The following is a 43,976-nucleotide window of genomic DNA, read 5'->3' as shown; positions in this document are numbered from 1 at the left end:
TTCGGGCTCGGGCTCGGTTCGGGTTCGGGTTGGGGCTCGGCGAGGCTTCGGCTTCGGCTTCGGCTTCGGCTTCGGGCGAGGCTCCGGTTGGTGCCACAGGCGGGTGTGAACATCGACCTCTTGCGCAAGCCTTCGCTGGGCACATCCTCCGATGTAGTGAACAACTTCACTCCACTGTGGACGAAGTTGTCCACAGCCCCCTGAGTTATCCACAGCGGACTGTTCCTGACTGGTGGCGCTCTGTTGTTCTTGGTTAGGCTGGAGCGGGGCTCGCCCCCCGGGACGGGTGGGGGCTGTACCCGGGTGGGAGAGCGCGAGGGCGTCGAGGCCGCCGGGAGTGCCGGGGACGAGGACGCGCGAAGGCCACCGAAGCCCAGGCACGGGAACCCAGGCGTGGGCACGGGTCAGTGAGTGCGCGTCGGTGAGACGCCCACCGGCAGCACCCCGTCAGTGGGAGCGCGGCCAGCGGGGGCGCGCCAGCGGGCACGGGTCAGTGAGAGCCCGTCAGCAGGAGCCCCGTCAGCGGGAGCGCGGGACGTGCAGCGGTCCCAGCCCCAGGAGGGTGCGGAACTCCCGCGCCGCCACCGCGCGCGAGAACAGCCAGCCCTGGTAGGCGTCGACGCCGACCCCGCGCAGCACGTGGAACTGGGTCGCGGTCTCGACGCCCTCCGCGACGCAGTGCCGTCCCATCGCTCTGGCCATGTCCACGACGGCCTTGGCGACCGCCAGGTCGGCCGGGTCGTTGCCCACCCCGGAGACGAACCGGCGGTCCACCTTCACGATCTGCGCCGGCAACTCCTTCAACCGGGCCAGTGACGAGTAGCCCGTGCCGAAGTCGTCGACCGCGAAGCGCACGCCGCGCTCCACCAGTTCCGCCATCTGCGCCCTCGTCCGCGACGGCAGGTCCACCAACGCGGTCTCCACCAGCTCCAGCACCACCCGGTCGAAGGCGACGCCGCTCTCCACCACCGCCGCGCACACCGAGTCCACGAAGTCGGGGTCGCCGGGCACCAGACCGGCCAGGTTCACCGCGACGGCCACGGGACGGCCGTCCTGGAGCGGCCACCGCGCCGCCTCGCGCAGAGCGGTGCGCAGCACCCACCGGTCCAGCTCCCGCAGCAGGTCGCCCTGCTCGGCCACGGGGAGGAAGACACCCGGCGCCAACAGCCCCCGGTCGGGGTGCGGCCACCGCACCAACGCCTCCGCGGTGAGCACCGCGCCGTCCGCGCCCACCACGGGCTGGAAGTGCAGCGCCAGGCCGTCCCTGGCCAGCGCGTCCCTGAGCTGCCCCTCCAGGTGCACCTGCCGGTCCGCGCTGGCCATCAGCGCGGCGCTGGCCAACGACACCTTGCCGGCGCCCCGGCTCTTCGCCTCGAACATGGCCGCGTCCGCGAACCGCAGGAGGTCCGCGCCGGTGGGCCGCGACCCGTTGGGCACGGCCGCGCCGATCGCCGCCGAGACGCGGACGAGCTGGCCGTGGACCGGCACGGCCGTGCGCAGCAGGCTGGCCACCTTCCTGGCCAGCGCCTCCACCCCGCCGACCCGGTCGACGTCGGAGCAGATGATCACGTACTCGTCGCCGGAGAGCCTGGCGGCCGTGCACCCGTCGGGCAGGCCGCTCTCCAGCCGTCGGGCCAACGCCACCAGCAGCTCGTCCCCCGCGTCGTGCCCGAGGGAGTCGTTGACCCGCTTGAAGTTGTCGATGTCGCAGAACAGCACCGCGACCTTCGAGCCGTCCTCGTGCAGCAGCCGGCCGAGGAGTTCCTTGACGGCGGCCCGGTTGGGCAGGCCGGTGAGGTCGTCGTGGGTCGCCTGGTGCCGCAGCGCCTCCGCCGCGCGCCGCCGCTCGGTGATGTCCTGGTGCACGACGAGCCAGAAGCGGCGCCCGTCGTCCTGGACGGACACCGCGATGTGCAGCTCGCAGTACACCGGCTCCCCGTCGGCCCGCATCAGCATCCGTTGGGGTATGCGGTAACTGCGGTCGTTGCCGGCGTTGATGCGGGACGCCGAGCGTCTGCGCTCCGCCCGTTCCTCCGGGTGTGTGAGCTGCTCGGCGGTCATGCCGCGGAGCTGGTCGAGGTCGTAGCCCAGGAGGTCGCACAACGCCTCGTTGGCGTCGACCAGGCGCTCGTTGCCGTCGAACAGTCCGATGCCGACGGGTGTGATCGACACGAGGTCGGTGAACCGCTGGCTGGACCGCTCCATCCTGGTCTCGGTGGCCCGTTGCTCGGTGACGTCCTGGGCGGTGCCGACGAGGATGACGCGCCCGTCCGGGTCGCGGACCGCGGCCCCGTGGCAGCGGAACACCCGCATCACCCCGTCCCGCCGCACGATCCGGTGTTCGCACACCACCGGGCGGTGGTCCTGGCGCAGCTCCCGCCACTTCTCGTCCACCCAGTCCCGGTCGTCGGGGTGGACCAGGGAGAGGTAGGTCTGGTGGGTGGTGCGCTCGGTGGTCGGCACGCCGTACAGCTCGTGCAGCATGTCCGACCACGCGGTCTCGTCGGTGGCCGGGTCCCACTCCCAGGTGCCCAGCCGCGCCACGCGCTGCGCGTCGTTGAGCCGCCGCCGCTCCTCCCGGAGCTGGCGCTCCAACGCGCGTTGCTCGGTGACGTCCTGCACGGTGCCCTGCAACCACGCGATCTCGCCGTCCGGCCCGCGCTCCGCCCTGGCGCGGCCCACGTAGACCTGCTCGCCGCGCGCGCCGCGGATCTCCACCTCGACGGTCTTGCCGTGCGGGCCGCGCAGGAGCTGGTCGCGGAGGGCGACGATCCGCGGCCGGTCGTCGGGGTGGATGCCGGCCAGCAGGTCGGCGAAGTCGTTGCCGGCGCCGGCGTCGGCGTACAGCTCGTTGAGCGCCTCGCTGCGGCGTACGACGCCGGTGGCGACCTCGTAGCTCCAGCTCCCCATGCGGGCGATGCGCTGGGCCTCCAGCAGGCGGGCGCGTTCGGCGGCCAGCTCGGTCTCGGCCCGCCACTGGTCGGTGATGTCCCTGATGTAGCCGGTGATGCGGACGATGCGCCCGTCGGCGTCGCGCTTGGCCTCGGCCTCGCCCCGGATGCGGCGCAGTTCGCCGTCCGGTCGCCGCACCCGGTACTCGATCTGGATGGGCGCGCCGCTGGCCTTGTGGTCGGACCAGTAGGAGAGGACCTTCTCCCGGTCGTCGGGGTGGATGAGGGCCAGGACGGCCTCGGCGCCGGGCACGACCGTGCCGGGCTCCAGGCCGAGCAGCTCGTAGTGGCTCGGCGACCAGATGGTCTCGCCGGTGGCCGGGTCGAACTCCCACGAGCCGATCCCGGCCACCCGCTGCACCTCGTTGAGGCGGCGCTGCTCGTCCCGCAACCCGGCGGCGGCGCAGGCCAGGTCCGAGACGTCGACGACCGCCACGACCCGGCCGCCGTCGGGCAGCGGCCAGGTCACCAGCCGCACGGGCAGGGGTCGCCCGTCCTGGCGGACTAACCGGGCGTCCTGGCCGTCCCCGACCACGAGGTCGTCGACCTTCGCGCCGACGAGTTCGTCGGGGGTGGTCCCGGCCAGGGCGGCCAGCTCCGGGGTCACGGCGAGCACCAGGCCGTGCGCGTCGCACCGCAGCGCGGGCCCGGACGGCAGGGCGGGGCGCCAGTCCGGATGCCGCTCGCCGGCCGCCGCTCGTCCCGCGTCGCCCACCACCGGAGCGCCTCCCGTCCGCTCGACCCGGTCGGCCACGTTCCACCCCTGTCGACTCCCCGCCACCGTGGCGGCGGTGGCCGGGCGGCGGCTGTCTGAGCAGTGCACCCCGGACCGGGCCCGGCGGGAGGCCCGAACCCGCAGGTACTCACCCGTCCGAAGGACAATCACCCGCCATCCGTCGTACACCCGCTCCGACCACCCACCACAGCGGACCGGCCGTGCCGACTAGTCTGGCGTTCAGGTGACGGGTCTGTCCCCCGTCCGGTGATGTTGCTGGTGGAATCTCAACGATTCCCGCCGGGCTCAGGCTACTCCGTCCTCCTGCGCCGCCCTGGCGACAGCGGCCGCGACCGCGGGGCCGACCCTCGGGTCGAGCGGGCTCGGCACGATGCGGTCGGGCGCCAGGTCGTCGCCGACCACGCCGACGATCGCCTCGGCGGCGGCCAGCTTCATGCGCTCGGTGATCCGACGGGCCCCGGCGTCCAGCGCCCCCCGGAACACCCCGGGGAACGCGAGCACGTTGTTGATCTGGTTCGGGAAGTCGCTGCGCCCGGTGGCGACCACGGCGGCGTGGCGCGCCGCCACGGAGGGGTGGATCTCCGGATCGGGGTTGGACAACGCGAACACGACGGAGCCCGGCGCCATGCTGGCGATCAGCTCCTCGGACACCGTCGACGCCGACAGGCCGACGAAGACGTCCGCGCCCTTGAGCGCCTCGGCGGGGCCGCCCGAGAGCCGGCGCGGATTGGTCAGCTCGGCGAGTTCGGCCTTGATCGGGTTCAGGCCGTCCCGGTCGGGGTGGACGATGCCGCGCGAGTCCAGCACGGTCACCTCGCCGACGCCGGCGGCCAGCAGGATCCTGGCGCAGGCGACCCCGGCCGCCCCCGCCCCGGAGATGACCACCCTCAGCTCGGGGAGCCGCCGGTCGAGCACGGTGGTGGCGCCCCGGAGCGCGGCCAGCACGACGATCGCCGTGCCGTGCTGGTCGTCGTGCATGACCGGGCAGTCCAGCGCCTCCACGAGCCGGTCCTCCAGCTCGAAGCACCGGGGCGCGGAGATGTCCTCCAGGTTCACCGCGCCGAACGACGGCCGGAGCCGGACCAGGGTCTCCACGATCTCGTCGACGTCGGTGGTGTCGAGCACCAACGGGATGGAGTCCAGGCCGCCGAACTGCTTGAACAGCGCGGACTTGCCCTCCATGACGGGCAGCGAGGCGCGGGGGCCGATGTCGCCGAGCCCGAGCACGGCCGTGCCGTCGCTGACCACCGCGACCAGGCGGTTGGTCCACGTGTAGCGGTCGGCGAGCGAGGCGTCCTCGGCGATGGCGCGGCTGACCCTGGCCACGCCGGGGGTGTAGGCGATGGACAACGCGCGCGGGTCGGTCAGCGGCGCGGTCACCTCGATCCCGAGCTTGCCGCCCTCGTGGGCGCGGAAGATCTCGTCGTCTGACAGCTCGGTGGATGAGGTGGAATGGTCGTTCACGGTGGTCACGGCGTCCCTCCTGCCGGTGCGGGGACGGACGGGGCGGCTCCCGTCCGGAGGCGGCGCGCCCAAGCCGGCCTTTCCTGCCGACGCAGCGGGGCGACGTCGACCGGTCGACGGGCGGCCCTGGGTGGGGCAACGCGCCGACGGACGCTGCGGTGCGGGACAGTCTGACAGCCGATCATCGGTGTGTCTGCGGTGGGGATCACAGTGCGGGACGGAATTTCTCCGCAGGTCAGAGGCAGTTTCACAAGACGTCTGTCCGGCTTGTTGAACTCGTCGGTCAGTCGCCGTCGGCGGGGCGCGCGGGGTCTGGGAAGATCATGTTCGCCGAGCCGTCTCGACGCCCTCTGGAGGGCCGGTGGAGCCGGGCGGCCTACGCTCGTCCGCTGTGCAGGTTCGGGAACTGACCATCAGCGGGGCCTACGAGTTCACCCCGCCCACCTTCCCCGACAACCGCGGCATGTTCACCGCTCCGTACCAGGAGCCGGCGTTCGTGGCGGCCGTCGGCCACCCGCTGCGCGTCGCGCAGACCAACCACTCGGTGTCCCGACGCGGCACCATCCGGGGGATCCACTTCGCCGACGTCCCCCCGGGGCAGGCCAAGTACGTGTACTGCCCGCGCGGCGCGCTCCTCGACGTCGTGGTCGACGTCCGGGTGGGCTCGCCGACCTTCGGGCGGTGGGAGGCGGTCCGCCTCGACGGCGCGGAGTGCCGGTCCCTCTACCTGGCCGAGGGCCTGGGGCACGCCTTCATCGCCCTCGAGGACGACACCGTCATGGCGTACCTGTGCTCGGAGGGCTACAACCCGGCCGCGGAGCACGGCACGAACCCGCTCGACCCGGCGCTGGAGCTGCCGTGGCCGGCGGACCTGGAGCCGGTGCTGTCGGAGAAGGACCGCACCGCCCCGACCCTCGCCGAGGCGGCCGACGCGGGCCTGCTGCCCCGCTACGAGGACTGCCTGGCCTACTACGAGAAGCTGCGCGGCTGACGCGCTCGGCGTTGACCGGCGCCCGCCGCGTCGGTCAACGCCCGTCCCACCTCACGGCGCCCCCACCTCACGGTGCCCCAGCCTCCGGCGGTGTGGGCACCCGCCCCGGACGGGGCCACAGGCGCCAGCGGACCACGCCCAGCACCGTCGCCGGTCCCAACGCGTGGGAGTCGGTGGACGCGAACGCGTTGTCGCCCACCACGAACCAGCCCCCGGCCTCGCGGCGCACGGCCCGCTTCACCGAGAGCTGGCCCGGCCGGGCCTGCCACCGCACGAGCACGACGTCACCAGGCCGAACTCCCTCGTCCGGACGGCCGAGGACCCGGACGAGGACGACGTCGCCGTCGGCGAGCGCGGGGGCCATCGAGGGTCCCCGCACCCGCAACCGCCGCACCAGCCACGGCCCCAGCTCCCGTGCCAACGATCACCTCCCGCCTGCCGACACCATGATCCAGGGGTAGGGTCTGCCGCGTCGGAGCATCCACTGTCAGGGAGGAAAGATGCGACTGCTGTCGCGCGTCCTCGGTCCGCGTCTGGAGGCCACCGCGCACTGCGACCTCCCGTGCGGCGTCTACGATCCGGCCCAGGCCCGGATCGAGGCCGAGTCCATCAAGGCCATCCAGGAGAAGTACCAGGCCAACGAGGACCCGGAGTTCCGCCAGCGGGCGATCATCATCAAGGAGCAGCGCGCCGAGCTGGTCAAGCACCACCTCTGGGTCCTGTGGACCGACTACTTCAAGGCGCCGCACTTCGAGAAGTACCCCCAGTTGCACGACCTGTTCAACAAGGCGACCAAGGCCGCGGGCGCCTCGGGCGTCAAGGGCTCCATGGACCCGGCCAAGGGCCAGGAGCTGCTCGACCTGATCGCCCAGATCGACAAGATCTTCTGGGAGACCAAGCAGGCGTGAGGCCGCGGCGCGGGGGAACGTCCCCGACCGGCGCGGACCGCGTCGCCGGGTGACGTCCCCCGTCCTCGTGCCGCCCTTCGGCGCGGCGCGAGGGGGCGTCCGAACAGGACGGTCAAACAGGACGGCCGGTGGTGTCGGGCGGGGAGACCCGTCCTGGCGCCGCCGGCCGTCCCGTCTGTCCACCATGTACAGCCGCCCGGCTCCCCCGCCTCGTCCCGCCGGCCGTCAGCCGATGCGGTGGCCGTGGACGGGTCCCCACGACGCGGTGAACCTACGATCAACGGGTGGGAGCGGACAGGGAACCTGCGGTCTACCTCATCCGGCATGGTGAGACGGAGTGGTCGGCGACGGGCAAGCACACCAGCTACAGCGACGTGCCGTTGACCGACAACGGGGAACGGGTCGCCAGGGCGGCCGGCGCGATCCTGACGCGGCTGCGGGGCACGGACGAACGTCCCGCCCTGGTGCTGTCCAGTCCGCGCCAGCGCGCGCTGCGCACGGCCGAGCTGGCCGGGCTCGCCCCGGACGAGGTGACCGAGGAACTCGCCGAGTGGAACTACGGCGAGTACGAGGGCCTCACCACTCCGGAGATCCGCCAGACGGTCGCCGGGTGGACGGTCTGGACACACCCCGTGCCGGGCGGGGAGGACCCCGGACAGGTGACGGACCGGGCCGACGCCGTCCTCACCCGCGCCAGGGCCGCGTTGGACCAGGGCGACGTCGTCCTGGTCGGCCACGGTCACTTCAGCCGCGTGCTGACGGCCCGGTGGATCGGCCTGCCCGCGACGGCCGGCGTGCACTTCGGGCTGGAGGCGGCGGGGATCGGGGTGCTCGGCCACGAACGGGGCGTGCCCCAGATCGGCCGGATGAACGTGCCACCATGGGAACTCGTCTGACCGGGTGAGCTGGAGGAGGTGGCCGTGGCCGACCCACGAGTGCGTCCCGTGCGCGAGTCGGACGTGGAGAAGGTCGTCGAGCTGGTCTACGAGCTGGCCGAGTACGAGCGGGCGCGGCACGAGTGCCACCTGACGCCCGACCAGTTGCGGGCCGCGCTCTTCGCCGAACGCCCGGCGCTGTTCGGCCACGTCGCCGAGGTCGACGGCGAGGTCGTGGGCTACGCCCTGTGGTTCCTGAACTTCTCCACCTGGCGCGGCACCCACGGCATCTACCTGGAGGACCTGTACGTGCGGCCGGGCCAGCGCGGGTCGGGGCTGGGCAGGGCCCTGCTCACCGAGCTGGCCGAGGAGTGCGTGCGGCGCGGTTACGCGCGCCTGGAGTGGTGGGTGCTGGACTGGAACACGCCGGCGATCAACTTCTACAAGTCGCTGGGCGCGGTCCCGATGGACGAGTGGACCGTCTACCGGGTCACCGACGAGGCCCTCGCGGCCCTGGGCGCCGCCGGCCGCGCCTGACCCACGTCCCGCACGAACCGAACAACGAGCCGGACGGCCTGACAGTGTCGGACCGTCCGGCTCGCCGCCGTTCGGAGCCGTTGCGGCGTTCAGCTCAGCGAGACCGGGACCGGTAGCGCCAAACCGTGCCCGCCGAACGGCGAATGTGCTTGCCGGTCCCGACAGGAACCCGAACGATGATCATGTCTTTGTCGCCTCAGGAAGGGACGAGCATGAGCCTCGGCAGGGGGATCGGCTCCACCACGCGAAGACTCCTCCGCGCGGCCACGGCGGCGGCCGTCGCCGGCATGGTGCTGCTGGGCACCGCCGGCACCGGCGCGGCGGACCAGATCAACTCGGGCGGGCGCGCGACGGACGTCACCTTGGACGGCTGGCCGGACCTGGTGGCCCGCAACGCGAGCACCGGTCACCTGATGGTCTACCCGCACTCGCGTCAGTTCAACGGCACGTCGACGTTCCAGGCACCGTTCAGCGTCGGTTACGGGTGGGGCGACGCGAACTGGATCGGCCGCGCGGACGTCAACGGCGACGGCCGGTCGGACGTCGTCGCACGCTTCAGCAACGGCGAGCTGTACGCCTACCTGCACAGCGGGAACCCCAGCGGGTACAACACCTTCTCCACGAAGATCCTGATCGGTCTCGGATGGAACATCAACGACCTGCTGACCATCGTCGACACCAACGGCGATGGACGAGACGACATCATCGCCCGCCGCGCCGGCACCGGCGACCTCTACCGCTACCCGAACACCGGCGCCCTCAGCACCGGGATGTTCGACGCGCCGGTCTACTTCGGGTGGAACTGGCAGGACAGCCGATGGCTCCAGTTCTCGGACATGAACGACGACGGCTACCTTGACATCATCACGCACGACGGCAACACGATGTTCGTCGTGCCCACGGAGCCTCCCCCCAACGAGCCGCGGATGGCGCCCAAGCCGAAGCTGAGCAAGATCCCGGCCGAGGGGCACTCCGCGCGAAGCGCCACCGCGGCGCGGAGCACTGCCGCGGCCGACGAGCCTCAGCCCGTGGTCACCGGCTGGGGCTGGGACGTCGCCGACACGGTGCTGATCGCGGACGTCAACAAGGACGGGTTCGAGGACATCATCGCCCGGATGAAGGACGGCAAGCTGTACGCCTACCCGCACAGCAGGTCGTTGAACGGCACCGCGACCTTCGGCGCGCCGGTGCTGTTGAGCTGGGGCTGGGAGGTCAACGACATCATCACCTGACAGGTGACATGAGCGAGGGGCGTGGCCGGTCGGCCACGCCCCTCGGCGTTCCTGGGTGGGCCCCGGCGTCAGTCCCGGTCGGGCGCGTCCGGGTCGTAGGGTCCGACTCCCATGGCCCACGCCCTGGACTCGGCGGTGAACAGCAGCACGATGATGGCCAGGCAGAACACGGCGACCACGACGCCGGCGACGTGCTGACCGGCCGACCCGAACGCGTACCAGGCCACGCCGAGCAGCACGAGCTGCACGAACAACGACGGCGTGCGCGCCCACCGACGACCGCGCAGCAGGCCGACGCTCGCCGCGAGCACGCCGGCGCTCAGCACCAGGAAGTAGGCCGCGGTGCCGAGGGCGCTGTAGGGGCCGTGCTCGTGGCCGGTCTGGGTGGCGAGCGCGACGGCGTATCCCACGCCGGCGACGCCCTGAAGGCCGGTCAACGCTCCGGCGACGCGCACGCCGCGCGGCGTCGGGGCGGCTTCGGTGGGCACTCGTCGTCCTCCTGGGAGAGGTGGCGGATGCGGAACGGACCACGTGGCGACCACGCCACGGGCGCATCCGCGATGCTATGCCCGCCCCGCGCACGACCTCGCGGCACGGCACCTCGCACCGGTCGGACAGCGCGCCCGACGCGCGCGCCGACCTCGCGCGACTGTGATACCGCCCTCCTCCTGGCCGACCGAGGCGGACGCCCGCCTCCGACCCTGACCTACGCTCGACTCGTGCGCGCCCTGCTCGTGGTCAACCCCCAGGCCACCGCCACCACGCCCGCCGGACGGGACGTGCTCGCCCACGCCCTGGCCAGCGCGGTGAAGCTGGACGTGCTGGAGACCGACTACCGGGGCCACGCCGCGGACGCGGCCCGCGAGGCCGCCGCGTCCGGGTTCGACCTGGTGGTGGCGCACGGGGGCGACGGCACCGTCAACGAGGTGGTCAACGGGCTGCTGGCCGAGGGGGTCCGGGACGACGCGCCCATGCTCGGTGTCGTCCCCGGCGGGTCGGCCAACGTCTTCGCCAGGGCGCTGGGGCTGCCGCGCGACCCGGTCGAGGCCACGCACCACCTGCTGCGCGCCGTCGAGGAGGGCTCCAGCCGCCGGGTCGGCCTCGGCAGGGTGAGCGGGGAGGGCGAGCAGGCCGCGCGCTGGTTCACCTTCAACGCGGGCCTCGGCTGGGACGCCGACGTCGTCGCCAGGATGGAGACGCTGCGGGCGAAGGGCAGGACGGCGACGCCGCTGCGGTACGCGCGCGTCGCGGTCACGAGCTACTTCCGGCTGGACCGGGGGCATCCCCGGCTGACGGTGGAGGTGCCGGGGTCGGAGCCGGTGGACGGCGTCCACCTGGCGTTCGTGTCGAACACCGACCCGTGGACCTACCTCGACGCGCGGGCGATGCACCTGAACCCGGGCTGCTCGTTCGACGGCGGGCTGGGCCTCTTCGCGCTGCGCACCCTGCGGATGCCGACGGTGTTGCGGCACGTCGGCCAGGTGTTCCTCAACCGTGAGCCGCGCGGCGAGAACCTGGTGCGGCTCGACGACGTCGGTACCATCAAGGTGACCTGCGTCGACCCGGTCCGCCTCCAGGTGGACGGCGACCACCTGGGTGAGCGAACGGCCGTGGAGTTCTCCTCGGCGTCCGCCGCACTGCGGGTCGCGGTGTGATCTGCGTACCCCCCGAACGGGATCGTGTGGCGATCTTCTCGGTGGACAGGTAGTAACGCAGAGAAACCCGCAGGTCAGGAAAGCCGATCTTTCCGGTGACGTGCCTCACCGGATCGGGGCTAAACCCTTGACATCGCGAGAGTTCGTGAAAGCATTCACAAGCACGTGAACGCATTCACAAGCACCCCGGACCACTGACTACCGGCGCTTCAACGCGCCTAGCGAGGAGCAAGGAACAATGGACTGGCGCCACCGTGCGGTGTGCCGTGACGAGGACCCGGAGCTGTTCTTCCCGGTGGGGAACAGCGGTCCTGCGCTCCTGCAGATCGCCGAGGCGAAGGCCGTCTGCCGGCGCTGCCCCGTCATCTCCGAGTGCCTGACCTGGGCGCTGGAGAGCGGGCAGGACGCCGGCGTGTGGGGCGGCATGAGCGAGGACGAGCGGCGCGCCCTCAAGCGGCGCAACGCCCGCACCCGGTCCCGTACCGGCGCCTGACCCCAGCACCACGCTAGAACCCCGGAAGGGGCCGGCCCACCCCGGGCCGGCCCCTTCCGCGTGTGGCGGGCAACCTCGGCGCCGTGGCCCCGCCGCCGTCGCCCAACCCCGCCGTCTTCGGTCACACCGTCTCCGGTCACACCGTCCCCGACCACACCGTCTCCGGTCACACCGTCCCACGGCGACAGTCCGCGCCGTCCGTCCGAGCCGGACTGTCCTCTGTGGAGTGTGCTGGGCCGGTCGGGCGCCGGCCGGTCAGCGGCGTCGCTGCAACGGCACCCGGAGCACCGCCTCGGTACCGCTGGGCTGCTGCCGTCGGCGCAGGCTCAGCGAGCCCCGCAGCTCCGACTCCACCAGCGTGCGGACGATCTGGAGCCCCAGCCGTTCGGTGCGCTCCAACGAGAACCCGGCGGGCAGGCCGCGCCCGTCGTCACAGATCACCACGTCCAGCCACTTCGCCGACCGGTCGGCGCGGACCACGACCTCGCCGCGCTGCCCCGGCGCGTAGGCGTGCTCGAAGGCGTTCTGCACCAGCTCGGTCAGCACCATGACCAACGGCGTGGCGACCTCGGCCGGCACCACGCCGAAGCGACCCTCGCGGCGGACCGCCACCCTGGTCTCGGTGACCGCGACGTCGCTCATCATCGGGATCACCCGGTCCACCACGTCGTCCAGGTCGACCCGCTCGTCGACCGACATGGACAGCGTCTCGTGCACCAGCGCGATCGAGGTGACCCGCCGCACCGACTCCTCCAGCGCCTGCCGCGCCTCCTGGTTGTTGGTGCGGCGCGACTGGAGCCGCAGCAACGCGGCCACGGTCTGGAGGTTGTTCTTCACCCGGTGGTGGATCTCCCGGATGGTCGCGTCCTTGGAGAGCAGCGCGCGGTCCCTGCGCTTGACCTCGGTGACGTCCCGGCACAGCACCAGCGCGCCGGCCGCCTTCCCCCTCGGGCGCAACGGCAACGCGCGGAACAGGACCGTCGCCCCCCGCGCCTCCGCCTCCATGCGCATCGACGGCTGCCCCTCCAGCGCCGAGCGGATGCGCTGGGCGACCTCGGCCGCGTCGAACGGGTCGGACACCAGCGAGCGGGTCAGCGGCGCCAGGTGGGTGCCGACGAGGTCGGCGGCGTGCCCCATGCGGTGGTACGCCGACAGGGCGTTCGGGCTGGCGAACACGACGGCGCCCGCCGCGTCCAGCCGGATCAGGCCGTCCCCCACCCGGGGGCTGGTGTGCACGCCCGGCGAGGGCTCGGCCGTGGGGAACGTGCCGTCGGCGATCATCTGGCACAGGTCGGCGGCGCTGCCGAGGTAGGAGATCTCCAACGGGCTCGGCACCCTGGGCACGGCGAGGTTCGTGTCCCTGCTGAGCACCGCGATCACCTGACGGCCCATCCGCACCGGGATGGTCTCCCGCCGGACCGGCACCCCCAGGTGCCAGCGGGGGTCCTCCTCCCGGCAGATGCGCGCCTCGGACACGGCCCTGCGGAGCTGTGGATGCTCCTCGGCCGTCACCACGCTGCCCACGGCGTCCTCCGGGTGCGCGGTCGGCGCGGTCGTCGGCCGCGCCTGGGCCACGCAGAGGAAACGGCCGCGCCCCGCCTGCTCGTCGCCCTCCAGCGGAACCCACATCAGGAAGTCCGCGAACGACAGGTCGGACAGGAGCTGCCACTCGGCCACCACGAGCTGGAGGTGGTCGACGGCGGCGCCGGGCAGACCCGTGTGCTCGGCCAGCAGGTCGGTCAACGTGGACACGACCGCAACTTACCCCGCGGCGCGGACGGGGCGTCCGACGTGGACTTTCCCCTCCCGCGCGGGCGTGCGGCGGCTCACACGGGGCCGTCGCCCCGCGCCGCCGTCGGACGTGGGGACGCCGCGCGGAGGACGACGCGTCACTCCACGACAGCGATGAGGTCACCCCGCCGCACCACGTCGCCGGCGTTGACCGCGACCCTGGCCACGACGCCCCCGACCTCCGTGATCACGGGGATCTCCATCTTCATCGACTCCAACAGCACCAGCGTGGCGTCCCTGTCGACGGTCTCGCCCTCGGCGACCTCGACGCGCAGCACGTTGGCCACCATCTCGGCGTGGATCTCCTCGGCCATGCCCGATCCCTTCGACGCGGCCGACCCCGGCTCGGCCTCCCGGCACGCCTCGGCCGGGCGGCGCGCTGAATCGAGCCAGGACCTCGACGCGCCCGATCCAACCACGGCGACCAGCGGGTCCGCCCTCCCAGAGCCGCCACGACCGGGCGTGCGACACTGGGGGGAGGCAACAATGCCCGACAAGCGGCCTGCCGTCGGCGACGGCGGCCGCGGGCGAGCACGAACCGAGGACGAGGAGAGCCCATGTCGAAGCGGGCCCGCAAGAAGCGCGACCGCAAGAAGCGCGGCGCCAACCACGGCAAGCGCCCGAACGCCTGAGGCGTCGCCGCGGACATGACGAAGGCCCCGGACCTGTTCGGTCCGGGGCCTTCGTCATGTCCGGGGTTCCGGGGCTGGTGGGACGCCGTCCCCGACCGGCCGTCAGGCGGTCACGGTCACGCCGTCACTCTTCGGTCAGCTCGACCCGCCGGGCCCGCACCTCCACGGTCGGCCCGTCCGGGTGGTGCTCCACCGTCACCTCGGCCTGCTCCAGCACGGCCTGCCGGATCGTGGCCCGCAGCCGCTGCTTGAGGGCGTCGGGCGCGTGGTCACCGCCGCACTTCTTGCCGAGGAGGGCCTTGATGTGCTCCTCCAGGCCGTAGTGCTCCAGGCACGCGCCGCACTCCTCCAGGTGGCGCTCCAGCTTCTGCCGACGGACCTGGTCGCACTCGTGGTCGAGGAAGAGCCAGACCTCGGCGAGGACCTCGTCGCACGGCGTCTCGTGCGGCTTGCCGCAGCTCACGAGGAAGCCACCTCCCGTTGGCCGTCGCGCAGGAAACCGCGGTCCCGGGCGACGTCGGTCAGCAGCTCGCGGAGCTGCCGGCGACCCCGGTGCAGTCGCGACATCACCGTACCGATGGGCGTGCCCATGATCTCGGCGATCTCCTTGTACGCGAAGCCCTCGACGTCGGCCAGGTAGACCGCCATCCGGAAGTCCTCGGGAAGCTGCTGGAGCGCGTCCTTGACGTCGCTGTCCGGCAGCCGGTCCAACGCCTCGACCTCGGCGGAGCGCAGGCCGGTGGAGGTGTGGCTCTCCGCCTGGGCGAGCTGCCAGTCGGTGATCTCCTCGGTCGGCTGCTGCTGCGGCTGGCGCTGCCGCCGGCGATAGCCGTTGATGTAGGTGTTGGTGAGGATCCGGTAGAGCCAGGCCTTGAGGTTGGTGCCCTCGGTGAACGAGGCGAACGCGGAGTAGGCCTTGAGGTAGGTCTCCTGCACCAGGTCCTCGGCGTCGGCGGGGTTGCGGGTCATCCGCAGCGCCGCCGCGTAGAGCTGGTCGAGGAGGGGCATCGCGTCGCGCTCGAACCGTGCGACGCGCTCCTCCGGGGTCTCCTCCACAGCGGTCGACCGGGTGGAATCCACATGTCCCTGGGTGCCGGGCACCAGGCTCCCTTCCCGCCGCCCTCGTGGGCCGGCGGCTGCTGACGTCGTTCCCATGCCGGACGACGCATGGGTACCCGCCAAGGATACGCGCCGGTCCCCCGGCCGACAGGGGGCCGAACCCCGCGGCGGACGGGTCAGGCCGCGGCGCTCCACGAGCTCGGTCGCCTGCTCCGGCACGGCTGTCTTCGGCACGTCGGTCACCACGTGGGGGACCAACGCGACGTTCCCGTCCCGCATTCCCGCCGCCCTGCGGGAACGCGGGACATCTCGGGATATCCCGCGCACCGGCGTCGTGGCGACGCCTAGGGTGACCCACCATGGCAGGACGGGGCACACCGGCGACGGCGCTCTTGGCCAAGCAGCGGGTTCCGCACGAGCTGCACGCCTACGAGCACGACCCGAGGCACGACTCCTACGGCACGGAGGCCGCGGAGGCGCTCGGGCTCCAGCCGGAACGGGTGTTCAAGACGCTGGTCGCCGAGGTCGACGGCCGGCTCACGGTCGGTGTGGTGCCGGTCGTGCGCCACCTGGACCTGAAGGCGCTCGCGGCGGCGGTCGGCGGGAAGAAGGCCAGGATGGCCGACGTCGCGGACGCCGAGCGGGCCACGGGCTACGTGGCGGGCGGGATCTCGCCGCTGGGCCAGAAGAAGCGCCTGCCGATCGTGGTGGACGTCACGGCGCGGGACTTCGAGACGATCTTCTGTAGCGCGGGTCGGCGCGGTCTGGAGGTCGAGCTGGCCCCGGCCGACCTGGTGCGGCTCACCGGGGCCGTGGTGGCGGCCATCGCCGCGTGACCTGCGCCCCACACGGCCCCGGAACCGGTGCCGGCCGGCGCTGGACGGTGTCGATCAACGCCGGTCGGTGAGTCAGCGCTGGGCGGTGAGTCAGCGCTGGGCGGTGCTGGTCGTGTGCTGGTCGTGTGTCGGTCGGTTTGAGGCGGTCGCTGGCAGTGCGCGTTCGTCGCGGCGGATCGGCTCACCGGTGGCCCGGTCGCAGGCTGCCAGGGTTGGCCGGGCCGCGGCGGGCCAGGGTGCGGTGCGCGGTGGCGGTGGCGGTGGTGACGCTGGTCCGGGCGGCAAGGACGCATCGGGCCGATCGTGTGGTCGCGTCGTGGTGTCACCACCGACTCCTCGACGGCATCCCGAGTCTTGCCAGGATCGCGGTGCGGGCGGCTGGAGCGGTCCACATGCCCGCCACTCCCCCCGCTTCGCCAGCGGGCCGCCGCGGTGTGGGAGACCTGGAACCGTTCCGCCGCCCTCGGCAATGACTAACCCCTCCACGACACACCGCGCCAGACGCGGCCGGCCCGTCGACGTCAGCGGGGCGTGACGGTGGGTCAGGAGGACCTCCCGTGGGCTCGTGTGAGATGTGGTGATCCACACCGGAACCCGGAGGTCCTCGCCCTTTCAGGATCATCGCTCGCGTGTCGCGTCACCAACGTCCCCGGACAGCAGGTTGTGCGGGTCGTTGTGGCCGACGTGGCTGTTGCCGTTGCGGTCGAGAGTCTTTCCCGGTGTGCGGGTGCGGTGACGTTTCCCGACCTGGCGGCTGGTGACCGATGCCCGCCGCCGTCGGGGATGGTGCCGAGCTTGGTGATATCGACGTGCACCAGCTCGCCGGGCCTCGCGCGTTCGGAGCGGCGCACCGGCTGTGCGGTGGCCCGATCGACATGGGCCAGCCGGGCCAGGCCGAACCGGGTCAGCACACGGTGCACCGTGGAGGGCACCAGGTGCAGCGGGAACGCGATGCGGGCCGGTCCCCACCGCCGTGCCAGGCGGACCCTGTTGATCCGCCGTTCGATCCGGTTCGGGATCCGGCCGGGACTCGTGTGCGGACGAGACGATCGGTCGGCCATGCCCGGCTCGCCGTCGTTCCGGTAGCGGTCGGTTCATCGTTTCGCGGTGCTGACTCCAGACCTGGAACCGCTCCGCGGCCCGCCGCAACGGCCAACCCCCGCTTCACGACCCACCGCGCCAGAAGCGGCCGGCTCGTCGGCGTCAGCGGGGCGTGGGCCAGGAGGACCTCCCGCTTGTGCGAGATGTGGTGATCCACAACCGAAACAACGCGGAGGTCCTCACCCCTTCAGGATCATCGCTCGCGTGTCACGTCACCAACGTCCCCAGACAGCACAGCCAGGCGGTGCTAGTCAGTGCGAGACGGTGCTAGGCAGCGCTGGGCAGTGTCAGTCCAGGGGACGGAGCACGCGGTCGAGCCACTCGCCGACCGCGCGCGCAACACCCTCCGGGTCGACCTTGAGCGAGTGGTCGCCGGGGAGCACGACGACCTCGCGGTGGTGCGCGGCCTCCGGCCGCCCGAACGGGTCCCGGTCCCCCTGCACGACGAGCACCGGGGCCTCGACCCCGTCCAGCTCGGCCAGCCGGTGCTTCTCCGGTCGGCCCGGCGGGTGCACCGGGAAGGCCAGGCAGAGCACGGCGACCGCCTGCCCGGCCGCCGCGGTGCGGCAGGCCACCCGCGCGCCCGAGGAACGCCCGCCGAACACCAGCGGCAGGCCGTCGAACAGGCCCGATCCGAGCGCCTCCGCCACCGCCAGCCACGCGGCGTCGAGCTGGCGGGCGGGGGCCGGCGCACGCCGCCCCGCCACGCGGTAGGGCTGTTCCACCAACGCCACGTGCACCCCGACCTCGCGCGCGGCCCGCGCGGCCGCGACGAGGTCGGGGGCGTCGATGCCGCCGCCCGCGCCGTGCCCGAGGAGCAGCGCCGCCCTGCCTTCGGGCGCGCAGTGGGTCTCGACCCTGGCCGGGCCGTGGGGGGTGGGCAGCTCGATGCTGGTCATGGCTGGTCGAAGAGGGTGAGTTCCGGCGGGTCGGGCACCACCCTGAGGCGACGTCGCCTCGCCTGGTCGGGGACGGGCGCCGGCTCGGCGTCCGGGTCCACCCGCTCCAGGAGGTGGGGACCGTTGTTGCGGACGTTGTTCACCGCGGTCGACACCGGGCGCAGCTCCAGTCCGGCGACGAACGCGTCGTCGGTCGGGTGGAGCAGCTCGTCGACCTCGGTGCGGTTCGGGTCCAGCCAGGCCGACCACAGGTCCCTGGGCAGCATGAGCGGCATCCGGTGGTGCACGTCGGCGAGCTGGCCCACCGCGTCGGTCGTGAGCACCGCGCAGGTGATGAGCGGCGGCGCGTCGTCGGCGAGGTCCGGGGAGCGCCAGGTCGTCCAGATGCCGGCCAGCACGAGGCTGGAGCCGTCGGGGGGCGTGACGTAGTAGGGCTGCCGCCGACCGCCCTCCTTCTTCCACTCGTACCAGCCGTCGGTGGGCAGCAGGCAGCGGCGCCGGGCGAGCGAGGTGCGGTAGGCCGGCTTCACGGCGGCGGTCTCCGCCCTGGCGTTGATCATCTGGGAGCCGACGCCCGGGTCCGAGGCCCACGCCGGCACCAGCCCCCAGCGCATCACCCGGATGCTGCGCTCCACGCGCGTGGGGTCGGGCTCGCCGCCGGGCTCACGCGGGTGCCGCTCGACCACGGCCAGCACCGGCTTGGTCGGGGCGACGTTGTAGTCGGGTCCGGGAGCCGTCCCGCCCAGCGCGTCCGTGCCGTCGACGGCGTCGAACTCCGCGGCCAGCGTCGCCGGATCCCGCGTGGCGGCGTACCTGCCGCACATCCCCAACCACCCCCGACACTCGTCGTTCGACCGTGGCGAGCCGTCCGCCGTGGTCGTTCCCGCGACCGGGCGCCCGCGCCCGACGCCACCGCGTCCCGCGACGCCCGTGAGCACCAGTGTGACGCGCGGGGTCCCCACCAAACCACGATCACCCGACAGTTCCGGGGCGTCACGGGGGACGTCCGCCGGCGCCGGCGAGCGCGACGCATCGCCCGCACCGGTCCTCGGGACGCATCGTGGCACGTCAGGCGGGCCACCGCGAGGGAGCGACGCGGGGTGCGGGATCATCGGGGCATGACACGAGCGTGGCTGGCACCCACCGCGGACGGACCCGTGCGCGCCACCGTGCGGGTGCCCGGGTCGAAGTCGATCACCAACCGCGCGCTGCTCCTCGCCGCGCTCGCCGACGGCCCCTCCCTGCTCCGCGCGCCCCTGCGCAGCAGGGACACCGAGCTGATGGCCGCCGCGTTGCGCGCGCTCGGCGTCCGGGTCGAGGACCGCGCCGGCAGCGGGGGCGAGGACGCCTGGCTGGTCACGCCCGGCCCCCTGCGCGGTCCCGCCGAGGTGGACTGCGGCCTGGCCGGCACGGTGATGCGGTTCGTGCCGCCGGCCGCCGCGCTCGCCGACGGCGAGGTGCGCTTCGACGGCGACCTGAGGGCCAGGGAACGGCCCATGGGGACGGTCCTGGACGCGCTGCGCGCCCTCGGCACCGACGTGCGGCCGACCGGGGAGAACCCGGCCGGCCTGCCGTTCGTCCTGCGGGGGCGCGGCGGACTGCCCGGCGGCGAGGCCGTGATCGACGCCTCCGCCTCCTCGCAGTTCGTGTCCGGTCTCCTGCTGTCCGGCGCGCGCTACGAGCGCGGCCTCACCGTGCGGCACTCCGGCCCGCCGGTGCCCTCCCAGCCCCACATCGAGATGACCGTGGCGATGCTGCGCGAGCAGGGGGTCGCGGTCGACGACGGCACCCAGGACGTCTGGCGGGTCGAGCCCGGCCCCGTGCGGGCGCGGGACCTCGACGTCGAGCCCGACCTGTCCAACGCCACGCCGTTCCTGGCCGCCGCCGCCGTCACCGGGGGCGAGGTCCGGGTGCCCGGCTGGCCCGAGCGGACCACGCAGGCCGGGGACGCGATCCGCGGCATCCTCGCCGAGATGGGCTGCGCGGTGGAGCTGCGCGACCGGACCCTGGTGGTCAGGGGCCCGGGAACGCTGCGCGGCGTGGACGCGGACCTGCACGACGTGGGCGAGCTGACGCCGACCGTGGCCGCGCTGGCCGCCCTCGCCGAGGGCCCCTCGCGCCTGCGGGGCATCGCCCACCTGCGGGGGCACGAGACCGACCGGCTGGCCGCGCTGGCGGCCGAGATCAACGGGCTCGGCGGCGACGTGACCGAGACCGAGGACGGCCTGGTCATCCGGCCCCGGCCGCTGCGGGGCGGGGGGTGGCGGGCGTACGCCGACCACCGGATGGCCACGGCGGGAGCCATCATGGGGCTGGTGGTCCCCGGGGTGGCGGTGGACGACGTCGCGTCCACCGGCAAGACGATCCCGGACTTCCCGGGGATGTGGGCGGCCATGCTCGAGGCGAAGGAGACCGCGGTGGAGGGTGTGTGAAGCAGCGGAGCTGGCGGGAGCTGGACGAGTCGGACGTGCGGGTGCGGCCGGGCCGTCGGGGGTCACGGCCCCGCACCAAGCGGCGGCCCGAGCACGCGGACGCCGCCGCGGCGTTGGTGATCGGCGTCGACCGGGGCCGGTACACCTGCGCGCTCGACGGCGACCCGCACCGGAGGGTGACCGCCATGCGGGCCAGGGAGCTGGGCAGGAAGTCGGTGGTGATCGGCGACGAGGTGAGCCTGGTCGGCGACGTCTCCGGCGAGCCCGACGCCCTCGCCCGCATCGTGCGCATCTCCGCCCGGCGCAGCGTGCTGCGGCGCACCGCGGACGACACCGACCCGTTCGAGCGGGTCGTGGTGGCCAACGCCGAACAGCTCGTGATCGTCACGTCCCTGGCCGACCCGCCGCCGCGCCCCGGGTTCATCGACCGGTGCCTGGTCGCCGCCTACGCCGGTGGCCTCAGGCCGCTGCTGTGCCTCACCAAGTCCGACCTGGCCGGCGCGGACGACCTGCTGGAGCTGTACGCCAACCTGGACCTCCCGGTCGTGGTCACCCGCTTCGACAGCGAGCCGGACGCGCTCCGCGCGCGGCTGGACGGGCGGGTGTCCGCCCTGGTGGGCCACTCGGGGGTCGGCAAGTCGACCCTGGTGAACAAGCTGGTGCCGGAGGCGGACCGCGCCACCGGCGCGGTGAGCGCGATCGGCAAGGGCCGGCACACGTCCACCTCGGCCGTGGCGCTGCCGCTGCCCGGCGGCGGGTGGGTGGTGGACACCCCGGGCATCCGCTCGTTCGGCCTGGCCCACGTCACGCCGGACGACGTGCTCGCGGCGTTCCCCGACCTGGCGGAGGGCGTGGAGGACTGCCCGCCCCACTGCGGGCACCTCGGCGCGCCCGAGGACCCGGACTGCGGTCTGGACGAGTGGGTGGCCGAGGGCCACGGCACGCCCCGCCGGCTGGCCTCGCTGCGCCGCCTGCTCCACTCCCGCACCGGCCGCGAGGACCAGGACTGAGGACCGGGGTGCGTCCACCCGCGTGACCGGGTGGGCGGCCAGGCGTACCGCCGTCCCCCCGCGGGTAGCTCCTCCAGCAGGACCTGGCGCTCCGCGCGGGAGGAAGCCGACGATGCCTCGTGCCCGGCCGCTCGCACTGACCACGCTGCTCGCCCTTGCCGCGTTGTGCGGCTGCGCCGACCAGCCGGTCGGCGTGCCCCCGGCGAGCACGAGCACACCGGCGCCCCGCCCGAGAGCGACACCCCACGAACTGGCGGACACCGTGCACGCCGCCGTGGTGGACGAGCGGTCGGCCCGGGTGTGGGGCGAGTTGTCGGACGACGCCGGCCCCGCCCGGGTGGACGGCTCGCTCCGCTTCACCGCCCAGGGCACCGACGTGGACGTCACGGTGGAGCGCACCGCCCGGCAGGAGGAGACCGACCCCGCGACACGGCGGACGAGGGTGGTGACCGTCGGCTCGACCACCTACCTGCGACCGCCACCCGGGGTCGCCCCGCAGGACCGCCCGTGGGTGCGGGTGGACCCCGGCTCCTCGGACCCGTTCCAGCGGTACGCCACGCTGTTTTCCACCACCGTGCGCTCGATGGTGGACCCGGACCGGCTGCTGACGGTCGCGGTGGCCGGCGGGCGCATCACCAGGGCGGACGTGGAGAGCCTCGACGGGACCGACGCCGTCCACTACGGCCTCCAGGTCGAACTGCCGGGCGGGACGCCCCATCCCGGGCAGTCGCCGGAGTTCCGGGCGCTGGCGGACGCGGGGGTGCGGTCGATGTCCTACGAGCTGTGGGTGGACGGGCGCGACCTCCCGGTGCGCGCCCGCGGCGCCCAGCGCGTCCCCTCCCTCGGCGACGTGACCAGCGACGTCCGCTTCCACGACTGGGGTCAGTCGGTCCGGATCGAGGCCCCGCCCAGGAACGAGGTCAGCAACCCGGCCTGACGCGCGGCGGCGCCTCTCCCCCAGCGGAATCCCGGCGAAACCCGGTGAAGCCCGGTGAAGCCCGGTGAAGCCTGGTGAAGCCCGGTGGCGGCCCCCAGTGAAGCGCCGGTGGAATGCCGGTGGGGAAAGGGAACGTCCCTCGGTGACGGAAGGGGCCGACGCGGCACTCCGCGTCGGCCCCTCGTCGGCCCTTCCGTTGGTCGGGGTGTTCCCGATCAGCCCATGTGCGGGTAGGTGTGGTCGGTCGGCGGGACGAAGGTCTCCTTGATCGACCGGGGGCTGGTCCAGCGGAGCAGGTTGAACATCGAGCCCGCCTTGTCGTTGGTGCCCGAGGCCCGGCTGCCACCGAACGGCTGCTGACCGACGACCGCGCCGGTCGGCTTGTCGTTGACGTAGAAGTTGCCGGCGGAGAACCGCAGGCGGCGGTGCGCCTCCTCGACGGCGGCCCTGTCGGTCGCGAAGACCGCGCCGGTCAGGCCGTACTGGGTCGAGCCGTCGACCTTCTCCAGCACGGACGAGTAGTCCTCGTCCTCGTAGACGTGGACCGCGAGGATCGGGCCGAAGAACTCGGTGGTGAACACCTCGTGCGTGGGGTCGGTCCCCACCAGCACCGTCGGCCGCACGAAGTAGCCCACCGAGTCGTCGCACGACCCGCCGGCGAGCACCTCCAGCGTCGGGTCGACGGCCGCGCGCTCCAGCACGTCACGGTGCTTGGCGAACGCGCGGGCGTCGATGACCGCGCCGCCGAAGTAGGAGAAGTCGGTGACGTCGCCGTACCGGATCGAGTTGGTGGTGTCGGCGAGCTGCTCCCGCAGGCCCTTCTCCCACAGGGAGCGGGGCAGGTAGGCGCGGGAGGCGGCGGAGCACTTCTGGCCCTGGTACTCGAAGGCGCCCCTGACCAGGCCGGTCACCACGGCGGCGGGGTCCGCCGACGGGTGGGCGACCACGAAGTCCTTGCCGCCGGTCTCGCCCACGATCCTCGGGTAGGAGCGGTAGGTGTCCAGGTTCTCGGCGATGGTGCGCCAGAGCAGCTTGAACGTCCTGGTCGAGCCGGTGAAGTGCAGGCCGGCGAAGTCGGGGTCGGTCAGGGCGACCTCGCTGACGGCCGCGCCGTCGCCGGTCACCATGTTGATCACCCCGGGCGGCAGGCCGGCCGCCTCCAGCAGGCGCATGGTGTAGTGCGCCGCGAGCTGCTGGGTCGGGGAGGGCTTCCACACGACGGTGTTGCCCATCAGGGCGGGGGCCAGCGGCAGGTTGCCGGCGATGGCGGTGAAGTTGAACGGGGTGATCGCGACCACGAAGCCGTCGAGCGGGCGGTGGTCGAAGCGGTTCCACACGCCGGGGGTCGAGATCGGCTGCTCGGTCAGCAGGCGCTGGGCGAAGTGCACGTTGAACCGCAGGAAGTCGATCAGCTCGCAGGCGGAGTCGATCTCGGCCTGCTGCACGGACTTCGACTGGCCCAGGATGGTCGCGGCGTTGAGGGTGTCGCGCCACGGGCCGGAGAGCAGGTCGGCGGCGCGCAGCAGCACGGCGGCCCGCTCGTCGAACGACAGGTCGCGCCAGGTGGGGGCGGCGTCCTTGGCGGCGCGCACGGCGGCGGCGACGTCCTCGCGCGTGGCCTGCGCGGTCACGCCGAGCACGTGGGCGTGGTCGTGCGGCTGCACGACGTCGATCGGGTCGCCGCCGGCCATCCGCTGCTCGCCGGCGACGGTCATGGTCAGCTCGTGCTTGTCCGCCTCGAGCTCGGCGATCCTCTTCTGGAGCGACTCCCGCTCGGGGCTGCCGGGCGCGTAGCCGTGGATCGGCTCGTTCGACGGGTTCGGAACGGACGTGACGGCGTCCATCGTGCGGCTCGCCTCCTGGAGATCTGGGCAGGTGGGTCCTGGTCCTGGGCGCGGTGTGACGCGCCGTGCGGGGCGCGCCTCGTGGCCGCGCCTCCTCACTCCATCCTGTCACGGCCGGAGCGGCGCCTCAGTCGTCAGCACAGGAGCAGAACGTTGCGCGTGGCCCCCGGATTCCGCAACGAACGATCGCGGTGCCGCGCGGCGGGGACCGACGTCGGGTCGACGCGGGGCGGTGAAGTTGACGCGCGGGCGTCGGCGCGGCGACCACGAGGTGAACGGGGTCGACGCGGACCCGGTGGATGGGTTCGCCACGGGGTTCCGCCGCTCACGCTCCGCTACGCTTCGCGACATGGCGCGGATCACAGGAATCGGCGGAGTCTTCCTCCGCGCGGGCGACGCCGACGCGCTCGCCGCGTGGTACCGCGAAACCCTCGGCATCCCCCTCGCCGAGCACGGCGGCGTCACCTTCCACTGGGCGATGGGGTCGACCCCGGAACGGCCGGGCACCACGACGTGGGCGCTGTTCCCGAGCCGGTCGAGCTACCTCGGCCGGCCCGACCAGCAGGTGATGATGAACTTCCGGGTCGACGACCTCGCCGGCCTGCTGGCGGACCTGCGCGCCAAGGGCGTCCGGATCCTGGACGACTACGAGGAGTCGGAGTTCGGCCGGTTCGCGTGGTGCCTCGACCCCGAGGGCAACCGCGTCGAGCTGTGGGAGCCGGCCGTCGGCATGTGACCCGGCCCGCCACCCCGCCCTGCGGACACCCCCCACCCGTCCCGGGGGGCGAGCCCCGCGTCCAGCCTAACGAAGTGCCACGCACCGTGACCAGGGCATTGCGTCGCGCTGTGGATAACTCGGAGGCCTGTGGATAACTCCGTCCCCGGCGGAGCGAATCCACTCACTCCACCGGGGACTCGTCCCCGTGTCCTCTTGACCACTCGCACGGCGTCAGGGCATGAGACCTCCGCGCGCCCGCACGCGTCCTTCCACGACCGCACCCGCCCGTTCACGCCCCGCCCGTTCACAGGCACGAGGTCCGTTGCCGACCGGCGGGTCGGCGTCCCACGACCGAGGACGACGCTCGGGCGTCACCCACCGAGAGGCACGCCAGAGAGTCACCTCAGGTCACATGAGTTCGAGGAGGAACGGCAGCTCCTGGGGGGCGTACCAGGCCAGCTCGTGGTCCTCGGCGTCACCGAGGGTGAACTCCGCGTCGGCGTCACCCAGGTCGGCGGCGTCGATGACGGCGGCGGCCGCGCGCACGGCCGGCTCCGCCGCCTCCAGGTCGACGTGGACGGCCGCGACGGAGCGCAGCGGCACCGGCCCGGACAGCCGGACCACGGCGTCGTCCAGGTCGGGGCGGAGCTGGACGTCGTCGACGTCGGCGGAGACGACCGCCCTCCTGGCCGGGGTGGCCGGGTCGGCCTCCAGCTCGGTGTTCAGCAGCCGCAGCGCGGCGCGCGCGGCGTCCATCATCGCGGCGTACTCCAGCTCCTCGGTGTCGCCGGTCGCGTAGGACTCCCGCAGCATCGGGGTGAGCGCGAACGCCGTCCCCCCGACCGGGCTCAGCTCGCCGTCGGCGACCAGCCGCCGCAGCATCGCCACCGTCGCGGGCACGTAGACCCTCATGCCGACACCGTCCCCATCAGCTCCTCCAACGACTCCTCCACCATGGCCGCGAGGACGTCCACATCGGACATCCCGTCCCTGTCGGCGTTGAGTCCGAAGTAGACGCCGCCGTCGTAGGAGGTCACCCCCACCGACAACGCCTGCCCCTTCGCCAGCGGCACCACCGGGAACATCTCCACCATCCTCGCCCCTGCCACGTAGAGCGGCACCTGCGGCCCCGGGACGTTGGTGACGACCAGGTTGAAGATCCGCCGGGAGAACGAGCTGGCGACCCGCGCGCCCAGCGCGTGCAGGGTGGGCGGGGCCAGGCCGGAGAGCCGGACCAGGGCGCCCGCCGCCACCGACTGGCCGGACTCCTTGTGCGCCCGCATCGCGTGGCTGACGTGGTGCAGCCGGACGACCGGGTTGGGTTCGCCCACCGGCAGGTCGACCAGGTACGCGGACACCTTGTTCCCCACCGTCGGCACGGTCGCCGGGTCTGCCTCCGGGTCCCGCACCGACACCGGGACCAACGCCCGCATCGTGGTGGACGAGGTGACCACCTCGCCCCGGGAGAGCAGCCAGTTCCGCAGCGCGCCGGCCACGACGGCCAGGACGACGTCGTTGACCGTGCCCCCGTGGGCCGACCGCACCCGGCGGTAGTCCTCCAGGGCGGTCCTGGCGACGGCGTACCGGCGTTGGGGCGAGATGCGGATGTTGAGCGGGCTCACCGGCGCGGGCCTGGCGGCGGCGCTCAGGGCGGAGGCCAGGCCACCGACGGCGTCGGCGACCTTGCGCGCCGTGGCCGCCGCGTCCATGGCGGCCGACCGGACGTTGTCGATCACCGCGCCCGGGCTGCGCACCGCCTCCGCCGCCGCGTCCAGCACGAGCTGGAGCGGGCCGGGCGCCGGCTCGGGCATCCACAGCTCCTCCGGCACCGCGCGGGGCGTGGCGGAGACGTCCAGGATGACCTGGCCGATGTCGATCGCGCTGATCCCGTCGACCATGGCGTGGTGGGTCTTGGTGACGACGGCGACGTGCTGCCGCGCCAACCCCTCGACCAGGTAGATCTCCCACAGCGGGCGGGAGTGGTCCAGGGGTCGGGACATCAGCCGGGCGACCAGCTCGTGGAGCTGGGCGTCGCTGCCCGGCCGGGGCAGCGCCGACCGCCGCACGTGGTAGGTGAGGTCGAAGTCCGGGTCGTCCACCCACACCGGGCGGGCCAGCCGCCCCGGCACGTGCACCACCCGCTGCCGGTACCGCGGCACGAGCGGGAGCCGCTGCTCGATGAGCGCGAGCACGCGTTCGTAGTCGAGGCCGGAGCGCGGCCGCCGCAGGATGGCCACGCCGCCCACGTGCATCGGCGTGGTGGAGTCCTCCAGGTACAGGAACGACGCGTCCAGCGCCGACAGGCGGTCCGGCATGACCCGATCCTGACACAGCGCGTCCCCTCACGACCCCGTTCCGTGGTCGGCGGTCGACGCCCGCTCCCCCTCGCGGGGTACCGGCCGGCCACGCCCGTGACATCCTGCTCGCATGCAGGACCACCCGTCCCCGAAGGACCGTTTCGTCACCGTCTACGGGCGCAAGCCGGTGCTGGAGGCGCTCGCCGACCCGGCGCTCGCGGTGGACAAGGTGATCCTGGCGGACAACGCCCACGGCCCGGCGGCCAGGGAGATCGTGACGGCCGCCCAGCGCAGGGGCGTCCCCGTGCGGCGGGCCACCGCGCAGCGCGTCAAGGTCCTCGCCGGGAACGGCCGCCACGACCAGGGCGTGCTGGCCGACGTGGTGGCGCCGCGCATGCGGACGCTGGACGCGGCGCTGGCCGGCGAGGCAGGCCGTCCCCCGCGCAGCGTGCTCCTGCTCGACGGCATCACCACGCCCGCGAACGTGGGCATGATCCTGCGGACGGCCACCGCGGCCGGCGTGGACGGGATCGTGGTCCCGCGCCGCGGCGTCGCCAGCATCGACCCATTGGTCGTCAAGGCCTCGGCCGGCGTCGCCTTCCACGCGCCGGTGCTGCGGTGCGGCACCGCGGAGGAGGCGGCGGCCGCGCTGCGTCGCGCGGGCTACCCGTTGTTCGGTCTGGCGGCCGACGCCCCGCGCACCCTGTTCGCGGCCGACCTCCCGTCCCGCGCGGCGTACGTGCTGGGCAGCGAGACCGCCGGGGTCAGCGGGGGCGTGCGGGCCGAGGTGACCGACTGGCTGGCGATCCCGATGTCTGGCGGGGTGGAGTCCCTCAACGTCGCGAGCGCGGCCGCGGTGCTCTGCTTCGACCTGGTGCGACGGCGCTCGGAGCGGCGTGGGGCGGGTGACGTCGTTCGGCCCCGGGAACGCACCCGAGTGGGCTAGCGTGGCCCGCGTGCGAGGAAGCGTGCGACGACACCCGGGCGCGGCGGCTCTGCCCGCCGTCCTCCTCACCGCGCTGACGGCGGCGCTCACCGTGGCGGGGTGCGCCACGACCACGGCGGGCACGCCCCGCGCGGCCCAGGACGCGGCCCCGACCACCAGGGCGAGCCGGCCGCCGGAGGGCCAGAGCCGGACACCCGGGCCGTCCGCCAGCGCCGAGCCGAGCAGCGGTCCGCTGTCCGGCGACGTGATCGCGGACGAGTGCCTGCTGTCGGCGGCGGACGTCAGCGCGCTCACCGGCAAGACGTACCTCGACGGGCAGAACGTCACCGTCGAGAAGGACGGGAAGCAGAACAAGTCCTGCTTCTACACCAAGGACGGCGACTTCGCGCCGAGCGCCCGGATCGACGTCTACCGCGTCAACGGGATCACGTTGCAGGAAGCGCTCGAACGCGTCGTGAAGAACTCCCCGAACAGCAAGCGGGTCCAGGGGGTCGGACGCGGGGCCGTGCTGGAGCTGGACAAGGACGGGGCGCCGCGCTCCACGTTGTGGATCGCCTCGGACAACCACCTGTGCGTGCTCTGGATCGCCGACTCCACGCCGGCCGAACCGGCCTGGGTGGAGGCCGGCAACAAGGTCGCCACCAAGGCCGGCTGACGGCGCCGCTCCCGGGGCGGCCGGGCGGCCGCCAGACCGAGGTCCTCAGTGGAGGGTCAGGCCGAACAGGATCTCCAGCTCGTCCACAGTGGACTCAACCGTGACGTGCCTGACGCCGACCATGCCGGCCCGTGCCGCGCCCCGCACGTTCTCGGCGAGGTCGTCGACGAACACGCACGCCTCCGGCGGCAGCCCGAGCCGCCGCGCGGTGAGCAGGTAGATCCCCCTGTCCGGCTTGGCCATGCCGACGGCGCCGGAGAGCACCACCTCGTCGAACAGCTCGTGCCACCAGGACGGCCACCGCCGGCGCGGGACGTCCTCCGCGTTGGACAGCAACGCCGTGCGCAGGCCGTGCGCCCTGACCAGGCGGAGCACCCCGACGAGCGGCGGCTCGGCCCCGGGACCGCGCGTCGCGTCCGCGCCGGGGTCCGTGAGCACCCCGCCGTAGTCCAGCACCAGTCCCGTCAGGTCCATCTCCCCACCTCACCACATCGGGTGGTCACCGCGCCGGCGCCGCCCGAAGTCGGGGTCGCTCCCGCTCTGCAACCACGGGGATCACGACGACGGGAGGGCGCGCCATGCTCCGGGACATCCTCGACGACCACCACGCCGCTCCGGGGCCGGGACTCGACCCGGGCCTGAAGCTCGCTCCCGCGCCGGAACTGGAACCACCGCCCGACCTCGGGGGGTGGCTCCGCCGACGCGACCAGGGACACCGCCGACCACCAACGGCTCCTCCCACCGGCGTCGACACCACACGCGCCACTGGCGTCGACACCACACGCGCCACCGGCGTCGACAGCACACGCGCGCCGGCGGACCCGTCCGGCGCCGAGCACACGGCGGAGTCGGCGCTCCGCATCGCCAGAGCCGTGCTGGTCGCGGTGGTGGAGGTGGCCGACGGCCGCCGCGGTCCGGCGCAGCTCGACCGGCTGCTCGCGCCCGCGGCACGAGAGGCGCTGGACGACTTCCCCCGGCCCAACACCCGCACCGGGCACCGCCTCCAGTCGGTCAGGGCGGGCTCACCCCGCCCCGGCGTGATCGAGGCCAGCGGGTCGGTGTGGTGCGGGACGCGGGTGCGCGCGCTCGCGGCCCGCATCGAGATCGACCCGACCGGTCCACGCTGCACCGAACTCCGACTGCTGTGAGCCCGTGCGCCGAACGGGCTCCCCGCTCCGGTGGGGAGCGGGGAGCCCGTCAGATCCGGTTCCGGTCGACCGCGGCGTCAGGGACGGCGCCGCCGCTGCTGCTTGGCCTGCGCCCGCGCGGCCGCGCGGCGCTCCCGACGGGTGCCCGACTGGCCGCCGTCCTCCTCGACGTCGCCGTGGCTCTCCACGCCGCCGCCCTCGGCCGGGCCGGTGAAGGTCAGCGGCTGGCGACCGGGGGCGTCGAGGCCGCGGCCCCGCAGGGCCGGCGGCACCTGGTCCTGCACCGGCGGCATGCCGAGCTGGCTCATGGCAGAGCCGGCCGGGGCGTGGGCGTTGCCCTTGGGGATGACCGTGGTCTCCTCCAGCTCCGACGGCGGCTCGACCTCGGGAGCGGCCGGGGCGGGCGGCTGCGGGGCGGGCTCCTGCTCGATCGGCTCCACCTGGAGGTTGAACAGGAAGCCGACCGACTCCTCCTTCAACGCGTCCAGCATCGCGTTGAACATGTCGAAGCCCTCGCGCTGGTACTCGACCAGCGGGTCGCGCTGCGCCATGGCCCGCAGGCCGATGCCCTCCTTGAGGTAGTCCATCTCGTAGAGGTGCTCGCGCCACTTGCGGTCCAGCACCGACAGCACGACGCGCCGCTCCAGCTCGCGCATCGCGCCCTCGCCGACCTTGCCGTCGATCTCGGCCTCGCGCTCGGCGTAGGCGCGGCGGGCGTCCTCGACCAGGGCCTCCAGCAGGATCTCCCTGGTCAGCTCCTCCCGCTCGTCGGCGAGCTCCTGCCAACTGATCGAGACCGGGTAGAGCGTCTTGAGGGCGGTCCAGAGCTGGTCGAGGTCCCAGTCCTCGGCGTAGCCGTCCGAGGTCGCGCCGGTCACGTAGGCCGTGATCACGTCGGTGAGCATGTGCTGGACCTGCTCGCGCAGGTCCTCGCCCTCCAGCACGCGGCGGCGCTCGGCGTAGATCACCTTGCGCTGCTGGTTCATGACCTCGTCGTACTTGAGGACGTTCTTGCGGATCTCGAAGTTCTGCTGCTCGACCTGGGTCTGGGCGCTGCGGATCGCGCGGGTCACCATCTTGTGCTCGATCGGCACGTCGTCGGGCACCCGCAGCCGGGTCATGACGGCCTCGACCATGGCGGCGTTGAACCGCCGCATGAGCTCGTCGCCCAGCGACAGGTAGAACCGGGACTCGCCAGGGTCGCCCTGCCGGCCGGACCGGCCGCGGAGCTGGTTGTCGATCCGGCGGGACTCGTGCCGCTCGGTGCCCAGCACGTACAGGCCGCCGGCCTCGCGGACCTCCTCGGCCTCGGCCTTGAGCTGGGCCCGCATCTCCTCGACGAGCTTGGGGTACTCGGCGTTGTACTGCTCGACGTCGGCCACCGGGTCCAGACCCTTGGCGCGCAGCTCCAGGTCCGCCTCGAACTCGGGGTTGCCGCCGAGCATGATGTCGGTGCCGCGGCCGGCCATGTTGGTCGCCACGGTCACGGCGCCCTTGCGGCCAGCCCTGGCGATGATCGCCGCCTCCCGCTCGTGGTGCTTGGCGTTGAGCACCTCGTGCGGGATCCCCTTGCCGCGGAGCAGCTTGGACAGGTACTCCGAGCGCTCGACGCTGGTGGTGCCGACCAGCACCGGCTGGCCCTTCTCGTGCCGCTCGGCGATGTCCTCGACGACGGCCTGGAACTTGGCCTCCTCGGTCTTGTAGACCAGGTCCGGCTGGTCCTTGCGGATCATCGGCCGGTTCGTCGGGATCGGCACCACGCCCAGCTTGTAGATCTGGTGCAGCTCGGCCGCCTCGGTCTGGGCGGTGCCGGTCATGCCGGCGAGCTTGTCGTAGAGCCGGAAGTAGTTCTGGAGCGTGATCGTGGCCAGCGTCTGGTTCTCGGCCTTGATCTCGACGCCCTCCTTGGCCTCGATGGCCTGGTGCATGCCCTCGTTGTAGCGCCGGCCGGCCAGCACGCGGCCGGTGAACTCGTCGACGATCAGGACCTCGCCGTCGCGGACGATGTAGTCCTTGTCCTTCTTGAACAGCTCCTTGGCCTTGACGGCGTTCTGGAGGTAGCCGACGAGGGGCGTGTTGGCGGCCTCGTAGAGGTTGTCGATGCCGAGCTGGTCCTCGACGTACTGCACGCCCTCCTCGGTGATGCCGATCGTGCGCTTGCGCTCGTCGACCTCGTAGTGGAGGTCCTTGCGCATCGCCGTGGCGAGCCGGGCGAACTCCAGGTACCAGCGGGAGGACTGGTCGGCGGGGCCGGAGATGATCAGCGGGGTCCTGGCCTCGTCGATGAGGATCGAGTCGACCTCGTCGACGATGGCGAAGTTGTGGCCCCGCTGGACGCACTCGTCCAGGCTCCACGCCATGTTGTCGCGCAGGTAGTCGAAGCCGAACTCGTTGTTCGTGCCGTAGATGATGTCGGCGGCGTAGGACTCGCGGCGCTGCTCCGGCGTCATCTGCGACAGGATCACGCCGACCTTGAGGCCGAGGAAGCGGTGCACCCGGCCCATCCACTCGGCGTCGCGCTTGGCCAGGTAGTCGTTGACCGTGACGACGTGCACGCCCTTGCCGGGGATGGCGTTGAGGTAGGCGGGCAGCACACAGGTGAGGGTCTTGCCCTCACCGGTCCGCATCTCGGGGATCTGACCGAAGTGCAGGGCCGCGCCACCCATCAACTGGACGTCGAAGGGGCGCTGGCCCAGCGTGCGCTTGGCGGCCTCCCTGGCGACGGCGAAGGCCTCCGGCAGCAGGTCGTCCAGCGACTCGCCGTCCTCGTGCCGCCTGCGGAACTCGTCGGTCTTGGCCCGGAGCTCGGAGTCGGACAGCTCGACAACATCGTCTTCCAGGTCGTTGATGTGCGCGGCGATGGCACGCAGCCGCTTCAGCATCTTGCCTTCGCCGGCGCGGAGCAGTCGGGACAGGACCATCCGGGGTCGACCTCGCTAGCTGATCGTGACGCGCCCGACACGGACGCCTTCGTTCCCATCGTACGGGCGTCCGGGCTGGATCTTCGAGAGTCCGCGCCGCCGGACGCCACGGAGGGTGGGTCCGCCGACACGGCGCGCGGCCCCCGGACGCCGTGGCGTCCGGGGGCCGCCGAACCGGGGAAGGCCTGCTCAGACGAGCCTGATCACTCCGTAGTCGAAGCCCTTGCGGCGGTACACCACGCTGGGGCACCCCTTGTCCGCGTCGTTGAACAAGTAGAAGTCGTGTCCGACCAGCTCCATCTCGTAGAGGGCCTGGTCGACGGTCATCGGCTTGGCCGGGTGCTCCTTCTCGCGCACCACGCGCCCTGGTTCGACGGCCTCCAACCCGTCGTCCCACCGTTGTTCGGGCACCGACGGCGCGGCGGTCTCCGTCGGGGCCGGCGCGGGCGCCTCCAGCACCGCGGCGCGGCCCCTGCGGCCCGCCCTGCCGTTGCCGGCGAGCTGGCCGACCCCGGTCGCCTCGGAGACCGACGGCGGCCGGTGCTGTCCGTGGTGGACCCGGCGGCGGTCGTGCGCCCTGCGCAGCCGGTTCTCCAGCTTGTGCACCGCCACGTCCAGCGCGGCGTAGAAGTCGCCCGCGCTCGCCTCCGCCCGGATCACGGGACCGCGTCCCTTGCCGGTGATCTCCACGCGCTGGCAGTTCTTCGCCTGCCGCCGGTTGGGCTCGTGGAACAACTCCACGTCGAAGGAGATGACCTTCCTGTCGTAACGCTCGAGGCGGGCCAGCTTCTCGGCGACGTGCGTCCGGTAGTGCTCCGGCACCTCGACGTTACGGCCCTTGACGACGATGTCCATACACGACCTCCCTCTGTGTCGTGCGGTGCTGACAGGTGACGCGGCGCCGGGGGAGGTGGGGGTTTGGTCAGCGCTCCACCGGCACCAGGGTCATGGGCTGCTCGCCTCCTCCCCGCGACCGGGATCGCTGAATGCGGTGCACGTTAGCTCGGGATCCGCCGATGCGACAGCCCCCTCGGCGGTCGATGTCAAGCCGCCACAGGCAGTGACCGCCCTCACCCGAAAAGCGGCAGGTCGGATTGCCCGAACCAGCCACTCGCGGGATCGTGACACTCCGTTCTCACCCGAAGGTGTGAACCGCGTTCCCACGACCGCCGGTGGCGTTGCTGCTTCTCGCGGACGCGGCCTCATGACCGGCCAACGACCGGGTTCCCTCACGGGTTCCCCGTACGACGAGCGACCACGCCCGTGCCCCGTCCGGGCGACGCGGGGGTGAACCGGGGTGTCTCGCCGGTGTCCCACGATCACCTCCCACGGCCGGAGGAACACAGGGCGATTACGGTGCGATGACGGGAATGGGCACAGCGTGCTCATTCGGGGCTGGCGGGGCAACTACGCGGAAGCATGGACGTTGACCAGCCGTCCCGGGGTTGACAGCGGCTGCCGCCCGCGCTGGTCGGCGCGGTCCGGTCACGCCGTCGCCCAGGGATGTCCCCCCACAAGCCGTCACCTGACCCGTCTGTCGCAACGAGCCGCCCGGAGGCCCGGAGCGGCGCCGGCCCGTCGCCCGGCGTCGCCGCGGGCACGCCTCGTCCCGCGATTCCGCCAAATCCCACCCGATCAGCGCAGCGATCCGCGCGTGTCGCCACGCCGGCCAACACCCCTCCCTCCACTCGGCAGCGAGCGAGCCCCGCCTGCCGCGTCGCACCCGCCGCGCCCCCGACGGCCCGGCCCGCCGGCGGACACCAGCGCGAGCACGGCGGCGACAGGGACCCCGACGGACCGCAGGGCCGCCACACCCGCCGCGGCCGTCGCCCCCGTGGTGATCACGTCGTCCAGCAGGACCACCGGCGTTCCCGGCGGGGGCAGGCCGCCCGGCCGCGGCCGCACCCGGCCCGCCAGGTTCGCGACGCGCCCTGCCGCGTCCAGTCCCACCGCGTCGACCACCCCACGGGCCAGCCGCAGCCCCGACGCCACCACCGCCGGCCGGCCCGACAGGGCCAGATGGGCGGCGCACCGGGTGGCGAGCCTGCGCACGTGGTCCCCGCCCCGCCGACGCGCCGCGGCTCCCCGCGAGGGCACCGGGACCAGCCACCACACGCCGTCCCGCGCCGGCCCCGCCCTCGGCAGCAGCGGCAACGCCGCCGCGAGCGCGGCGCCGAGCGGGTCCGCGAGGTCGCGTCGACCACGCTCCTTGTAGGCCAGCACCGCCGACCGGGCCACGCCCTCGTACGCGCCGACCGCGTAGGCCTCCGGCCCCCGGACCAGAGGGGGCCGGTGCACCGGGTGGGGCCGACCGAACGCCCCGTGACAGTCCGGGCACCAGGAGACGCCGGCGACGCCGCAGCCCGCGCAGCAGGCCGGGACGAGCAGGTCGAGCAGGCATCGGAGGAACCGCCAGGGGGCGAGGGCGCTGGGTTCCCTTGGCGTGGTGGACAGTGGCGGCGTCGCCGCTCGGCGCGTGGTCGTCATGGGGGCGACGATCCGAGAAGCCCCCGACACTTCCTGGCCCCTCTCCCCTCGGAAGGGGGAGAAATCCGGGAAATCTTCACCCTGCCCGGGAAAAGCGCTTGCGCCGCCCCGGCCAGACGGACGCGCTCAGCCCGGGTAGAACGGGATCGCCCCCGCCTGGGCGATGTTGCTGTCGTGCACCCGCCAGACCTCGGTGTCGTCCACCGTCGTCCACAGGCCCCGGCTGTCCGCGACGACGACCTGGCGGTTCGGCGCCGCCGCGACCGCCGTCACCGGCGGGGTCAGGTTGGACGCGTTGTAGAGCTTCCACTCCCTGCCGTCCACCGTCACCCGGACGACGGGCGTGGAGTTGCTGCTCGACGCGGCGACCACCGTGTTCGGCCCCTGCCAGTCGACGCTGGTCACCGTGTTGAGCACGTCGGGGAGCACCTTGCGCACGTTGCGGACGCTGATCTCGCCGCCGTTGTCCACGACGCTGCCGAGGAACAACCGGCCGCCCACCACGGCGGCCACCCTGATCCCGTCCCGGGACAGCCGCAGGTCGCTGATCGGGCCGTTGTTGGTCAGCTCGGTCGCGTTGACCTGCCGACTGCTCCAGCCGCCCTGACCGTTGGCGCTGACGCTGAGCACGGTGCTGCCCTCGGTGACCGTCCACACCTCGGTGGCGCCCTTGTCCCCGGCGGGCGGCATCCACGTCGGCCTGGTCATCTGCCCCACCGGCTGGGTGGCCTCGGACAACGCCTCCTCGGCCGGGCCAACCCGCAACACGACCCCGCCGCTGGGGACCCGCACCACGGCGGCCAGCTTCCCACCGTCCACCGACTGGGCGGCGCTGACGACGTCGTAGCCGCTGACCGGCCCCTTGACCGGCTCGCCCCTGGACAGCGAGCGCAGCCGCCCGCCGACGGCCACCATCCCGCGCAGGTCCTGGTTCGGCGCGGCCTCCGGGACGAACGAGGCCACGTCGCCGCGCCGCCAGTCCGGCTGGTCCGGCACGACCGGCACGTTCTCGCTGAGCACCTTGATCCGGGTGTTGGTCACCTTCTCCAGGGACAACACGATCTGCGCGACGATGAGCTGCCGGCTCTGCGGTGTCTGCTGCCCGAGGTCGCTGAGGTTGACCAGCATCGCGCCGTCGGTTCCCTCGGCCACGTTGCTCCTGGTCCGCACGCCCTCGGGGATCGCGCTGCGGACCGAGTCCCGCAACGCGCTGGACGGGCCGCGCAGCAGCATGTCGACCACCGTGTTGGCCTGGGCGCTGGCGGGCTGGGTCTGCACGTACCGCACGTCGGCGACCATCGTGTTGCGCCGGGGGTTGAGGAAGTAGACCGGCGCGGGGGTGTAGTTCTCGTTGAACCCGTCGATCGTGGTGACGACGCCGTCCGGCACCTCGGCCAGGCGCCACTCGCCGTCCTCCTTCTCCAGCCGGAGCTGGAGCTCGAAGTCGCCGGACTCGGGGAGGAAGGCGTTGTCCCTGACCAGCCGCCCCTTCCACTTGCCGCGCAGCAGGACCCTGGCCTGGTCCTCCGACCGCCCGCCGTCCCTGTCCCCGGTGTAGACGGTGTCGAACTCCCTGGCGATGATCCACACGGACGTGTCGTCCCGCCAGTTCCCCCTGGCCTTCCTGGTCAGGTACGCCTTGGCCGAGGCGTGCCCGCCCTCCGGGTTGGAGCTGGCCTCGACGTAGCGGCGGACGAGCGTGAGCGGGTCGGCGTTGCGGGGCGGCTGCGCGGTCTGCCCGCCGCGTCGGCTGTCGCCCCTGGGGCCGACCGCCTCCGGCTCCGAGGTCTCCGGGATCGTCGCGCAGCCGACCAGGGTCAGCGCGACCGCGAGCACCGCGAGCAGGCGGGCCGCCCCGCCCCGCCGCGTCCGTCCCCGTCCGTCGTGGCGTCTCACCCGGCCTCCCCTCGCTGCTGCCGGCCCGCGGCCAGCTCGGCCGGATCACCGGCCCCGGTCTCCTCCTCCTGGTCCCGCGCCGGCGCGTCGGGTGGCAGCGGCAGGGGGCTCCCGGTCAGCTCCTCGCCCTGCCTCCGGGGCACGGTGAGCCGGAAGCAGGCCCCCGCGCCCGGTTCGCCCCACGCCTCCAGCCAGCCGCCGTGCAGCCGGGCGTCCTCCAGGCTGATGGACAGGCCGAGGCCGGTGCCGCCGGTGCGCCGGTTGCGGGACGGGTCGGCCCGCCAGAAGCGGGTGAACACCAGCTCCTCCTCGCCGGGGCGCAGGCCGACGCCGTGGTCGCGCACGGCCACCGCGACCGCCCGGTCGTCGGCGGCCAGCCACACCTCGATCGGTTGGCCCTCGCCGTGGTCGACCGCGTTGGCCAGCAGGTTCCGCAGGATGCGTTCCACGCGCCGGCCGTCGACCTCGGCGGTCACCTCCGGCATCTCCCGCTCCCCGACCGGCCCGGACGCCGCGGCCGCGCCGGTCTCCCCGGTCGGGCCCTCACCGGGCGTCCGCAGGACGATCGCCACGCCGGCCTTCTCGGCGATGGGCCGCAACGAGTCCACGACCCGGAGCACGATGCCGCGCACGTCCACCGGCTCCGCGGCCAGGTCGGCCACGCCCGCGTCGAGGCGGCTGATCTCCAGCAGGTCGGCGAGCAACGCCTCGAACCGGTCCAGCTCGTCCACCATCAGCTCGGTCGACCTGGCCAGTCCCTCGGGGAACTGCTCGCGGGAGGCGTGCAGCACGTCGGCGGCCATCCGCACGGTCGTCAACGGCGTCCGCAGCTCGTGCGAGACGTCCGAGGTGAACTGCCGCTGGAGCTGGCCGAACTCCTCGAGCTGCCGGATCTGCCGCTGGATGCTGGCCGCCATCTCGTTGAACGACTCGGCCAGGCGCGCCACGTCGTCCTCGCCGACGACCGGCATGCGCTCGTCGAGCTGGCCGTCGGCGAAGCGTTCGGCCACCTCGGCCGCCTGGCGGACGGGGCGCACCACCTGCCTCGTCACCAGGTTGGCGATGCCGGCGAGCAGCAGCAGGAGCAGCAGGCCCACCACGACCAGCGTGTTCTGGACCAGGCTGATCGTGCGCTGCTCGGAGTCCAGCGGGAACAGCAGGTAGAGCTGGAGCGAGCGGCCCGCGCTGCGCACCGGGATGCCGACGGCGAGCACCGGGCTGCGGCCCGTCGCCCGCTCGACGGTGGTGTACTGCGTGGTGAACTGCTCGCGCTCGACCTCCTTGCGCAGCTCCGGCGGCACGTCGGTGAACGGGCCGGTCACGCTGGGGCGCAGGCCGTCGCCGGCCCTCCTGCCGTCGGCCAGGACCGGCTCGAACGCGCCGGCGGCGGCGTTGGCCTGGTCGTCGCCGCTCGGGCTGACCAGCTTGTTCACCGCGTTGGTGAGCTTGGCCTCGACGTTGTCCGAGTCCGGGTTGACCGCCACCAGCTCGCGCTCGATGGTGGACGCGCTGGACTCGGTCTGGCTGATCGCGGCCTGCCGCTTGGCGCTGAGCAGCCGGTCGGTGATCTGCGTCTGGAGCACCATGCCCAGCACGAAGACCACGGCCGAGGACAGGGCCAGCGTGCTGACCACCACCCGGAGCTGGAGCGAGCGCCGCCAGAGCGCGCCGAAGGCGGCCCAACGGCGCCTGACCTCACCGGCCAGGCGGTTGGACCGCCTCGCGACCTTGCGCGCCAGCCGCGCGCCGAACCGTCTCAACACGGCCGCCCGTGGGGGTCACCGGTCACGGCGGGCCGGCCTTGTAGCCGACGCCGCGGACCGTGAGCACCACCTCGGGGTGCTCGGGGTCCTTCTCCACCTTGGACCGCAGCCGCTGGACGTGGACGTTGACCAGCCGGGTGTCCGCGGCGTGCCGGTAGCCCCAGACCTGCTCCAGCAGGACCTCCCTGGTGAACACCTGCCTCGGCTTGCGGGCCAGCGCGACCAGCAGGTCGAACTCCAGCGGGGTGAGCTGGATGGCCCTGCCCTCCCTGATGACCTCGTGGCCGGGCACGTCGATGGTGAGGTCGCCGATGGTGAGCATCTCGGCCGGCTCCGAGTCGGTGCGCCGCAGGCGCGCCCGGATCCTGGCCACCAGCTCCTTCGGCTTGAACGGCTTGACCACGTAGTCGTCCGCGCCCGACTCCAGGCCGAGCACGATGTCGACGGTGTCGCTCTTCGCGGTGAGCATCACGATCGGCACGCCGGACTCGGACCGGATGGCCTTGCACACGTCGATGCCGTTCATGCCGGGCAGCATCAGGTCCAGCAGGACCAGGTCGGGCTTGAGCTCCCGCAGCGCCGGAAGCGCCCGGGTGCCGTCACCGACCACCGCGGTGTCGAAGCCCTCGCCCCTGAGCACGATCGTCAGCATCTCGGCCAGGGCCGGGTCGTCGTCCACCACGAGAACGCGTGCCTTCATGCCCAACATGGTTGCACTGCTCATCGTCCGACCGTGCACCCCCCGGCCGGCGACCGGCGCCAGCCCGTGCGGGTCCCCCTGCCTCCTCGCCACAGGGCCCCCTCCCAGTTCGTCGCCCCTGGTGGAGACGGCGCCCTCGGCGGACGCCGCCGGCGGCCGCGACACGGTCGTGGCCGCACGACACGTGGCGTCGCCGGTTCACAGCGCACCGTCACCCGGACGTCTCACGCAAGGGACTGGTCGGGTGGTGTGCGGCGGTCGCCTCGCCCACGCGGCGGCGCCGGGCGGGATCAGAGCCCGACACGGCGCAGCAGGTCGGCGACGTCCACGCCCGCCGAGCCGTCCACCACGTGCCACGGCGCCAGCCAGCCGGCGGCGGCCAGCTCGTCGTAGACGGCGGCGCACCGGGCCTGGAGGTCGGCGTCGACCTCGTAGTGGTCCCTCTCCCTGTCCGCCTCGTTGTTCGCGCGGTGCTCGGCGCGCTGGGCGGCGACGTCCACCGGCACCCGCAGCAGCAGGTGGGCGTCGGGCACCGGCACGCCGAACCGCTCCACCTCAAGCTGGCGGACCCAGGCGACGAACTCGCCGTCCGCGCCCTGGCGCAGCCGCGCCGCACCGTAGGCGGCGTTGGAGGCCACGTACCGGTCGAGCAGGACGAGGTCGTTGGCCAGCAGGTCGGCGCGGAGCTGGGCGGCGGCGTCGCGCCGGTCGAGGGCGTAGAGGACGGCCATGCCGTGGACCGAGTCGATCACGTCGCCGAGCCGGCCGTGCAGCGCGTCGCGCACCAGGTCGGCGTGCACGTTCTCGCCGTAGCGCGGGAAGGCGCGCCTGGCGACCCTCCTGCCCCGCTCCGTCAGCGCCGCGGTGAGCGCGTCGGCCAGCGTGCGCTTGCCGGCCCCGTCCAGTCCTTCGATGACGACCAACCGTCCCACGTGCGGAAACGGTATCCGCGTCGCCGGGGCGGGCCCATCCGGGGGCGTCCGACTCCACCATTCGGTCCACTGTGGACCAGACGCGCGCGGCGCGCCGGTCACGCCCCGCACAGGCCGCGCTGCGCCGTTCGGGTGTTCCTGTCCCGATCTTCGGGGAGATGTCCGGTTTCGGACACCACGCCGACCCCGGACCGCGCGAGTGTCGTTCCGCCGGGCTCCGCCCGGTTCGAGGGGAGGTGCGGCCGATGCCACCGGACGTCCTGCCCCGGAGGCACCGGGGGAACGCCGCCGGAACCGGCGCGTCAGGCATGCCGGTCGCGGGGTCCTCCGGCCCGGTCGTCGACGAGGTGGGCGTGGGGCGGACCGGCCGGCCGCGGGTCAGCGGCCCCGGGATGACGCGACCACCGCGCACCGACCCGAGGACGCCGTCAGGTGTCCACGACGGACTCGCTGTCCGACCTCGGAAGGACACAGTGGACAGTCAGGGCGGCCGCCGGGTGGGGCGGGTCGCCGCGCCACCGCCACCGCGAGGCCGGAAACCGCTGGCGACCCGGGCCGTGGCGACCGGGCCGCCCCGCGCACCCCCGCCGTGCCCCGTTCCGCGCTCTGGTCAGGGGCTTCCGTGACTCCGCCGTCACCGGGGACACTCCGGCGGACCGCCGTCACCCCGAGGCCCACGAGCGCCAGAGACCCGATCACGTCGAGAACCCCAGGAACGCGGAGCACGACGATGGGAACAGCCGATTGGTTCAGGCGGCTCTTCATGACCGAGCCCACCGGCTCCGGTCCCCGGTCCGCCCCCTACCCGCCACCCGACCCGTTCCAGCGACAGCCGCCGCCCAAGCCGACGGGCCTGCCGTCGTCGGTCCGACAGACCACCCTCGCCACGCGCGCGCCCAGCGACCTCCCCGGCGTCTGGTTCGACGCCGCCCTCGACCTGACCTGGCAGATGCTGCCCGACGGCGACCAGCGGCACGGGCGCCCCGAGGACCTGGTCCGCGGCTACGCCTACGAGATCCTCGCCCAGGTCACCCGCGCGCACTCGGTCACCGCCGTGACCGCCGCCCAGACCGAGGCCAACCGCCAGCTCGGGTGGGTGCGGGAGGTCGAGGGCGTGGTGTCGATGCGCGGCTCGGTCGAGCTGAGCGTCACCCCGGCGTGCGCGCAGGCGGCCGAGGAGCACGAACGGCTGCGCCGCGACCGGGAGGTCAGCCGGTTGCGCAGGGAGTTGGAGGCCGAGGAGGTCGACCACCTGCGCACGGTCGCGTTCGACCAGGTCACCAGCGCCCGGATCTGGTGGGTGCGGCAGCACCCCGAGCGGATCAGGGAGATCGCCGAGCTGGACGGGGTGTTCGCCCGGCTGTGCGGCGAGGAGCCGGGTCAACCGGTCGAGGTGACGCCGGTGGCGTCGGTGTCCTCTTCGGAGGAACGCCGACCCGACAGCGCGGGGTGGCGGACGCTGGAGCGGTTGGCCGCCGTGCTGGACCAGCTCGACGACAGCAGCCGCGAACGCCTGTGGGAACTCGCGGTCCACGTCGTGGACAACCTCGGGCGGACACTGGCCGACGAGCGCCGATCCCCGGTCGCCGCGCCGGACGCGCCGCTGCTGGACGCGGTGCCCGGCACGAGGCCGCCGGGGAGGCAGGAGCACGACCTGCCGCCGGCGCAGGCGAACGGGTCCGCGCCCGTCGGCTGATCCCCCGTGCCGCGCGGGTCCGCCCCCACCCGCGGAAAGCGGAACGCCGCCGACGCTTCGTCGGCGGCGTTCCGCTGGTCAACTCATGCGCGAACGAACGCACGGGGGCGGCCCCGCCGGGCCACGCCGGCGCTCCGGCATCGGGGGGGCCGGGATCAGTACCGGTAGTGCTCCGGCTTGAACGGCCCCTCCGGGTCGACACCGATGTACTCGGCCTGCTCCTTGGTCAGCTTGGTGAGCTTGCCGCCGAGCGCCTCCAGGTGGATGCGGGCGACCTTCTCGTCCAGCTTCTTCGGCAGCCGGTACACCTCCTTGTCGTACTCCTTGTGCTTGGTGAACAGCTCGATCTGCGCGATCACCTGGTTGGAGAAGGAGTTCGACATGACGAACGAGGGGTGGCCGGTGGCGTTGCCCAGGTTCAGCAGCCGGCCCTCGGACAGCACGATGATCGAGTGGCCGTCCGGGAACACCCACTCGTCGACCTGCGGCTTGATGTTGATCCGCCGGACGCCGGGCAGCCGGGACAGGCCGGCCATGTCGATCTCGTTGTCGAAGTGGCCGATGTTGCCCAGGATCGCCTGGTGCTTCATCCGCGCCATGTGCTGCGCGGTGATGATGTCCTTGTTGCCGGTGGCCGTGACGACGATGTCCGCCTGCTCGATCACGTCGTCGACGGTGGCGACCTGGTAGCCGTCCATGGCGGCCTGGAGGCCGCAGATGGGGTCGACCTCGGCGACGATCACGCGGGCCCCCTGCCCCCGCAGGGACTCCGCGCAGCCCTTGCCCACGTCGCCGTAGCCGCAGACCAGCGCGACCTTGCCGCCGATGAGTACGTCGGTGGCCCGGTTGATGCCGTCGATCAGCGAGTGCCGGCAGCCGTAGCGGTTGTCGAACTTCGACTTGGTCACCGAGTCGTTGACGTTGATCGCCGGGAACAGCAGCTCGCCCTGGGCGGCGAGCTGGTACAGGCGGAGCACGCCGGTCGTGGTCTCCTCGGTGACGCCGCGGATCCCGGCGCCGATCTTGGTCCACTTGGACGAGTCGGCGGCCAGCGAACGGCGGAGCACGTCCAGGATGAGCTTCCACTCCTCCGGGTCGTCCTCCTCCGCCGACGGCACGACCCCGGCCTTCTCGTACTGCGCGCCCTTGTGCACCAGCAGCGTGGCGTCGCCGCCGTCGTCGAGGATCATGTTCGGACCCTCGCCGTCCGGCCAGGTGAGCATCTTCTCGGTGCACCACCAGTACTCGTCCAGCGTCTCGCCCTTCCAGGCGAACACCGGCACGCCCTTCGGCTCGTCAACGCTGCCGTGCGGGCCGACGACCACGGCCGCGGCCGCGTGGTCCTGCGTGGAGAAGATGTTGCAGGAGGCCCAGCGCACCTCGGCGCCCAGCGCCACCAGCGTCTCGATCAGCACGGCGGTCTGCACGGTCATG

The 43,976-nt window shown here is 73.1% G+C and carries 39 protein-coding genes and 2 pseudogenes (1 of these 41 only partly in view); 17 read left to right on the top strand and 24 right to left on the bottom strand.

Translation table 11 applies throughout. The annotated features are described in order from the left end of the window. Positions 1-519: 519 nt before the first annotated feature. Both LX15_RS12085 and LX15_RS12080 read right to left on the bottom strand, forming a co-directional pair. The gene (locus LX15_RS12085; RefSeq protein WP_253669629.1) at positions 520-3,837 is read right to left on the bottom strand and encodes an EAL domain-containing protein; all 3,318 of its coding nucleotides are present in this window, start codon (positions 3,835-3,837) and stop codon (positions 520-522) included. Positions 3,838-3,972: 135 nt separating this feature from the next. Beyond that, positions 3,973-5,160 carry an NAD(P)-dependent malic enzyme gene (locus LX15_RS12080; RefSeq protein WP_253669628.1) on the bottom strand — a complete coding sequence of 396 codons (1,188 nt, stop codon included), beginning with the start codon at positions 5,158-5,160 and terminating at the stop codon, positions 3,973-3,975. A gap of 382 nt (positions 5,161-5,542) precedes the next feature. On the opposite strand from LX15_RS12080, the gene LX15_RS12075 reads away from it, so the two are divergent. Beyond that, positions 5,543-6,142, top strand: a complete 600-nt coding sequence (locus LX15_RS12075) for a dTDP-4-dehydrorhamnose 3,5-epimerase family protein (protein WP_253669627.1) — start codon at positions 5,543-5,545, stop codon at positions 6,140-6,142. A 67-nt stretch (positions 6,143-6,209) separates the two neighbouring features. On the opposite strand, the gene LX15_RS12070 is transcribed toward LX15_RS12075, so the two are convergent. Continuing rightward, positions 6,210-6,563: a S26 family signal peptidase gene (locus LX15_RS12070; RefSeq protein ID WP_301304442.1), complete on the bottom strand. Its 354-nt coding sequence runs from the start codon at positions 6,561-6,563 to the stop codon at positions 6,210-6,212. Between the two features lie 79 nt (positions 6,564-6,642). Here LX15_RS12070 and sodN point away from each other — a divergent pair, with 79 nt between their 5' ends. The 4 genes from sodN to LX15_RS12050 all read left to right on the top strand — a co-directional run bounded on the left by sodN (position 6,643) and on the right by LX15_RS12050 (position 9,694). Further along, complete coding sequence (gene sodN / locus LX15_RS12065) at positions 6,643-7,050, top strand: superoxide dismutase, Ni (RefSeq protein ID WP_253669626.1); 408 nt, start codon at positions 6,643-6,645, stop codon at positions 7,048-7,050. A gap of 284 nt (positions 7,051-7,334) precedes the next feature. Continuing rightward, positions 7,335-7,946: an acid phosphatase gene (locus tag LX15_RS12060; protein WP_253669625.1), complete on the top strand. Its 612-nt coding sequence runs from the start codon at positions 7,335-7,337 to the stop codon at positions 7,944-7,946. Between the two features lie 24 nt (positions 7,947-7,970). After that, on the top strand, positions 7,971-8,462 hold the full coding sequence (locus LX15_RS12055) for a GNAT family N-acetyltransferase (protein ID WP_253669624.1): 492 nt from the start codon (positions 7,971-7,973) through the stop codon (positions 8,460-8,462). 212 nt (positions 8,463-8,674) lie between these two features. Continuing rightward, on the top strand, positions 8,675-9,694 hold the full coding sequence (locus LX15_RS12050; RefSeq protein WP_253669623.1) for an FG-GAP repeat domain-containing protein: 1,020 nt from the start codon (positions 8,675-8,677) through the stop codon (positions 9,692-9,694). 68 nt (positions 9,695-9,762) lie between these two features. Here LX15_RS12050 and LX15_RS12045 read toward each other — a convergent pair whose 3' ends face one another. After that, positions 9,763-10,182, bottom strand: coding sequence for a hypothetical protein (locus tag LX15_RS12045; RefSeq protein WP_253669622.1), 420 nt, complete (start codon positions 10,180-10,182; stop codon positions 9,763-9,765). A 231-nt stretch (positions 10,183-10,413) separates the two neighbouring features. Between LX15_RS12045 and LX15_RS12040 the strand changes: the two genes are divergently transcribed. Continuing rightward, the gene (locus LX15_RS12040; protein ID WP_253669621.1) at positions 10,414-11,349 is read left to right on the top strand and encodes a diacylglycerol/lipid kinase family protein; all 936 of its coding nucleotides are present in this window, start codon (positions 10,414-10,416) and stop codon (positions 11,347-11,349) included. A 238-nt stretch (positions 11,350-11,587) separates the two neighbouring features. Then, complete coding sequence (locus LX15_RS12035; RefSeq protein WP_073487666.1) at positions 11,588-11,842, top strand: WhiB family transcriptional regulator; 255 nt, start codon at positions 11,588-11,590, stop codon at positions 11,840-11,842. Positions 11,843-12,097: 255 nt separating this feature from the next. Here the strand turns inward: LX15_RS12035 and LX15_RS12030 are convergent, their stop codons facing one another. Both LX15_RS12030 and LX15_RS12025 read right to left on the bottom strand, forming a co-directional pair. Further along, on the bottom strand, positions 12,098-13,594 hold the full coding sequence (locus tag LX15_RS12030; protein ID WP_253669620.1) for a GAF domain-containing sensor histidine kinase: 1,497 nt from the start codon (positions 13,592-13,594) through the stop codon (positions 12,098-12,100). 137 nt (positions 13,595-13,731) lie between these two features. Then, positions 13,732-13,947: a biotin/lipoyl-binding carrier protein gene (locus LX15_RS12025; RefSeq protein WP_253669619.1), complete on the bottom strand. Its 216-nt coding sequence runs from the start codon at positions 13,945-13,947 to the stop codon at positions 13,732-13,734. 243 nt (positions 13,948-14,190) lie between these two features. Between LX15_RS12025 and LX15_RS33525 the strand changes: the two genes are divergently transcribed. Continuing rightward, positions 14,191-14,265: a 50S ribosomal protein bL37 gene (locus LX15_RS33525; protein WP_143174383.1), complete on the top strand. Its 75-nt coding sequence runs from the start codon at positions 14,191-14,193 to the stop codon at positions 14,263-14,265. Between the two features lie 124 nt (positions 14,266-14,389). On the opposite strand, the gene rsrA is transcribed toward LX15_RS33525, so the two are convergent. Continuing rightward, positions 14,390-14,728, bottom strand: a complete 339-nt coding sequence (rsrA, locus tag LX15_RS12020) for a mycothiol system anti-sigma-R factor (RefSeq protein ID WP_253669618.1) — start codon at positions 14,726-14,728, stop codon at positions 14,390-14,392. Continuing rightward, positions 14,725-15,366, bottom strand: coding sequence for a sigma-70 family RNA polymerase sigma factor (locus LX15_RS12015; RefSeq protein WP_372502638.1), 642 nt, complete (start codon positions 15,364-15,366; stop codon positions 14,725-14,727). The genes rsrA and LX15_RS12015 overlap by 4 nt, the downstream gene beginning before the upstream one ends. A gap of 317 nt (positions 15,367-15,683) precedes the next feature. Between LX15_RS12015 and ybaK the strand changes: the two genes are divergently transcribed. Beyond that, positions 15,684-16,160 carry a Cys-tRNA(Pro) deacylase gene (gene ybaK / locus LX15_RS12010; protein WP_253669617.1) on the top strand — a complete coding sequence of 159 codons (477 nt, stop codon included), beginning with the start codon at positions 15,684-15,686 and terminating at the stop codon, positions 16,158-16,160. Between the two features lie 150 nt (positions 16,161-16,310). On the opposite strand, the pseudogene LX15_RS33520 reads toward ybaK, so the two are convergent. The 4 genes and pseudogenes from LX15_RS33520 to LX15_RS11990 all read right to left on the bottom strand — a co-directional run. Beyond that, positions 16,311-16,706: pseudogene (locus LX15_RS33520) on the bottom strand (leucine zipper domain-containing protein); the annotation flags it as partial. Between the two features lie 211 nt (positions 16,707-16,917). Continuing rightward, positions 16,918-17,382 (bottom strand): annotated as a pseudogene (locus LX15_RS12000) (leucine zipper domain-containing protein); the annotation flags it as partial. Between the two features lie 166 nt (positions 17,383-17,548). Beyond that, positions 17,549-18,160: an alpha/beta hydrolase family protein gene (locus tag LX15_RS11995; protein WP_253669616.1), complete on the bottom strand. Its 612-nt coding sequence runs from the start codon at positions 18,158-18,160 to the stop codon at positions 17,549-17,551. Then, positions 18,157-18,984, bottom strand: a complete 828-nt coding sequence (locus tag LX15_RS11990) for an SOS response-associated peptidase (protein WP_253669615.1) — start codon at positions 18,982-18,984, stop codon at positions 18,157-18,159. Before LX15_RS11990 ends, LX15_RS11995 begins: the two co-directional genes overlap by 4 nt. Positions 18,985-19,278: 294 nt before the next feature. Between LX15_RS11990 and aroA the strand changes: the two genes are divergently transcribed. The 3 genes from aroA (at position 19,279) to LX15_RS11975 (ending at position 22,539) form a co-directional block, all read left to right on the top strand. After that, on the top strand, positions 19,279-20,592 hold the full coding sequence (gene aroA, locus LX15_RS11985) for a 3-phosphoshikimate 1-carboxyvinyltransferase (RefSeq protein ID WP_253669614.1): 1,314 nt from the start codon (positions 19,279-19,281) through the stop codon (positions 20,590-20,592). Then, complete coding sequence (rsgA, locus tag LX15_RS11980; RefSeq protein ID WP_253669613.1) at positions 20,589-21,602, top strand: ribosome small subunit-dependent GTPase A; 1,014 nt, start codon at positions 20,589-20,591, stop codon at positions 21,600-21,602. Before aroA ends, rsgA begins: the two co-directional genes overlap by 4 nt. Before the next feature lie 112 nt (positions 21,603-21,714). Beyond that, on the top strand, positions 21,715-22,539 hold the full coding sequence (locus LX15_RS11975) for an SCO4651 family lipoprotein (RefSeq protein WP_253669612.1): 825 nt from the start codon (positions 21,715-21,717) through the stop codon (positions 22,537-22,539). A gap of 215 nt (positions 22,540-22,754) precedes the next feature. Here the strand turns inward: LX15_RS11975 and pruA are convergent, their stop codons facing one another. Next, positions 22,755-24,383: an L-glutamate gamma-semialdehyde dehydrogenase gene (pruA, locus tag LX15_RS11970; RefSeq protein ID WP_253669611.1), complete on the bottom strand. Its 1,629-nt coding sequence runs from the start codon at positions 24,381-24,383 to the stop codon at positions 22,755-22,757. A gap of 349 nt (positions 24,384-24,732) precedes the next feature. Here pruA and LX15_RS11965 point away from each other — a divergent pair, with 349 nt between their 5' ends. Then, a complete protein-coding gene (locus LX15_RS11965) occupies positions 24,733-25,119 on the top strand; it encodes a VOC family protein (protein WP_253669610.1) in 387 nt (128 codons plus the stop codon). A gap of 390 nt (positions 25,120-25,509) precedes the next feature. Here the strand turns inward: LX15_RS11965 and LX15_RS11960 are convergent, their stop codons facing one another. Further along, positions 25,510-26,013: a DUF6912 family protein gene (locus LX15_RS11960; RefSeq protein ID WP_253669609.1), complete on the bottom strand. Its 504-nt coding sequence runs from the start codon at positions 26,011-26,013 to the stop codon at positions 25,510-25,512. Continuing rightward, positions 26,010-27,416, bottom strand: coding sequence for a WS/DGAT/MGAT family O-acyltransferase (locus LX15_RS11955; RefSeq protein WP_253669608.1), 1,407 nt, complete (start codon positions 27,414-27,416; stop codon positions 26,010-26,012). The genes LX15_RS11960 and LX15_RS11955 overlap by 4 nt, the downstream gene beginning before the upstream one ends. A 112-nt stretch (positions 27,417-27,528) precedes the next feature. Between LX15_RS11955 and LX15_RS11950 the strand changes: the two genes are divergently transcribed. Continuing rightward, positions 27,529-28,344 carry a TrmH family RNA methyltransferase gene (locus LX15_RS11950; RefSeq protein WP_253669607.1) on the top strand — a complete coding sequence of 272 codons (816 nt, stop codon included), beginning with the start codon at positions 27,529-27,531 and terminating at the stop codon, positions 28,342-28,344. Positions 28,345-28,366: 22 nt separating this feature from the next. Then, positions 28,367-28,999 carry a DUF3558 domain-containing protein gene (locus LX15_RS11945; protein ID WP_253669606.1) on the top strand — a complete coding sequence of 211 codons (633 nt, stop codon included), beginning with the start codon at positions 28,367-28,369 and terminating at the stop codon, positions 28,997-28,999. A gap of 45 nt (positions 29,000-29,044) precedes the next feature. Here the strand turns inward: LX15_RS11945 and LX15_RS11940 are convergent, their stop codons facing one another. Further along, entirely contained in the window at positions 29,045-29,473 is a 429-nt protein-coding gene (locus LX15_RS11940) for an HAD-IA family hydrolase (protein ID WP_253669605.1), read from the bottom strand. Between the two features lie 104 nt (positions 29,474-29,577). Between LX15_RS11940 and LX15_RS11935 the strand changes: the two genes are divergently transcribed. Then, positions 29,578-30,147 carry an Rv3235 family protein gene (locus LX15_RS11935; RefSeq protein WP_253669604.1) on the top strand — a complete coding sequence of 190 codons (570 nt, stop codon included), beginning with the start codon at positions 29,578-29,580 and terminating at the stop codon, positions 30,145-30,147. Positions 30,148-30,224: 77 nt separating this feature from the next. On the opposite strand, the gene secA is transcribed toward LX15_RS11935, so the two are convergent. The 7 genes from secA to LX15_RS11900 form a co-directional block, all read right to left on the bottom strand. After that, complete coding sequence (secA, locus tag LX15_RS11930) at positions 30,225-33,068, bottom strand: preprotein translocase subunit SecA (protein ID WP_253669603.1); 2,844 nt, start codon at positions 33,066-33,068, stop codon at positions 30,225-30,227. Positions 33,069-33,257: 189 nt separating this feature from the next. Next, entirely contained in the window at positions 33,258-33,923 is a 666-nt protein-coding gene (gene hpf, locus LX15_RS11925; RefSeq protein ID WP_253669602.1) for a ribosome hibernation-promoting factor, HPF/YfiA family, read from the bottom strand. 780 nt (positions 33,924-34,703) lie between these two features. Then, positions 34,704-35,555 (bottom strand): ComF family protein, encoded by an 852-nt coding sequence (locus LX15_RS11920; RefSeq protein ID WP_308213454.1) that lies wholly within the window; start codon positions 35,553-35,555, stop codon positions 34,704-34,706. A gap of 126 nt (positions 35,556-35,681) precedes the next feature. After that, complete coding sequence (locus LX15_RS11915) at positions 35,682-37,451, bottom strand: LpqB family beta-propeller domain-containing protein (RefSeq protein ID WP_253669601.1); 1,770 nt, start codon at positions 37,449-37,451, stop codon at positions 35,682-35,684. Beyond that, a complete protein-coding gene (mtrB, locus tag LX15_RS11910; protein WP_372502657.1) occupies positions 37,448-39,211 on the bottom strand; it encodes an MtrAB system histidine kinase MtrB in 1,764 nt (587 codons plus the stop codon). The genes LX15_RS11915 and mtrB overlap by 4 nt, the downstream gene beginning before the upstream one ends. A gap of 25 nt (positions 39,212-39,236) precedes the next feature. Beyond that, positions 39,237-39,914, bottom strand: a complete 678-nt coding sequence (gene mtrA / locus LX15_RS11905; RefSeq protein ID WP_301304468.1) for an MtrAB system response regulator MtrA — start codon at positions 39,912-39,914, stop codon at positions 39,237-39,239. 290 nt (positions 39,915-40,204) lie between these two features. Further along, positions 40,205-40,846 (bottom strand): dTMP kinase, encoded by a 642-nt coding sequence (locus tag LX15_RS11900; RefSeq protein WP_253669600.1) that lies wholly within the window; start codon positions 40,844-40,846, stop codon positions 40,205-40,207. Between the two features lie 763 nt (positions 40,847-41,609). Between LX15_RS11900 and LX15_RS11895 the strand changes: the two genes are divergently transcribed. Beyond that, a complete protein-coding gene (locus LX15_RS11895; RefSeq protein WP_253669599.1) occupies positions 41,610-42,542 on the top strand; it encodes a hypothetical protein in 933 nt (310 codons plus the stop codon). Positions 42,543-42,697: 155 nt separating this feature from the next. On the opposite strand, the gene ahcY is transcribed toward LX15_RS11895, so the two are convergent. Next, a protein-coding gene (gene ahcY, locus LX15_RS11890; protein ID WP_253669598.1) for an adenosylhomocysteinase crosses the window boundary here: on the bottom strand, positions 42,698-43,976 show its 3' portion. 185 nt of this gene lie beyond the right edge of the window; 1,279 of the gene's 1,464 nt are visible here — the last part of the coding sequence; the start codon falls outside the window, past its right edge — the gene reads right to left on this strand; it ends in the stop codon at positions 42,698-42,700.

The sequence above is a fragment of the Streptoalloteichus tenebrarius genome (assembly GCF_024171885.1).
GTDB classification, from domain to species: domain Bacteria; phylum Actinomycetota; class Actinomycetes; order Mycobacteriales; family Pseudonocardiaceae; genus Streptoalloteichus; species Streptoalloteichus tenebrarius.
This window is presented reverse-complemented; position numbering and strand designations above follow the sequence as displayed.

Coding starts and splice junctions, on each gene's coding strand:
- sodN (WP_253669626.1), top strand. CDS start 6,643: ATGCGACTGCTGTCGCGCGTCCTCGGTCCGCGTCTGGAGGCCACCGCG.
- LX15_RS12050 (WP_253669623.1), top strand. CDS start 8,675: ATGAGCCTCGGCAGGGGGATCGGCTCCACCACGCGAAGACTCCTCCGC.
- LX15_RS12035 (WP_073487666.1), top strand. CDS start 11,588: ATGGACTGGCGCCACCGTGCGGTGTGCCGTGACGAGGACCCGGAGCTG.
- LX15_RS12025 (WP_253669619.1), bottom strand. CDS start 13,947: ATGGCCGAGGAGATCCACGCCGAGATGGTGGCCAACGTGCTGCGCGTC.
- ybaK (WP_253669617.1), top strand. CDS start 15,684: ATGGCAGGACGGGGCACACCGGCGACGGCGCTCTTGGCCAAGCAGCGG.
- LX15_RS11995 (WP_253669616.1), bottom strand. CDS start 18,160: ATGACCAGCATCGAGCTGCCCACCCCCCACGGCCCGGCCAGGGTCGAG.
- LX15_RS11990 (WP_253669615.1), bottom strand. CDS start 18,984: ATGTGCGGCAGGTACGCCGCCACGCGGGATCCGGCGACGCTGGCCGCG.
- aroA (WP_253669614.1), top strand. CDS start 19,279: ATGACACGAGCGTGGCTGGCACCCACCGCGGACGGACCCGTGCGCGCC.
- LX15_RS11975 (WP_253669612.1), top strand. CDS start 21,715: ATGCCTCGTGCCCGGCCGCTCGCACTGACCACGCTGCTCGCCCTTGCC.
- pruA (WP_253669611.1), bottom strand. CDS start 24,383: ATGGACGCCGTCACGTCCGTTCCGAACCCGTCGAACGAGCCGATCCAC.
- LX15_RS11965 (WP_253669610.1), top strand. CDS start 24,733: ATGGCGCGGATCACAGGAATCGGCGGAGTCTTCCTCCGCGCGGGCGAC.
- LX15_RS11960 (WP_253669609.1), bottom strand. CDS start 26,013: ATGAGGGTCTACGTGCCCGCGACGGTGGCGATGCTGCGGCGGCTGGTC.
- LX15_RS11955 (WP_253669608.1), bottom strand. CDS start 27,416: ATGCCGGACCGCCTGTCGGCGCTGGACGCGTCGTTCCTGTACCTGGAG.
- LX15_RS11950 (WP_253669607.1), top strand. CDS start 27,529: ATGCAGGACCACCCGTCCCCGAAGGACCGTTTCGTCACCGTCTACGGG.
- LX15_RS11940 (WP_253669605.1), bottom strand. CDS start 29,473: ATGGACCTGACGGGACTGGTGCTGGACTACGGCGGGGTGCTCACGGAC.
- LX15_RS11935 (WP_253669604.1), top strand. CDS start 29,578: ATGCTCCGGGACATCCTCGACGACCACCACGCCGCTCCGGGGCCGGGA.
- secA (WP_253669603.1), bottom strand. CDS start 33,068: ATGGTCCTGTCCCGACTGCTCCGCGCCGGCGAAGGCAAGATGCTGAAG.
- hpf (WP_253669602.1), bottom strand. CDS start 33,923: ATGGACATCGTCGTCAAGGGCCGTAACGTCGAGGTGCCGGAGCACTAC.
- LX15_RS11920 (WP_308213454.1), bottom strand. CDS start 35,555: ATGACGACCACGCGCCGAGCGGCGACGCCGCCACTGTCCACCACGCCA.
- mtrA (WP_301304468.1), bottom strand. CDS start 39,914: ATGAAGGCACGCGTTCTCGTGGTGGACGACGACCCGGCCCTGGCCGAG.
- LX15_RS11895 (WP_253669599.1), top strand. CDS start 41,610: ATGACCGAGCCCACCGGCTCCGGTCCCCGGTCCGCCCCCTACCCGCCA.